Source organism: Meiothermus sp., from assembly GCF_025060375.1.
In the GTDB taxonomy this organism is placed as follows: domain Bacteria; phylum Deinococcota; class Deinococci; order Deinococcales; family Thermaceae; genus Meiothermus.
Window position 1 is genome coordinate 1 of sequence record NZ_JANXCG010000039.1, and the last position, 43,444, is coordinate 43,444.

A 43,444-nucleotide genomic window follows, 5' to 3' on the forward strand; every position below is an offset into this window, starting at 1 on the left:
CACTCAGCCAGGCCAGCCTCGCGGGCCGGAACCCTCACGCGGTAGAGCTTGCCGCGCCGGTCGCTGGGGCCAGGGGTGTCTCCCGTTACCAGCAGCACGTTGTTGTTCGCGGCGATCCAAAGGGCCCCGGTCTTGTCGAAGGCCAGGCCGAAGACCTGCTGCAGGCCGGTGCTCGCGGGGCCGGGAGAAGCCGTGTAGTCAATGCTGATGCGGTGGTCGATCTGGGCCGGGCGCAGGTTGAAGCCGTCGGGCGCGGGTTCAGGGGTGGTAGTGGCCGTGTTCGCTGTGTTCAGCGGCACCCGGATCAGGGTCTCCTGGTCGGCGTCGGCATCGCGGAAGGCCGCGCCGGTCAGGCCGTTGCTGCCGCCGTAGTCCCCCACCCACAGGGCGTTGTTCACCGCGTCGTAGAGCAGGGCCACCGGCTTCAGGATGCCGCGGGGGCCAGCACCCGGCTGGAGCACGGTGGTTGCCGTCCCAGACGTAGCCTCATACACCCGGCTGGCGTTGCTGATGTCCAGCCGCACCGGAATGTCGGAAAACGTCAGGTTGGTGGGTGCAGCGTGGCTACCGCCCGAGCAGCTCAGCGCCGAGGCGTTGATGCGGGCCAGCACCGAGCGGCGGCCGTAGGTTACGGTCTGGGTAGGGGCCGTGCCCGTGACCACATCTGCCTTGTAGTCGCCTGCGGTGAACCACAGGTTGCCCGCCCCGTCGAAGGCGATGGCGTGGATGTTCTGGGTGAGGGTGTAGCCATCCTGCGGGCGCACCAGCACGTTGGAGGTGTAGACCGCGCTGGGTGCCGTCACATCACCCGGCCCACTCAGGGCCGAGGCCGAGATGCAGACCAGCCGGCTTTCGAAGTCGTTGACCAGCCAGAGGTTGCCACTTGCGTCGAAGGCCAGGTCGGCAGGCTCGGGGTCTGAACCGAGGGCATCGGCGGTGATGGTCTTGTTGCCCGGGGCGCTGGGGCTCCAGTTGCCCGCCGCCAGGTTGGCCGCGCTGATGCGGACGATGCGGGCCGGGCTCGAAGGAGAGGTGTACTGGTACATCAGGTACAGGTTCCCCTGCGCGTCGAACTTCACCCGGAACAGGCCCGCTGCGCTGGGGCCGCTGCCGCCCGTGAAGGCCACCAGGCTGGGGCTGGCCTGGGCCAGCTCAAAGTCGGTGATGGTGTAGCCGGCGTCTGCACCCGCCGGACCCGTCGGGCCGAAGGCCCCGTTGCCCACCGCAAACACCCGCCCGGTCAGGCCGTCGCTGAAGGTAAGGGTGGTGCTGGCGCTGGGGCTGGCGTTGCTCACGGAAATGCTCTGGGAGTCGCTGGTGAGGAGGCTGTCCACCACCTGGCCCTCCACCGCCACCGGCTGGCCGGCCGAGGCGCCGTAGGCGCTCACGGTGTAGCTACCCAGGCGGCGCAGGGTAAGGGTAAGCGGGCCTGTAAAGGGCAGCGACTGGTTGCTGACCACCTGGGTCTCGACCGGACCGCTGCCGGGCTGAGCCGCCACGGTAAGGGTGACAACCGTACCCTGCTGGGGCAACCCGGCCAGGGTTACGTTCAGGGTGGGCTTGCTGTAGGTGAGGGCGGCGCTGTCGGAACCGCCCGAGGCGATGGTCAGGCTGGTTTTGGAGAGGGTGAAGGCATAGTCCTGCGGGCCGTTGTTGGTGATGGCGCTCGCGCTGATGGTGTAGGTGCCGGGAGCCAGGTTGCTGAAGGTCAGGGTGCCATTGTCCCTAAAGCTCCGGCTTACCGGGCTGCTGGGGCCGCCGGTGAGGGTTACGGTAGCATCGTTGGGCAAGGCCGCATCCAGACCGGTAATGCTGATGGTGGCCGTGCCGGTGCCCTCCACATAGAGGGCGTTGACGGTGGCCTCCTGGCCAGCGGTTACCGCTACCGTTGAGCCGTTTGCGGCGGTGCTGTAGGTCGAGCTGCCCTGGGTGCGGTCAGGGGCCTCCACGGTGTAGGTGCCGGGGGCCACATCCTCCAGGGTAGTGTCGGCATTGATGGGGCTGCTGTTCAGGTTGGAGCCGTTCTGCCGCTTGATGTTGATGCCCGCCTGAAGCCCGCTCGGCAGACCGGAGATGGTGATCTTTATCTTGCCGGTTACGGCCTGGTAGTTGACCGTGTGGCTCGCGGTCTGGCCAGCTTGCACGGCCACAGTGGCCCCGTTGCCCTCGTAGCCGTAGCCGTTCACCACCCTGCGGGTTACAGCAATGGTGTAGTTGCCGGGGTCCAGGTTGGTTAGGGTGGTCTCGCCAGTGGTGGTAATGTCGCGGCTGAAGTTACCTGGGCCGGTGACCCTCACCTGCGGGGTTACGCCGCTCGGCGCGTTCACCGTAATCTTTAGACTGCCTTTCTGCGGGCCTTGCGGACCGCAGGCCGCCAGCACCAGGGCCAGCAGCGAAACCAGGAGGAACCAGAAGCTTGGTCGTTTCATCCGCTTTTCACCTCCTGGAAAAAGGGTAGGGGCTAGGGCGTAATCCCAACGTTATAGCTGTTTGGGCGATAACCCCCGCATGGTTTCCACCCGGCATAACCCCGGGTGCCGTGCTGCACGGGAAGGCTACTCTTCAATAACGCCCCCGGTAACGAAAAAATCTCCCCCGCCCTAGCGGGGGAGGCAGGCCGCAACGGTCAGGGCAGCTTGTAGATGCGTCCGGGGCTGGGGGCCGGAGCCCCGGCGGTGCTCACCCAAAGCTTGCCGCCGCCGTCCACCGCGAGGGCGGTGATCTGCCCCTGCAGGCCGGCAATGGTGATGGGCCTAAGGTCTGCGGGAATGTTGGTGCTGCTGGTAGAGAGCTTGAGGATGTTGCTGGGCTGGGCCACGTACAGGTCGGGGCCAGCGATGGCGAGGTCCACTGGCTGGGCCAGGGGAGGCCCGCTGAGCACGGTTACCCCGGGGCTGTTCGTAGCAAGCTCCGCATTGGCCGGGTTCTGGGTTGTGGGGTTGAGGTCGGGACAGCTCAGGGTACCGGCGGCAACCCTGACCAGCCGGGCCGAGGCCCCGCTGCCCCCGGCCAGCCAGAGGTTCCCCTCGGCGTCGAAGGCCAGGGCGCGCATCCCCTCCACCGCGCTCCCGTAGTAGACCCGTCCTGGGGTGTCCAGGTTGCCCGTGGTGGAAATGCGCCCTGCCTGGTCGGCGGCGGAGTAGCAGACCAGCCGGCCGGGGGGGCTGAGGATGCCGTCGGAGTTGGCGCGGGCGGTGCTCTGGGGGTCGAGCACCCAGAGGTTGCCGGCAGCGTCCAGGGCCATATCGGTGGGGCTGTAGAGGTTGTAGTCCTGTATGGTGCTGGAGCCCACGCTGAAGGAGAAGGCCCCGTTGGTGATGACCAGCGGCGTGGGCGTGAACTGGTTGTTTACCGCGGTACTGCGGGCGTAGCGGCGGATGTAGACCCTAGGCTCAGGGGGCAAGTCGTCCCGCTTGAGCTCGTACAGGGTGCCGTCAGCAGCGAAGGTTAGGTGGTAGAGGCCCGCTTCGTCCGCGATTTGGCCCGAGGGCACGCTCCCCCCGCTTCCCCCCAGGTCGGCAGGGGTCAGGTAGAACCGGGCGCTGGGGTCGTCTTTGTTCGCGGCGTTGCCCGTGCCGTAGAGGCGGCCCTGGCCGTCGCCAGGGCTGCCCAAGAAGGCCAGGCTGCCGATGCCAAAGGGCGCAGCGAAGGTTTTTTCGGGGTTCACCTCGCCCGAGGGAGGGGGTGACGGGGTCTGCTTGGCGTAGGCCACCGTAACCTGGGTCTTCTGGCCCGCAGCCACGCTTACGGTTGCGGTGTTGCTGTTGCCCGGCGGGCTTACCTTGGCGCTGTAGGTCTCGCCAGCGGCGCTAACATCGTTAGCGGTAACGGTGTAGTTACCAGGGCCCACCTCCAGTGGGGGATTGGTGCTCCGGGAGAGGGGACGGCTGTAGCCGCCGGGGCCCTGTACCTGCACGTTCGCGTCCACGTCCGGGGGGAGGCCGGTGATGGTCACCTCGAGCTGACCTTGGGCCTGGGTGCGCACGCTCGGACAGGCGGTGAGGGGAAGCCCCAGCAGGATAAGAAGGGTTGTCCAGCGCAGCTTTTTCATAGCTCTTCTCTCGGGCCTTGGCCAGGCTAGGGGTATTTTAGCCAGGCTAGGGGTATTTTAGATAAAGAGGAGCCGTCCTGGGTGTTACGGCCCAGGGTAAAGGCCGGGTTTCACCTGGCAGGCCAGGTTCACGAAGGAAAGGGAAGACCCTGCAGGGAGCCAGGGGGGCTCAGAAACTCAGCGTTACCTGACCAAGCTTACCCAGGATGAGCATGGAGGCCACCGCTGCTGCGGTCAAGATGATGAGCAGCAGGGCCATGGCGATGTAGCGCAGGTCGGCGGTCTCGCTCTCCACTTCCAGGGTGCGGGGGCGCAAAGCCAGGTACAGAAGCCAGGTGATGGCCACAGAAAGAACCGCGAAGATGATGGCGAAAAACATCCTCCCTCCCGTACCCTGCTGGTTGGCGCGGGCGCCAGGCTTCCAGCAGGGCCTCCAGGCTTTTAGACTACCAGACCCAGGCCAAAGGTGGGTACCCCCGGGCTCAGCCTCCACGCAGGGCCCCTGCCGCAGGGGTAGGGAGGTGGAGGCCTGTCAAGGGGGTTCGTAAGGCCGTGGCCTAGGGGCGCCTCGAGCCAGCAGGGGCTGCCCAGCCCAGCGCCCGAGAGGCGCATGGCCCTCCAGATGTCCAGCCTCGGGGCAATGCGCCCCCTGAAGCGGCGGGTGGAAAAACCGGTGGCCCCAGCAGGTATGATTGGGGTGCTGTGCGCTACCTTGTGGTTTCTGACCTGCACGGCAACTGGCCGGCCCTGGAAGCGGTCTTGCGGGAGGCCAGGGGCTACGAGGCGGTGCTCTTTCTGGGCGACGCAGTAGGGTACTACCCCGACGCTAACCGGGTGCTGGACTGGCTGCGCTCGGTGAACGCCAAAGGGGTGCTGGGCAACCACGACATCTGGCTCCTGGAGATCAACTCCATGCAAATTGACGGGCCGGTGCTGGAGATTCTGGCCTGGCAGGCCGAGCGACTCAGCCCGGAGAACCGGGCCTACCTGGCAAGCCTGCCCTGGACAACCGAAGTAGAGGGGGCTCTGCTGGTGCACGGCAGCCCGCTGGACCCTTTGGCCTACCTGGAGGAGCTGGAGCAGGCGCGGGAGGTTTTCGAGCGGGTGCCCCATCGCTTTGTCTTCCACGGCCACACCCACCTGGCAGGAAGCTACCTGGCCCTGGAAAGGCCGGGCCAGGACCGGCTGGTGCGCTACCAGCGCTACGCCAACGGAGGGGAGCTCATCGTGGCCCCCCGGGTTCGGGCCATCGTAAACCCAGGCTCCACCGGCCAGCCCCGCGACGGGGTGGTGGGGGCGGCCTATGCGATATGGGACCTCGAGGAGAACCTGATTGAGTTCCACCGGGCTCGGTACAACCTCGAGCACGTCCTGGCCCGGCTGCACCACGAGCGGTTCCCGATGTGGCTCTACGAGCGGCTGGTGCTGGGGAAGTAGCCATGCGGGTTCTAGGACACGAACCTATCCTGGAGTTTCTGCCCAGGGCCCGAGCCCAGGCCTTCCTCTTCACCGGGCCCGAAGGGGTAGGCCGGCGCACGGTGGCCCGCTGGTACGCGGCTGGTCTCAACTGCCCTCAGGGCTTCCCTCCCTGCGGCCGGTGCGCCTCGTGCCGGCTGGAGCCCCACCCCGACTACCTGGAGGTGGCCCCGCAGGGTGAGACCAGGTCCGGCCGCCGCTCCCGCCAACCCCAGATACGCCTGGAACAGATTGCCCCCCGGGAGGAGGGGGAGGAGGTGAGCCTTCTGGAGTGGCTTACCACCCATCCCCGCTACCGGGCCAAGGTAGCGGCCATCGATGGGGCCCATCTCCTGAGCGAGCCCGCCGCAAACGCCCTTTTGAAGGTGCTGGAGGAGCCCCCGAGCTTTGCCCGGCTGGTCCTCATCGCCCCCAGCCGAGCGCAGGTGCTGCCCACGCTGGCCAGCCGATGCCTGGAGGTGGCTTTCGCCCCCCTGCCCGAGGCCCTACTGCGCACCCTGAGCCAGGACCCCGAGGTGCTGGCCTACGCGGAAGGCTCGGTGGGTCGGCTGCGCTTTGCTTTGGAGCAACCCGCGGCGTTCAACCGGCTCACCGACCGGACCCAGGGGGTGCTGGAGGCGATGGGCCGGGGCCCCGCCCAGACCCTGGAGGCCCTGGGGCTCCTGCTGGAACACGAGGAGGCCCTCCCCTACCTGGCCCGCCGCCTAGGCCAGGTCTTGCCGGTGGAAAGCCCGGCCTACAGGCAGGCCCTGGAAGCCATCCAGAAGGCCCAGGAGGCGCTTGGGGCCTACGTGGGCGAGGAGCTGGTGCGGACCTGGCTGGCCCTCAAGCTAGCACCCAGGTAGCCCCCTGCCTTAGGCTAGACATGGACCAAGGCGCTCAGCCTGGCCGAATGGAGGGAGCATGAACTGCGTTGGCGTGCGGTTTCCGCACAGCCCCAAAATCCACGATTACGGCTACAGCGGAGAGCCCCCTCCGGTGGACAGCTGGGTGGTGGTGCGCAGCCCAAGGGGCCTCGAGCTGGCCAAGGTGCGCTCCAGCCCCCACCCGGGACGGGCGGCGGGCCAGGTGGTGCGGCCCGCCACCCCAGAAGACCTGGACAAACACGCCCGGCTCAAGGCCCGCGGCGAGGACATCCAGTGGTGGCTCCGGGCCCGGCTGCGCCGGGAAGGGGTGCGGGCTAAGGTGCTGGGCTGTAGCTTCACCCTAGACGGCAACCACATTGTGGTGCACTACGCCGCCGAGGAGCGGATTGACCTCCGGCGCTGGGTCGGCGAGCTGGGCCGCATGTCCGGAGCCCGGGTAGAGTTCGTGGCCCTGGGGCCCCGCGACCAGACCGCCTTCCTGGGCACCCTGGGGGCTTGCGGGATGGAGGCCTGCTGCTCAACCTGGCTGGGGGAGTTCGCCCAGGTCTCCATCAGGATGGCCCGCGACCAGCAGCTGCCGCTTTCACCGGAGAAGATTTCTGGCCCCTGCGGCCGCCTCCTTTGCTGCTTGCAGTACGAGCACGAACACTACCAGGAGCTCCTGGCCGACCTGCCGCGCAAAAACGCCCGGGTCTGCAGCCTTCAGGGGGTTTGCGGCAAGGTTGCCAAGCTCAACCCCCTTTCGGGCACCGTGGAGGTGCTCACCGAGGAGGGCAGTCTGGTGACCCTACACAAAAGCGAGCTGAACCCCGGGTGAGGCATGCTCGAGCCGGGCCGGGTACTCGCGCAAAGCCTAGCGCTGTTGTTCCGGCGGCCGCTGGGGGTGCTGGGATTGCTGGGCCAGGCCCTTCTGGTAAGCCTCCTCAGCCTGGGCCTGCTGACCGGACCAATGCAGGTGGGGGTCTACACCGTGCTCCTGGACTACGTCCGCGGCGGTTCCTGGCGGCCCCAGGGGCTTTGGGGCCACCTTACCCTACCCCACCTGGTGGCGGGCTGGGTGTACGGGGCCAGCGTGCTGGCGGTCTTCTGGGTAGGCCTATCCCCAATTGCGCCCCAGCCCGGCCTGGCAGGGGTGCTCGGCTTTTTGGGAATGGTGGCCGTGCAACTCCTCTGGTTCTACACCTTCCAGATCTTGGCCGAAGGCCCCACCCCCTGGCCGATGGCCCTGCGGCAGGGGTGGAACCTAATCCTGCAGGGCGGCCTGCTCCGCCACCTGTGGCTCATCGCCCTGCTCGAGGCCCTCATCCTGCTGACCTCCCTCCTGGGCTGGCTTCCCCTACAGCTCGCCGTCTACCTGGCCCTGCTGGGGCTCTCCACCCTGGTCCGGGCGGTGGCCTATGTCCGGCTGCGGAGCACCTAGCCTTTCGCCAGCGGAACCCCTGCCTGCGTTGGGAAGCTGGCCCAGGCCGCTGGGCGCACCCCCTGGGCCAGCAGGCGCTGGGCCAGGGCCTGCTTCAGCTCGTCCAGACCCAGCCCGCTCAGGGCCGAGACCGGCAGGCCGGAAAGCCGCTCCTTCAGGAATTCCAGGTCGTACCCCCCCGCCGCATCGGCCTTGGCCAGCACCAGCAGGCGCGGGGCTTCCACCCCCAGCTCACCCAGCAGGTCCTCAACCACCCCGTAGCGCTCCAGGGCCCCTTCCTGGGAGGCGTCTAGAACGTGCAACAGGACATCTGCATCGCGCAGCTCCTCCAGCGTGGAGCGAAACGCCTCGAGCAGGTCCTCCGGCATCCGGCGGATGAAGCCCACTGTATCGGTGTAGAGCACCTCGCCTACCCCGGGCAGGAAGCCCCGCCGGGTAAGCGGGCGCAGGGTAGCAAAGAGCTTGTTCTCGCCCTGGTCGCCTTTCCTGGCCAAAGCGTGCATCAGGGTGGTTTTGCCGGCGTTGGTGTAGCCCACCACGCTCACTATGGGAACCCCGGAGCGCTCCCGCTGGCGGCGGGCCTCCTGGCGACGGGCAGCCATCTCGCGAAGCTTGCGGGTAAGTTCGGCAATTCGGTCCTGCAGCCGGCGCCGGTCCAGCTCGAGCTTGGTCTCCCCTGGCCCCCGGGTGCCAATCCCGCCGCCCAGCCGGGAGAGGACCCGGCCCTGGCCCACCAGGCGGGGCAGCAGGTACTTGAGCTGGGCCAGCTCCACCTGCACCTTGGCCTCGGGGGTGCGGGCGTGCTGGGCGAAGATGTCCAGGATAAGCTGGGTGCGGTCCAGCACCTTGAGGCCGGTAACCGCCTCCAGCTCCCGGGCCTGCGCCGCGGAGAGCTCCACCCCGAAGATAAGGGTGCCGGCGTTCTGGTGGTAGGCGTGGGAGACCAGCTCGTCCACCTTGCCCCGGCCCACCGCGTAGCGGGGGTCCAGGCTGGGCCGGTAGACCAGCTCCTTGTAGGCCACCACCGCCCCCGCGGTGCGGGCCAGCTCCACCAGCTCGGCCAGGTCGGCCTCGGCCTGCACCCCCTCCCCGCGGTCAATCCCCACCAGCACCGCCCGCTCCCCTGCCCCATCCCGCAGGTCAAGCCCCCGGGCCTGCCGGGAAAGCTCCTCCTCCAACGCCGCCACCGCCGCCCCCAGGTCCCAATCCAGGTACTCGTGGTAGGGCCGCACGGGCAGAATCTGCCAGTCCTCCTCAATGGCCTTGGGCGGCGAAAGCAGGGCTAGGTGGAGCTGGGTTGGGTGCCCCTCGGCCACTTCCAGGGCTGCGATGGCGTCCAGACGGTTCAAGAAGAGCACCGAGAGGTCGGGGCGTGAAAGCCCCCCTCCCCCCAGGTGGGTGTGCAGCAGGCGGTAGCCCGACAGGCGGGTCTCCACCAGGGCCGACTCTGGGATGGGCAGCTCCCGGGCATCGCCCACCGCCACCCTGAGCACCCGCCCACCCCGGTCCATGAGCAGGCCGATGGGCTTCCCCAGCTCAGCCGAGAGGGCCGCCAGGGTGCGGGCCAGCTCAGCGGTGAGCACCCGGTTGGGGGGTACGCGGCGGTTATAGAGGTTGGCCAGCCGCTTCCTTTCGCTGGGCTTTAGACCGTTGGTACGTCCAAAGATTTTCTCCACGAGCCACCTGTGGTTCCCAAAGGCAAGCCCGCCCCCTAGACCGCTGGTGCCTGGGGGACGGGTTCCGAACGCTCAACTTGGTAAAAGTATAGCACCCCAGGCCCGGGAGATAATGGCCGGACTCACAACTCCGACCCGGGGGCTTGGTATAACTTGGGCGGGAAATTATGCGCCTGCTGACGGCAATTCTGGTGGTGGGCTTAGGGGTACTGGCCTTCACCCCTAAAGCCGCCTCAAGCCCTGGAAAGGCCGACTGGATCGTGGTCCTCGGGGCCGCACAGTACAACGGCGAACCCTCGGTCATCTTCCGCAATCGGCTTGAGGCCGCTCTCCAGCTCTACCGCCAGGGCTATGCCCCGCGCATTGCGGTGACCGGGGGGCGCCGGCCGGGCGACCGCTACAGCGAGGGGGAGGTGGGCTGCCGCTACCTGGAGGCCCGGGGGGTGCCCCGAAGGGCGCTGTTCTGCGAACAGAAGAGCCGGCGGACCTGGGAGAACCTCAGCAACATCGCCCCAGTGCTGGGCGGCTCGAGGGCCATCATCGTCACCGACGAACCCCACCTGCCCCGGGCGCTCATCCTGGCCGATCAGCTCGGCCTAAGGGCCACGGGCTACGCGGTCCGGGGGAATTTCAGGGAGTCCTACCGGCAGCGGGAGGCCTGGCTGGCCCTCCTGGCCCGGCTGGGGATTCGCTGAACCAAGGCTCGGAACGGGCACCAGCACAAATCGCCGCAACAGCCCACCAACCCTGCCGCTGGACCCAAGCTCGCATCTGCCGCGGGAAAACCTGCTAAACGGCAATCTTGGGTTGGCCCGACCGAAGCCCCTCAAGCCTATCCTACCCCCGCAGCCTGAAAAGCCCCGGCCACCACCTCCTGAGCCTCCCGCACCACCTGCTCCAGGTGCTCAGGCCCCCTGAAGCTTTCGGCGTAGATTTTGTAGACATCCTCGGTGCCCGAAGGCCTGGCGGCAAACCAAGCACTCTCGGTAACCACCTTCAGCCCCCCGATGGGCTGGTTGTTGCCGGGGGCGTGGGTTAGTTTGGCCAGGATGGGCTCCCCAGCCAGCTCGGTGGCCCGAACCATCTCGGGGGAGAGGCTTCCCAAGACCCTCTTCTGCTCAGGGGTAGCTTCGGCGTCTATGCGGGTGTAGGCCGAGGCGCCGAAGCGAGCCTCCAGATCCCGGTAGTGCTGGTGGGGCGAAGCACCGGTCTTAGCCAGAATCTCGGCGGCCAGAAGGCCCAGCACAATACCGTCCTTATCGGTGCTCCAGACCCGGCCGTCCATGCGCAGGAAGGAGGCCCCAGCACTCTCCTCCCCAGCAAAACCCAAAGCCCCCGAGCGCAGCCCCTCCACAAAATACTTGAAGCCCACCGGCACCTCGTAGAGCCGTCGGCCCAGGGCCTGGGCCACCCGGTCAATCATGCTGCTGCTGACCAGGGTCTTTCCCACAGCGGTCTCCGGCCGCCAGGCCGGGCGGTGCTGGAAGAGGTAGTTCACGCAGACGGCCAGGTAATGGTTGGGACTCATCAGCCCCTCAGGGGTCACGATGCCGTGCCGGTCGGCATCGGGGTCGTTGCCTATGGCTAGGTCAAAGCGGTCCTTGAGACCGATGAGCGAAGCCATGGCGTAGGCTGAGGAACAGTCCATGCGAATCCGGCCGTCCCTATCGAGGGTCATGAAGGCAAAGCTTGGGTCTACACGCTCGTTGACCACGCTCAATTCCAGGCGATACCGCTCAGCTATGCGCCGCCAGACCCCCAAAGAGGCCCCTCCCAAGGGGTCTACCCCGATGCGCACCCCCGCTGCCCGGATAGCCCCCATGTCCACAATCCCCTCGAGGCCCTCCACATAAGGGGTCACAAAGTCGTACTCGCGCACCGCCTGCAGGGCTTTGGCCAAGGGCCAGCGCCGCACCTCCGAAAGCCCCCCGGTCAGAATTTGGTTGGCCCGCTCCTGGATGGCCCGGGTTACCTGGGTGTCCGCAGGGCCCCCATGGGGCGGGTTGTACTTGAAGCCGCCATCTTGGGGCGGGTTGTGGCTCGGGGTGATCACGATTCCATCGGCCAAACCCTGGCTGCGACCCCAGTTGTGCGTCAGGATGGCGTGGGAGACCAAAGGGGTCGGGGTATAGCCCCGGCCCTCAGCTACCCAAACCTCCACCCCGTTGGCCGTGAGGACCTCCACCGCGCTCATCCAGGCTGGTTCGGAGAGGGCGTGGGTGTCCATCCCCAGAAAGAGGGGGCCGGTAACCCCCTGGGCCTTGCGGTGCTCGGCCACAGCCTGAGCGATGGCCAGGATGTGGGCCTCATTGAAGGTACCCAGAAGGGAACTGCCCCGGTGCCCGCTGGTGCCGAAGGCCACCCGCTGGGCCGGGTCGGCCGGGTCGGGCCTTATGGTGTAGTAGCTGCTGACCAACCGGGGAACGTTGACCAAAGCGTCCAGAGGGGCAGGCTGACCGGCTAAGGGATGGGCGGGCATAGCGGCTCCTTCTGCGGAGTCTATTGTAAGCCGGGCAACCCAGCCAGGGTTAGGCCTGTGAGAGCTCCCGGCCTTTGTGCAGGGCCTCTATCCGGTCCACCACATACTCAGCAAAAGGCATGGCCGCAGTCCAGGCAGGGGATATAGCGTTGAGCACATGCAGGCCCTCAGCGTTGCCCTCGAGGGTGAAGTCCATCACCAGCTTCTTTTCCTGATGGTCGAAGAGCTGGGCCCGGATGCCCGGGCGGCCCCAGGTGCGGAAGTTCTCCCGCCGAACCCCCTCCGCGAGGGCCGAGGCCTGGGCCACCAGGTAGGCCTGGGAGTATTTCCTGATTTCCTCAAGGGCAATCCCCCGGAAGTTGAAGTCGTTGCGGAGGAAAAGGATGGCCTCATCGCGGAGGATGGAGAGGGCCTCCCGGGCATCAAAACCGGAAAGCCCCTGGTAGTTCTCCCGCCAGAAGGCAGGGATGGCCGTGGGGCCCACCTTTACCTTTCCGTCTACCGTGACCGTGAAGTGAACCCCCAAGAAGGTGTTCCGGAGGTCTGGAACCGGGTAGATGTTGGTCCTCAAGGAGCCCGGCGGCTCGGAGCCGTAGAGATAAAGCCCCTTGAAGGGCAGGATGCGGTAGCGCAGCCCCAGGCCAAAGTCGTGGGCCACCCTATCGGCGTGCAGCCCCGCTGCGTTGACCACGAAACCCGCGCTGTAAACCTGCTGCGGGGTGATGATGTCGGTGCCGCGCCGAGCCTGGTAGGGGGTGTTGAGGTGGATTTCTATACCCCGCTCCCGGCACTCCCTCGCCACTGCCGCCATGCACTCCTGGGGGTCTACGGTGGCGGTGTTGGGCGACCAAAGGGCCAGCTCCGTGGTCTTGACCCGAGGCTCTATCCCCTTGGCCTCCTTGGCGGAGATGAGGTAGGTCTCCACCCCGTTGAGATCGCCCCTGCGCTTGAGCTCCCGCAGGCCTTCTACTTCCTGCTCGTTTTTGGCCACCACCAGCTTGCCGCAGCGGTTGATCCGCAGGCCCCGCTCCTCCACAAAGCGCTTCCAGCGAGCGTTTCCCTCCCGGGTAAAGCGGGCCTTGAGGGAGTCGGCGGTGTAGTAGAAGCCCGCGTGGAGCACCCCGGAGTTGCGCCCGGAGCCATGCTGGGCCAGCTCTTTTTCCTTCTCGAGCACCACGATTTTGGCGCTGGGGTTGCGCCGGGCGAGCTCGAGGGCGATGGTCAGCCCCACAATGCCCGCACCGATGACCAGGTAGTCGCAGGTTTTCATCCCTCCATTCTAAAGCGCCCACCCGCCAACTCTCCCCCAAAGCCCCCGCGGAAAGCCCCTGGCACACCGGGAGCCCGTGCCAACGAAAAGCCTAGCGGGGCTGGCCCACGCCCGGCGCCAGCCGCAGGGCCGCGGGCAGCCGCAGCCAGATGAACTCGTTGGCGTCCTTCACCTCTGGACCGCGCCCCCCCGTCGCAGGGTAGTTGTTGTCGTTGAGCACCAGCAGGGTCTGGGGGTCTAGCACCAGCACCGACTCTATGGTGAAGTAGGGGAAGCGGAAAAGGCCCCCCTGGGTGTGCGGGGAGAGGCCCTGGGGGTCTGCGATGTTGAGGAGGTCCGCCACCAGCTCCTTGGCGAAGACCCCCTCGGCGTCGCGCCGGCCCAGGTCTATCCTGTAAATCCGCTTGAAACGGGCCTCGGCCCCCTGGCGGTTATCCCGCTCAATGACCAGAAACTCGCTCTCGTTGACCACGGCTATCTCGCCGATGGCGTGGGCGGGGTCGTCAAGGCGGTAGCGGCCCACCAGCCCCACCCAGCGCTTTGCCGCGGGGTCAAACTCCATAAGCCGCACCGTGCCGGCCGGATCGCCCAGCACGGTGCCCTCCAGCATGGCGTAAATCCGGGTGCGGCCCGGGTTGGTGGTCATGCCCTCAAAGCCACGGGAGGTGGGCAGGTTGGCCGGGCTGGGCTGGCCGGGGGCCACCGGGTTCATGATGAGGGCGTGGTTCTGCGGCGCCCGCACGAAGTCCTTGCTGGGGTCCTTGCCGGCGCCGAAGTCCGGGGTGGCGAAGGGAGGGTCGAGCAGCACCCCGTTGGCGTCGAAGTGCAGCAGGTAGGGGCCAAACTCATCGCCCACCCAGAGCGTCCCATCGGCGGCAAAGACAAAGGACTCGGGGTCAAAGTCATACCCCGTCAGGAGCCGGTCGGGGGTGTTTTCGTTGAGAATGGGAAAGGGCACCCGCCGGTTGGGGTCCCGGAGCTGGACGAAGCGGTTCACCTGAACCGTTCCCGGCCCACCCTGGGCGGTCCGGGGCTGGGGGGTGAGCAGATAGAGCCGAAGCAGGTAGTCGGGGCTGTTGGCCTTGGAGCCGAAGCCGTTGTCGGAAAGCACCCAGTAGCTCCCTGGCTGGGGGCCAAACTGGACGGCGCTGAAACCCTGCACCGGCTGGCTCGAGAAGGGGGGCCGCTCCGCGCGGAAGCCGGGGGTCTCGCGGTAGGCCCCGCTCGGGGGGCCTTCGGAAAAGGTGTCGGCGGGCAGCACGGCAAAACCCACCAGCTCCACCCTTGGAGCCTGGGCCAGGCCGGAGGCCAGGAGGATTCCAGCCAGCAGCGCTCTTCTCATACACACCTCCGCAGGCATTCTCCAAAACCGAGGTCAGACCAGCTTCAAGGCCCCTTTGAAGCCCCGCCGGCACAGGGTAGCCTGGTTGGGATGGAGTTCGTAGAGGAGGTTCTACAACGCCCCCCCCTGGTCCTGGGGGTTGACCCCCGGCCCGAACTACACGGCCCGGAGCCCCTGGGGCACATCCGCCGCTACACCCTCAGCCTGATGGAGGCGCTTTTGGAAAAGGTCTGCGCGGTAAAGTTCCAGACCGCCTTCTTTGAGGCCCTGGGCCCGGCGGGCTTTGCCCTGATGCACGAGCTGGTGGTGGGGGCGCGGGTGCTCTCGCTCCCGGTAATTGTGGACGCCAAGCGGGGGGACATCGGCTCCACCGCAGAGGCCTACGCCCGGGCCTACCTGGAAGCCTACCCAGGCTCGGCCCTGACCGTGAACCCCTACCTAGGCCAAGACGCCCTGGAACCCTTCATCAAAGCGGCAGCCCGGTCGGGAGGTGCGGTCTTCGTCCTGGTCAAGACCTCCAACCCCGGCTCGAGCCTCTTCCAGGACCTCCTGCTGGCCAACGAGCGCAGGCTCTACCAGGCTGTCGCCGACCACCTGGCCCAGGAGGCCGAGCGGCAACGGATGGGCGCCTGGTCGCGCCTGGGGGCGGTGGTGGGGGCCACCTACCCTGCCCAGGTATGGGAGCTGCGGGAGCGGCTGCCCCGGTCGCTGTTCCTCCTGCCCGGCCTGGGCGCTCAGGGAGGCCAGGCCATCCGCGGCCCCGGCCTGCTCAACGCGGCCAGCCGGGCGCTGTACTACCCCGGCGGGCGGCCCGACCTGGAGGGGGCGGTTCGCCAGGCTGAGGTCTACCTTGCCAGCCTGGCCCCTAGCCCTTGAGGGCCCGGCGGAGTATCTGGGGGGCAAACTCACCCAAGGCCCGCAAAAACCCCGTTACCCCGCGGGCCCGCCCCGGGGTGATGTAGACCGGCACCCCCAGCTGCTCTGCCGCAAGGCGCACCGGTTCGGAAAGGTCGTGGCCCACATAGCTGCTGATGATCATCAGGCCGTGGGCCCGCTCGAGCCGGCTGTGGATACGCCGGATGACCTCTCGGCCAGCAGCGTAGCTGTCCGAGTCGAACCAGTCCAGCTTAAGCCCCTGCCCCTCCAGGATGGGGCTCAGGCGGCTGCGAAGCTGGGTGTGCCCCCCAACCACGATGAGGTACTCCCCGTGGAAACGCGGCAACCCCTCCCGCATCAGGCCCTCAGGGGTAGCCCCAGCCAAGGCATCAGGGGTGCCCTCCAGGAGGGAGAGGGCCTTCGAGGTAGCCTTGAGCTCCTCCAGGTAGAGCTGCAGGTCGGGGTCGGTGGGGTTCAAAAAGAGCAGGTTCCGCAAAATCTCCCGCGAAAGCGCCAGGTCCTTCTCCCAGTAGTAGGCGATTTCCAAGGCCTTGCGCCAGGTTTCAGCAGCCTTCTGGTAGGCTCCGGTGCGCTCGTAGTGCTCGGCCAGGTCGTAGAGCACTTCCAGGGCCTCGGGATTACGGGAGAGCTCGGAGAGCAGCAACCCCTCGGCCCCCAGGGCCTGCCCAGCGCTGTAGAGGGCGGCCAGGTACTGGCCCCGTACCGCCTGGGCCTCGTGGCTTTGGGAGAAGTTGCGGGAGAGGCGGTAGGCCCGCTCGAGGTGCTCCAGGGGAGGCTCAGGGGTCTCCTCCAGACTCTGAGCTAGCATGCGAAAGGCCTCCCAAGGACCCTCCAGGGTTTCCACCAGCCTCAAGACCGGCTCCACATCGCTAAAGTGCTGCAGCCCAGCCTCACGCACCCGCCCCAAAAACTCGCGGGCCAGCACCGGCTCCCCAGCCTCCAGGGCCTCCTGGGCCAGCTCAAAGAGCTGGGTCACCGGGTAGGCTCGGTGGGCGTGGGCCCGCTTGTGGTCCCCCAGCACCTCCAGCACTGGGTACCCTAAGGCCCGCTTGGAGAGGGCCAGCAGGTGGTAGGCCAGCCCTGCGGGCTCGCCCCGGGAGGCCCGTGCGGCCCGCTCGAGGTAGCGCACCGCCTCGGCATGCCGCCCTTCCCGGTGGCGCAGCATCCCCAGGGCCAAAAGGGCGGTGGCGTCCTCCGCCCGGGCCACCGCATCGGTCAGGTAGGGTTCCACCCCCTTCAGGTCAGCCAAGGGCACGCTGTCCAGGGCCTCCGGCCCCCGCACCTTCAGGCCCGCCAGCGCCAACCCCAGCGCCCCGTGCGACTCTCCAAGGACATAAAGCCGCTGGGCGTAGCGGGCCGCCCGGCCCCAAAGCCCCTGCTGCAGGGCGGCCTGAAGCCCGAGGCGCAACAGCCCGCGGGTGAGCAGCTCGGGCGAGAGGTCCTCCACGAACTCCACCCGACGGCTCACCTCACTCCACTCTCCCTCCCGGCAGAGCCGTAGCACCCGCTCCTCGGTGCGCTCGAGGGCGGCCTTCAGGTAGATCTCCGCCTCAGGCAGGCCGCACTCCCAAAGCTGGCGCAGGGCATCCGAAAGTCGGCCTAGCCCCAGGTACGCCTTGCCCAAGGCCAATCTGAAGCGACCTCCCCGGCTAGCCAGGGCTTCCAGGCGGGGCAGAGCCCGCTGGTAGTCCTCCAGCTCGGCCCAGCACAGCGCCCGCAAGTCCTCGGCCTCCGGCCGGCCTGCCCGGGCCAGGGCCTCTTCGGCCTCCGCGTAGCGCGAAAGCGCCAGCAGGGCCCGGCCGCGCAGGTAGGCCAGCTCACCAACAGCCCCTGGAGGCACCCGATCCAACACCCCGGCGTAGTCCCCCGCCTCGAGCAGGGCCCAGACTTCCTGCGGGCTGGTAGGGGGCACCTGGAGGGGAGGCTCGGGCGAAATACGGATGGGGCCTGGGGCCATCTCCTCCATCGGGGCCAGGGCCTCGGGCATCCGCGCGGTAATCAGCGTGTAGTCCCCGTCGCCCACCTGGCCTACCCCGGTGAACCCCAGCCTCTCCAGGGCCCGCACCACCGCCTTTGGGTTCTTCCCCAGGAAGGGGCCGTGCCCGTAGACCAAAAGCCCTCCGGGCCGCAGGAGCCCTTCCAGGCCCCGCAAACGTTCTACAAAGCGAAAGTGCTCTAAGTAGCGGCTCTCCTCCAGGGTAGGCCCAATCCCCCCCAGGTGGCCTTCCGGCAGGCAGGAAAGGAGCAGGACCGCGTCCATGGGGGGCAGTTCCAACCGCTGGGGGAACCACCCCTCATGCCAGGTCACCGCAGGGCCGGTGCGGGCCTGGCCCAGCGCCACGGCCTCGCCCACCCCCTCCAAGGCGTGCCACTCCAGCTCCGGCCGGGCCTCCTGGAGGAGCTTGACCAGGCCTCCGGTAAAGGCCCCCACCTCGAGCACCCGCCCCTCCTGGGGCAGGTGCTGCGGCAGGGTCTGCACGTAGAACTCAATGAAGGGGAGGTGCATGGCGTAGACCATGCCCTCCAATCGCTCGCGGGGGTGAAGCAACAGCTCGGAATAGAAACTTCGCACCGCGTCCAGGTCCCCGCCCTGGGCTGAAAGATATGCCTCCCAGGCGTTTAGAATCGGCCTTCGGCGCGAAGGGCTACCAATCCGCCGGGCCAGCTCCCGCTCGAAATGCCCCGGGGAAAGGGGGCTGTTCACGTGAAGCTGGCTACGAAAGTAGCGCCTGACCTGGGTATCCACCAACCACCTCCCGTAGGGGTATCTGCGTCCCGTAATTGGTGTGTATTTTGGCAGGTCGTGCGCTATCTGTAAACTACACAGGGTACTCCCAACCGCCATACCCCAAAGGGGTACCTCCCGCCCAAACGAAGCGCAGACCCTCTCCAGGACGAAGCTGGGCCAGCCGGGGCAGGTCGGCGGGGTGCACCTGGGCTGGCTTGGTATAGCCCCCCATCCGGCCTCGGTCGTTGAGCAGGACGATGGGCTGGCCCTGAGGGGTCATCTGGATAGCCCCCAGCGGCGTGGCCTCGCTGGTCAGCTCCCCCCCGGGCACCCAGGGCCCTTCCAGGCGCAGCCCCATCCGGTCGCCCGCCGCCAGGGTATAGGGCCCTGAGCAAAGGGCCTCCAGGGCCTCCGGGGTGAACTGGGGCCCCGGCAGCAACCGCACCACCGCGGGGACCAGCCGCGGCATCGGCCAGGCCCGACCGGGCCGCACCGGCCGAGGATGGTCCACCCCTAGCACATCCCCAGCCTGCAGGGGCCGACCGATCAGCCCCCGCACATCGGCCCCGGCACTTCCCCAGAAGCGCCGGCTCTCAAAGCCCCCTGCTAGGGCCAGGTAGCCCCGGGCACCCTCCGGCCGGCTCCTGAAGCCCAGCACATCCCCTCTCCGCAGGGCAAAGCTCTGGCCCGCCGCCAAGGGCTCGCCGTTGAGCAGCGGTTCCATACCGTAGCCTGCAAAGGCCACCACCACCGGCCTCAGCGCCTCCAGAAGGGGCCCCTTTAGGGTGAGCTCGAGCAGGGGCGTATGGGGCGGGTTGCCCACCAGGGCGTTGGCCACCCGAGCTGAGCGGGCGTCCAGCGCTCCCCCCGCGGCCAGCCCCAGGTGCCCGCCAAACCGCCGGCCCCCATCCACCACCAGGTCCAGCAGGCCCGGCTCCAGCACCCGCAGCGCTGGGTAGCGGGGCTCAGAGGGAAGGAGCTCGAAGGGCTCCGGCAGGGGGGGAGTGGGGCCTTCCGCTGGGACGAAGCGCACCCGGTCGCCAGCCTGGAGGTAGAAGGGCTGGGGTCGGTGGGGGTTGTACATCTGCACCAGGGCCGTGCCCAGCAAGTGCCATCCCCCTGGGGAGGGCAGGGGGTAGATGCCGGTCTGATCGCCTGCGATGGCCACTGCATGGGCGGGAACCTGCGGGCGCGGGGTGGGCCGCCGGGGCAACCGCAGGCGCTCGGACAAGGGCCCCAGAAAGGGAAAGCCGGGGGTGAAGCCGGTGGCGAAGACCCGGTAGAGGGGCTCGCTGTGGAGCCGCACCACCTCCTGGGGGGAAAGCCCCGTGCGCTCAGCCACCCAGACCAGGTCTGGACCGTCGTAGCGGACGGGCACCTCCACCTCCCGGCCCTCCTCCCCCTCGGGCAACCCCCGCAGGGCCCGCTCCACCAGGCCCCGCAAACGGCCCAAAGAGGTCCTCTCAGCGTCAAACTCCAGGTAGAGGTTGCGGTACCCCGGGACCAGATCGGTCACCCCAGCCGGTGGGCTATGGAGCAGGCGGCGGAACAGGGCCAGCATCCGGGCGTTGGCCTTTGGATCGAGTCCTTCGGAGAAGGCCAGGTACAAACCGCGCAGGGTCATGCGAAAGCAGCCCCACCTCAGTAGGTGCGGACGACAACCCCTTCGCGCTCCAGGGCCTCGCGCACCGCCTTTGCAATGGCCAGGGCCTGAGGGTTATCGCCGTGGATGCAGAGCGTCTGGGCCCGCACCGGCACCACCCCTCCGTCCACCGTCTCTACCTGGCCCCGCAACACCATCTGGACCGCCCGGCGGGCTGCCAATTCTGGGTCATGAATCCAGGCCCCTGGGGTCCCCCGAGGGGCCAGCCGGCCGTCTTGGGTATAGCCCCGCTCGGGAAAAGCCTCGGCCACGGTTCGCAGGCCCAGCCGCTGGGCCTCCACCTCGAGGGGGGTGCCGGGCAGCACCACCAGCGGCAGGCCGGGGTCGTAGTCCCGCACCGCCCTGGCGATGGCCGCGGCGGTGGGCGCATCCCGGGTAGCCCGGTTGTAAAGGGCTCCGTGGGGCTTCACGTGGTGCAGGGGCATTCCCGCCACCCTGAGAAAGGCCGCCAAGGCCCCCACCTGGTAGAGCACGTCCGCGTAGACCTCCTCGGGCGTGGCGGCCATCTCCCGCCGCCCAAAGCCCACCAGGTCAGGGAAACCCGGGTGTGCCCCCACCGCAATCCCCGCCCGCTGGGCCAGCTCGAGGGTCCGCCTCATGGTGAGCGGGTCGCCCGCATGAAACCCGCAGGCCACGTTGACCGAACTGACCAGGGGGAAAAGCGCTTCGTCCAGGCCCAGCTTCCAGTTGCCGAAGGACTCGCCCGCATCAACGTTCAGGTCAATCCACATACCGCCTCGCCGGGGCTACTGCCCCACCATGTTCCGCGGCAGCCAGGTCACAATCTCCGGGAAGGCCGTGATGATGGCCGCCGCCAGGAGCAACAGGAACAAAAAGGGCAGGGCCGAGCGGGCGATGGTAAAGATGTCCCGCCCCGAAAGACCCTGCAGCACGAACAGGTTGAACCCCACCGGCGGGGTAATCTGGGCCAGCTCCACCGCAATCACCAGGAAGATGCCAAACCAAAGCAGGTCAATCCCCACCGCCTTGGCCATCGGCAGAACGACCGAGGTGGTTAGCACAATGATGGATATGCCGTCCAAAAAGGCTCCAAGCACCAGAAAAAGCAGCATCAGCGTGGCCAAAAGGGCGTACTTGGATAGCCCCAGCTCCCCCACCCAGGCCGCCAGCGCCGCGGGGATGCCGGTAAAGCCCATGGCGATGGAGAGCACCGCTGCGCCGGCCAGGATAAACCCAATCATGCTGGTGGTGCGCACCGCACCCATCAGACTGTCCAGGAAGCTCTGCCAGGTCAGGCTGCGGGTCCCCAGGGCGATGAGAAGGGCTCCCAGCACCCCTAGGCTGGCCGCCTCGGTAGGGGTAGCCACACCGGTGTAGATAGAGCCGATAACCGCCACCACGAGGAGGAGCACCGGCAGAATTTTGAGCAGGCCACGTAGCCGCACCCCCAGCGGCACCGGGGGGTCAGGCGGAGGCATCCTCTTTGCGTTCAGGAGGCCTGCCAGCATCACCCAGGCCATGAACAGGAGCATCACCAGGAGGCCCGGCAGCAGCCCCGCGATGAAGAGCCGGGCCACCGAGACTTCAGCGGCCACCCCGTAGACGATCATCATCACCGAAGGGGGGATCAGAAGGCCCAGCGTGCCGGCGCCGGCCAGCGAGCCCAGGACCAGCCGCTCAGGGTAGCCGCGCCGCAAGAGCTCGGGCAGGGCAATTTTCCCCACGGTGGCCGTGGTAGCGGCTGAAGAGCCGATCACCGCCGCAAAGATACCCGAGGCCAGGACATTGATGTGCAAAAGGCGGCCCGGGATGTTTCGCAACCAGGGCGAAAGCCCCTCGAAGAGGTCGGCGGCCAGGCGGGTGCGATAGAGGATCTCCCCCATCCAGATGAACATGGGCAGGGCCGCCAGGGACCAGCTCGAGACAGAGGCCCAGAGGCTGCTGGCCACGCTTGCCCCCGGTGGGGTGTTGGTGAAAAACTGAAGCCCTACCCAACCCACCCCCAGGAGGGCCAGGGCAATCCAGACCCCACCGCCTAGGAACAGAAACAGCAGCAGGACCAAAAAGAGGGCTACCTGGGTCAGCTCCATGGGCTACTCTTGCCCCCTGTCCTCGGAAAGGTAGCCCGGGAGCTCCCCCCTGAGCAGGGCCACCAGGGTATCGGCCAGGGCCACGCAAAAAATGCTCATGCCCAGCGCCAGAAAGCTCTGCGGCAGCCAAAGGGGCAGGGGCAGGAGCCCTGGGGCCAGGTCGCCGTATGCGTAGGAGTCCAGCACCAACCGCCAGAGGTGGAAGGCCGCGTACAGCGCGGCCAGCAAGGAGAGGCCCCCTGCCAAGACCTCCACCCAAAGCCGGGCCCGCCCGCGCAGCCGGCGCAGCAGTACCCCCACGCGGATGTGCCCCCCGGCCCGCAGGGTAGGAGCCAGGGCAAAGAAAACCGCCCCTGCCATGGCAAACCCCGCCAGCTCATTGGCCGAGGGGACCACGAGCCCCAACCGCCGCCCCACAATCTGGGCCAGGATGACGAGAAAGATAAACACCAACAGAATCCCGGCCAGGAAACCCGAAAGGCGATAGAGTTCGTCCAAGAACCTGCGCACCGAAGCCCCCTTTAGAGAGCAAGGGCCCCGGCACCAGGGGCAAAGCCCCTAGGGCGCCGCGGGCCGCAGGCCTACCTGCCCAGGTACTCCCGGTAGATCTTAACCCCAGTGGCCCCAGCCCGCCGGAGCCACTCGTTGACCATGGTCTCGCCCACCTTCCTCAGATCAGCCACCAGCTGCGGGCTGGGCTGCGAGACCTGCATCCCCCGCTGGGCCAGGATAGCGGTCTTGCTGGCCGCCTCCTGCTGGCTGGCCTGCCAGCCCCGCTGCTCCGCCCGGCGCGCAGCCGCCAGCAGCGCTTCCCGGTCAGCGGGGCTCAGGGCCTCCAGGGCCCGCCGGTTCACGATGACCATGTTCTTGGGAATCCAGGCCCTAAGGTCGTAGTAGTAGCGGGCAAAGTCCCAAGCCTGGCTGTCCACCCCCGTAGAGGCAGAGGTGATCATCGCCGCGACGATGCCGGTGGCGAAGGCCTGGGGTATATCGGCGGCCTCCACCTGGGTGGGCACCATGCCGGTGAGTTCGGCGATCCGGGCGGTGGCCGGGTTGTAAGCCCGGAAGCGCACTCCCCGGAGGTCGGCCACGCTGTTCACCGGCTGCTTGGTGTAAAGACCCTGCCCGGGCCAGGGCACCGAGAACAGAAGTGCCATGCCCCGCCGTGAGAGCCAGCTCTCTATCTCGGGCCTAGAAACCCGGTAGAGCCGCTGGGCATCCTCGTAGCTGCTCACCAGGAAGGGGATGGAGTCCAGAGCGAAGATGGGGTTTTCGTTGGCCAGCAAGGAGATGAGCACCTCGCCCAGCTGCACCTGTCCGCTGCGCACCCCCGGCAGAATCTGGGGGTGAGGCAGCAGGGAGCCCCCGCTGTTGACCCGGATGACCAGACGGCCCTGGGTGGCGCTCTCCACATCCCTGGCGAACTCGCGGATGTTTATGGTGTGGAAGTTCCCGTCGGGGTAGGGGGTCGCCATCGTCCAGGTCTGGGTCTGGGCACTGGCGATACCCAGGGCCAAGCCTACCAAAACTCCGATCCATCGCTGCATAAGACCTCCTTTGCGCTACGGCATCTTTGCCGCAAGCAACGCTAAAAAACCCTCGGGGTCGGCCTGCCATGCACCGGCAAAACCGAGCCGCCGCGACACCTCCCAGGCCGTCTGGTTCAGCGCGCGCAGGTACTCCCCGAGCCGCTCCTCCTCCCGGTACAAGGCCTCGGCCCCGGCCAGGCTCAAAGCCGCCAGCACCTCCCCCTCTGGCCCGCGAATGGGGGCGGCCAGCTCGGCAGAGTGGGGCTCGAGCTCGCCAAAACTGGCCGCAAAACCGGTCTTTCGGGTCTGCGCCAAGAGCTCCCGAAGCCGCGCCGGGTCCACCGGGGTGGCTGGGGTGTAGGCCCTGCGTTCGGCTGAGAAGACCGCTCGCTGCACCTCCTCCGGGGCAAAGGCCAGCAGGAGCCGGGTGGAGGCCCCGGCGTACAGGGGGGCCCGTCGGCCCGGGGCAATGTAGAGCCGGACCCTCCCCCGGGCCTCCAAGACCTCCAGGTACACCCCCTCCAGCCCATCCCGCACCACCCACTGCACCGACTGGCCGGTCGCCTCGCGCAGGGCCTGCATCAGGGGTAGGGCCACTCCTCGAGCTGGGTAGGCCGCCTTGACCACAGCGCCCAGGTGGAGGAGGCGGGGACCCAGGCGGTACCGCTCCCCCTCCCGCACCAGCATCCCGTGCCGCTCCAGCGCCCGGAGGCTACGCAAGCAGGTGGCCTTGGACCAGCCGCTGGCCCTCGCAAGCTCAGAAAGGCCCCAGTAGGGGCGCTCTTCGCTGAAAAAACCCAGCAAGCGAAGGGGACGCTCTAGGGTGGGGACGGCCTCAGCGGGTTTCATTTACCGAACCACCTAGCTGATGACTGAACCTACCAGAGTAAGGCTACACCCCACCGCCCGCCCTGTCAAGGCGCCTACCAGCCAAGTACGATGGCGAAAATCAGGGGGGCTACGATTGAGGCGTCGGACTCTATCATAAACTTGGGCGTCTCCACCCCCAGCTTGCCCCACGTGATCTTCTCGTTGGGCACCGCACCCGAGTAGGAGCCATAGCTGGTGGTGGAATCGGAAATCTGGCAGAAGTAGCCCCAGACCGGGATGTCGGTCCGCCCCATGTCCTGGTGCAACATGGGAACCACGCAGATAGGAAAATCCCCCGCAATGCCCCCACCAATCTGAAAAAAGCCAATGGATCGGGCCCTGCTGGTCTGCTCGTACCACCGGGCCAGCTCCATCATGTACTCAACCCCAGTGCGCACCGTGTGGACATTGCGGATGGTTCCGCTCAAGCAGTGACCGGCGTACATGTTGCCGGTGGTGGAGTCCTCCCAGCCCGGCACATAGATGGGGAGGTTCTTCTCCGCAGCGGCTACCACCCAGCTATCCCGAGGGTCGATCTGGTAGTAGGGCTCGAGCCTCCCCGAACGGAGAACGCGGTAGACGAACTCATGGGGAAAACAGCGCTCGCCTGCCCCGTCGGCGGCCACCCACTCCTCCAGGAGGGCCGCCTCGAGCCGCCGCATGGCCTCCATCTCGGGGATGCAGGTATCGGTCACCCGGTTGAGGTGGCGGTCCAACAACCTCTTTTCATCCTGGGCGGTCAGCTCCCGCCAGTTGGGGATGCGCTCGTAGTGGTGGTGGGCCACCAGGTTGAAGAGGTCCTCCTCCAGATTGGCCCCGGTGCAGCTGATGGCGTGGACCTTGTCCTGGCGAATCATCTCGGCCAGCGACAGGCCCAGCTCGGCGGTGCTCATCGCTCCGGCCAGGGTGACCATCATCGCCCCACCCCCCTCCAGGTGGGCCCGATAGGCCTCGGCTGCCTCCACCAGGGCAGCGGCGTTGAAGTGGCGGAAGTGGTGCTTGAGGAACTGGGTGACAGGACCGTTTGCCATAGGTATCCTCCGAACCCATAGGGCGGCCAGGGAAAGCTCCCTCCCTAGGCCCGGGGTAAACGCCCAAAGTCTAGCAGACCCAAAGACCCGGGCTCGTGCCCAACCCACGTGCAGGCCCCTTCAACACCCACGGGCTGGGGCTTCCCGGGGAATGAGGGGTGACCCCTCCTCCTGAGCCGCGTAGGGCCGCATCTGGCGGAGCCCACGCCTCTAGCGGAAAAACCGCTGGATAAGGCTGAAAAGCAGGCTCAAAACCAGGCTCAGCAGGAGCATGGAGGCAAAGGGGAGGTAGAGGCGAAACCCATCCCGCTCAATGCGGAGGTCTCCCGGCAACCGGCCGAACCACCCCAAAAGCCCCGGGGCATAGGACCAGATAAGGCCCAGGAGCACCAGCACCAGCCCCAGCAACAGCAACAACCGCCCCACTTCCACAGACCACCCCCCATAGCCTATATATACCCCAGCTCCCTCAGCGCCTCGGGGTCCTTGCGCCAGTTGGGGTAGACCCTGACCTGCAGGTCCAGGTAGACCTTGCGGCCCAGGAAAATCTCGAGTTGCTTGCGGGCCGCCGCCCCAATCTCTCTGAGCATCCGCCCCCCTGCTCCAATCAGGATGGGCTTGTGGTTCTCCCGCTCCACATAGATGTTCACCCGGATGTAAAACATCCCGTTCTCGCGCAGCTCAAATTCCTCGGTTTTGGTGGCAATGGCGTAGGGAACCTCTTCCTTGAGGCGCTTCATGGCCTCCTCGCGCACAATCTCGGCAGCCCACTCCTCCGCGCTCTGGTCCCCCCGGGCGTAGTTCTCAGGGTAGAAAAAGGGCCCTTCGGGCAAGAGGGCCAACAGCTCGCCGCGCAGGGCCCGGGCATCCCGCTCATCCTGGGCCGAGATCGCGCGGACCTCCAAGCCTGGCAGAAGCTCCGCATAGGCCCGCATGGCCTCCTCTGGGTACTTGGCCACATCCACCTTGTTGCCCACCAGCAAAATGGGCACCTGGTCCCGCAGCGGCCTCAGGGCCCGGGCAACCCGCTCGTCCTCTGGGGTAGGAGGGTGGCGCAGGTCAACCACCCAGACCACCGCGTTGACTTCGGCCAGGGCCTCGGTAATCTGGCGAACCATGTATTCCCCAAGGGCGTCCTCGGCCTCGTGCCAACCCGGGGTATCCACGAACACAATCTGGCGGTTGTCCTCAGTGTAAACCCCCCGCACCCGCTTGCGGGTGGTCTGGGGCTTGGGGCTGATGGGAGCTACCTTCGCCCCCAGCATCACATTGAGCAGGGTGGACTTGCCTACATTGGGCTTGCCCACCAGGGCCACAAAACCGGAGTAGGTGGTTCCTTCCCTCACTTCTTCAGTATAGACCCACCCCATCGGCTATCCTAGGGCATGCCATGCCTGACCCCTTAGCCCTAGCCCTCACCCCCGGCGTCGGACCGAAGCGCCTGGCCCAAGCCCTGCAGACCGACCTGAGCCCAGAGGCCATCGCCAGGACGCTGGGCAGCGAGGTGGGCCGGGCCTACCGCCAGACCCTGCGGGAAGGCCGGGCTGAACGGGAACGGGAGAGGGCACAGCGGATGGGGCTGCGTCTCATCGGGCTTTGGGAAGAGGCCTACCCCGAGCGGCTTCGGCACCTGGACAACCCACCCGCGGTGCTCTACCTGAGAGGGAGGCTCCCTGGAAACCCCAAGAACATCGGCATCGTGGGAACCCGCAAAGCCAGTCCCTGGGCCGTCGCCTGGACGCAGCGGGTGGCCCGGGAGCTGGCCAAGGCAGGGGTGGGGGTTATCTCGGGGTTGGCCCTGGGGGTTGATGCCGCCGCACACAGGGGGGCACTGGAGGGGGGTGGCTACACCCTGGGGGTACTGGGAAGCGGCATGGACCGGCTCTACCCCCCTCAAAACCGCGCCCTAGCCGAGCAGATGCACCTGCTGTCGGAATTCCCTTTGGGAACACCCCCCCAGGCTGGCCTTTTTCCCCGGCGCAACCGCATCGTGGCCGCGCTGGCCGATGCGGTCCTGGTGGTGGAGGCCGGGGAGAAAAGCGGCAGCCTCATCACCGCCCGGTTTGCCATGGAGCTCGGCCGGGATGTGCTGGCGGTGCCAGGCCGCCCCAGCGACGCCTCCTCGCTGGGCTGCAACCGACTAATCCAGGACGGGGCCGGGCTGGTGATGGGCACTGAAGACGTGCTGAACGCCCTGGGCCTAAGGGCCCCGGCAGCGGAGCAGCCCGTTCTCCAAGGGCCTGAGGCCCAGGTCTACCGGGCTTTGCTCGAGCTCTCCGAAGCCCTGCCCGACGACCTGGCCCAGGCCACCGACCTACCCCCAAGCGAGGTCCTCTCCCTGCTCACCCTACTGGAGGTAAAGGGCCTGGTCCAGGCCAGCGGGGGGCGCTACCGGCCAGTCTAGAACCTCCCCCAGGAGGGCTCTTTAGGGGAGGGACTCCGCCGATCGGCCACGGCCCGCACCCGCTCCAGTCCCTCCTCCAGCACCTCCACCCCCGCCCCCCGCCGAGGGGCCTTTTCGGAGAGCAACCTACGCCAAAGCCTGCCACCAGGCTGCCCTTTGAAGAGGTTCAGCATGTGCCGGGCAACCGCCCAAAGGGGCAGGCCCTGCTCGAGCTGACCCCGGGCGTACTCCACCATCCGCTGGGCCACCCAGAACCGGTCCACCCTGCGGCTCGAGGAGAAAAACTGCCAGTCCGCCTCAGCGAGCACAAAGGGGTCTTCATAGACCGCCCGGCCCAGCATCACCCCATCCACATGGGCCAGGTGGGCCGCGACCTCCCCCAGGCTCTGCACGCCCCCATTGAGCACGATGGTCAGTTGGGGGAAGTCCCGCTTGAGCCGGTAGACCCAGTCGTAGCGCAGGGGGGGCACAGTGCGGTTCTCAGCAGGCGAGAGCCCCTGCAGGTAGGCCTTGCGGGCATGGATGATGAAGACCTCGACGCCCACCCCCGCCAGCTTCTCGATGAAACGCGCCACGTATCGGTAGTCCTCCAGCTCGTCCACCCCCAAGCGGTGCTTGGCTGTGACGGGCACCTGTACCGCCTGGCGCATCGCCGCCATGCATTCGGCCACGAGATCGGGCGAGCGCATCAGGCAGGCCCCAAAGCCACCCCCCTGCACCCGCTCCGAGGGGCAGCCCAGGTTCAGGTTAATTTCGTCGTAGCCCCACTCTTCCCCAATTCTGGCAGCCTCGGCCAGCTTTTCCGGCACCGAACCCCCAAGCTGCAAGGCCACTGGGTGCTCTTCGGGGTTGAAATCCAGCAGCTTCGAGCGCTGGCCCAGCAGGATAGACTGATCCACCACCATCTCGGTATACAGGCGGGTTCGCCGGGTGATAAGGCGCAGCAAATAACGAAAATGCCGATCCGTCCAGTCCATCATGGGGGCGACGGACAGGAGCCAGGGGCTTGGGGCAACACCCTCCATAACGACCTGCTAACGCTGGCTGGCCCGCCACTCCTCCGGAGATACCCGCCTGGGCTCGCGGAACTCAATGTCCTCCCACTCCCCCTCCTCCACGATCTCCAAGCCGGGGTTTCCCTGCCGGAAATAGGCCACCACCTCCTGCACCAGGTCATCCGGGGTGGAGGCCGCCGAGGTAACCCCCACGGACCGCACCCCCTGAAACCACTCGGGCCGGATATCTTCCACGGTGTTTATACGTTCAGCCCGCCCCACCAGAGCCCGCGCCAGCTCCAAAAGGCGCATTCCGTTAGAAGAAGCCAGGCTCGTGAGCACCAGGAAGAAGTCCACATGCGGAGCGATACGCCGCACGGCGTCCTGGCGGTTTTTGGTAGCGTAGCAGAGGTCGCTGCGGCTCGGGACCACCAGCTTGGGGAAGCGCCGCTTCAGGATATCTATGGTGGCCAGGGTATCGTCCACCGAAAGCGTGGTCTGGGTCAGCACCACCACCCGATCGGGGTCGGGCACCTCCACGGTATGGGGGTCGGCCAGGCGGGGATCGCGCCCCACGTGGGTGTGCACCGCCACCAGAATGGTGCGCTCCGGGGCCTCCCCGCGGGTCCCCTTGATCTCCTGGTGGTCTGCGGAATCGCCGATGAGGAGAATCCAGTACCCCTCGCGGGCGTAGCGCTTGGCCTCGTTGTGTACCTTGGTGACCAGCGGGCAGGTGGCGTCGATCTGGTACAGGCCGCGTTCAGCCGCCTCGCGCCGCAACCAGGGGGGTATGCCGTGAGCCGAGAAGACCACCGTGTTGGCAAGCTTCCTGCCCTCCTTGGCCCTTTCCTCGCGCAGGCGGTCTATCTCAGCCAGGTCCTCCACGAAGTGCACGCCGTAACGCTCCCGCAAGCGCTGGGTCACCACCTCGTTGTGCACGATGGCGTGGTAGACCAGCAGCTCCCCTTCCTCCTGCAAGGCCTGCGCCGCCCGCTCCACCGCCTCAATCGCCATCACCACACCGGCGCAAAAGCCCCGGGGCTTAGCCAGGTAGACACGCTCGACCATAACGGGCACCATAGCACAGACCAAGGGGTCCCTCTGTAAGCCACCACCGCTCAGTTCAGCGTTCGGCTGCCGCCCATCAGGTTCCGAGCCCGCTCGGCGTAACTGCTGAGGGTTTGGTGCCACTCGTCGGAAGGGTGGATGTACGGCAACACCGCCTCACTGCGGGAAACGATCTCTTCGGGACGGCGGAAGCCGAGCTGGGCCAGGGTGTCCACCACCATTTGCTGAGCGGTAATCCAGTCCCGGCTGCCCTCAGGGGCCTCCTCGCAAGCCTTGGTGTAGTGCTCGAGGGCTTCCTCGTAGTGCATCAGATCGTAGGCCAGGTTGCCCAAGATGAGGTACCCCGCCCCCGCATTGCCCAGCAGGATGGCCTGACGAGCCGCCTGTTCTGCCTCCTCATAGCGCCCCTGGCGGTAGAGGGTCTCCGCCAGGTCGCCGTAGGCCTCTCCTTGGTAGCCGTATTCCGGGTCGCGCAGCACCTCCCGTAGGGTGGCCTCGGCATCGGCCAGCTTGCCCGCCTCCAGATAGGCCACCGCCAGCTCGTGCAACGCATAGCTTCGCTCAGAGGGCTCAGCGCGGCGCACCGCCTCGCGAAAAGCCTCCACCGCCTCCGCAGGCTGACCCAGCTGCATCAGGGTCTGGCCGTGAACCAAAGGCGTCCCGTAGGCGGGCTCAGCCCCCTGCCGCTCCCGCTCCAAAGCCCGCTGGATGGCCTCCAGGGCCAGCCCCGGGTTGCCCAGCAAAAGGTGGCTGCGGGCCTCGAGGTAGAAGCGGGTGGCGGCATCCTCAGGGTCCTCCATCTCGAGGATCTCGGAGGCGGCCTCGTGCAGGGTCTCCAGAGCCTCCTGCCCCATTCCGGCCTCCACAAACATGGCCGCGGCATCAATCAGGTTCCAGTAGCGCTCCATCCCCACTGCCAGGCGCGCCGCCTCCTTGTAGGCCCAAGCGGCCTCAGCCGCCTTACCCAACCGCTCATAGGCCTTTCCTCTTAGGGTGTGGGCCCGCCACCGGAGAAACGCGGGCAGCTCGAGGGGCCGCTCCAGTATTCCCAAGGCCTCCTCTGCCAAGCCCAGGTACATCAGGGCCTGGGCCTGATGGTAGAGCGCCTGCGGGTCGTCGGTTTCGGGCAGAAGGCGCCGCACGTCCTCCTCGGAGGCCCCCTCCAGGGCCCGGACCTCCCCCAGAAGCGAGCGATAGCGAGGGTGGGCCTCGAGGCCCGGCGAGCTTTCCAAACCCTCCTCCAGGGCCCGGTTAACCCCCTCAATCCCGCCTTCCCCGTACAGCGAGTAGGCCTCGGCCAGAAGCATCGCCACCTCCGCGGCCTCCTCGCCCTGCGCCAGCGCCAAGGTGCGCACCAGCACGTCAAAGGCGGTATCGTAGTCTCCCTGGTGAAGGGCCTCTAAAACCACCCGCATCACCCCATGATAAGGGGGAAGGCCCGGGGCACCTGGGGGTGAGCTAGGGCACTTTCCCACCAACCCCCCCCTAGCACCCATTCCCCGGGGGCAAATTGGGTACCATATACTGCAGGTCTGGGCGCAAGGCAACTTGACGCCCCATTTTAGGGTAACGGAGGTCTGGTTTTGCCTACACGCATCAACCCTTGGAGCCTGGTCCTTGTCGTAATCCTGGCCTACTGGCTCTTTACCCTCTTCGGCAGCAGCACCACCCGCAGCAGCATCACCTACACCGACTTTCTTAACTATGTGGAGCAGGGCAAGGTAGCCCGGGTCATCCTCCAGGAGGGCCGCATCAATGGCTTCTTCAAGGCCCCCGAACGCATCCGCGTGGGCAGCAGCACCGAGACCACCGACCGCTTCACGGTGGTCGCGCTCCCCTCAGGCTACACCGACCCTCAATTTACCCAGCTCCTGCGGCAGCACGGCGTGGTCATAGAGAACCGCCCCCCAAGCATCTGGCCCCAGCTGCTCTACACGCTGGTGCCCATCCTGGTGCTCATCGGCTTCTGGTGGTTTTTCTTCATGCGGGCCCAGGGAGGGGCCGGCCAGGTCATGCAGTTTGGCCAGAGCCGGGCCCGGCTGTACGGAAAGGAGAAACGGGTCAACACCACCTTCAAGGATGTGGCCGGGCACACCGAGGCCAAGCGGGAGCTGATGGAAGTGGTGGACTTCCTGAAAAACCCGCAAAAGTACATTGCCATCGGCGCGGAAATCCCCAAGGGGGTGCTCCTGGTGGGGCCGCCCGGTACCGGAAAGACCCTCCTGACCCGGGCGGTAGCCGGGGAGGCCGGCGTGCCCTTTTTCTCGGTCTCGGCCTCGGAGTTTATGGAGATGTTCGTGGGGGTGGGGGCCAGCCGGGTCCGCACCCTCTTCGAGGAAGCCCGGCGCAACGCCCCGGCGATCATCTTCATTGACGAGCTCGACTCAATCGGGCGCAAGCGGGGGGCCGGCATCGGCGGGGGCCACGACGAGCGGGAGCAGACCCTGAACCAAATCCTCTCCGAGATGGACGGCTTCGAAAAGGACAGCAGTGTGATCGTGTTGGCCGCAACCAACCGCCCCGACATCCTGGACCCAGCGCTGCTGCGCCCGGGCCGCTTTGACCGGCAGGTGGTGATTGGCCTGCCTACGCTGGAGGAGCGGAAGGAAATACTGCAGGTACACATGCGGGGCAAAAAATTCGCCCCGGACGTGGATGTGGAAACCTTGGCCCGCCTGACCCCTCAATTCAGCGGGGCCGACCTCAAAAACCTGGTCAACGAGGCTGCGTTGCAGGCTGCCCGTGAGAACGCCAACGAGATTACCCAGGCCCACTTCCAGGCTGCCCTGGACAAGATCATGCTGGGCCTCGAGCGGGGCACCCTAAAGCTCAGCGAGCAAGAGAAGCGGGCGGTAGCCTACCACGAGGCAGGGCACGCCATCGTTGGTGAGGTGCTGCCCTACGCCGACAAAACCGAGAAGGTCTCCATCGTGCCCCGCGGGATGGCCCTAGGGGTACGCTGGAGCAGGCCTGAAGAGCGCATCCTGATGAGCAAGGAGCACCTCGAGGACAGCCTGGCCATGACCCTAGCAGGCCGGGCCGCCGAGGAGCTTTTCGTGGGAACCATCACCACCGGTGCCGCAGGCGACTTCAAACAAGCCACTGCCTTGGCCAAGCAGATGGTTTTGGACTGGGGTATGGGCGACCACTTCAAAAACGTGGCCTGGGGTTCCAACACAGGGCCCATTTTCCTAGGCGAGGAGATCGCCAAAAAGCAGGACCACTCCGAAGAGACCAGCCGCCTCATCGATGCCGACATCCGGGCCATACTGGACCGGGCCTATGAGCGGGCCAAGGAGGTTCTAGCCGCCCACGCCGAAGCGGTGCACAAGCTGGCCGCCGAGCTGCTGGAGCGGGAGGTGGTGCAAGGCGAGCGGGTGCGGGAAATCCTGGCTCAGACGCGGGCCCCCGAGGCCATAGCCCCCACCACCCTTCAGCCCGAGGGCTAGCCTACCCCACCCTACCCTGGGAAAACGGCAATCCCATCCCAGGCATCAACTTCCTGTCAAAACAGGACAAAAGGCAAGCCCCCGGCGCTCGCCGGGGGCTCCAGCCAACACGGTTACTTGAGCTCCACCTTGGCGCCGGCGCCCTCGAGCTGCTTTTTGATCTTCTCAGCTTCCTCTTTGGAGACGCCTTCCTTCACCACACCGCCCTGCTCAGCCAGGTCCTTGGCCTCCTTCAGGCCTAGGCCGGTGATGGCCCGCAGCTCCTTGATGACGTTGAGCTTGTTGGCACCGGCCTCTTTGAGGACCACGTCAAACTCCGTCTTCTCCTCGGCCGCCGGGGCCGCAGCCCCGCCTGCAGCAGCTCCCGGGACTGCCACAGCCACAGGAGCAGCCGCGGTTACGCCCCACTCCTCTTTGAGCTCATCAATGAGTTGCTTGAGTTCCAGAACCGTCGCGTTGGAAAGTTGGGCCTTGATCGCAGCAATGTCCAAAGCCATCTCTGTACCTCCTTCAAGCCGCTTCTAGCTTCTGCACCCGGGCTTCTAGGATGCCCACCAGCTCCTGTGCCTTGGCTCCCAGCACGCCCACCAGGTTGGAGAGTGTAGCCGAAAGCACCCCCACCAGCTCGGCCTGCAGCTCCTTTTGGCTGGGCAGGTCAGCCAGGGCCTCCACCTGCTTGGCGTCCAACACCTGACCCGCGAGCATCCCCGCCTTGAAGGCCGGGATGCCTTTGTCGTTCGTCTTGGCAAACTCCTTTAGGGTTTTGGCCACCGCGGCCGGGTCGCTAAAAACCACCACCGCCGAAGGGCCGCTGAGCCCCTCGATGGGGGGCAGCCCCAGGTCGCCCATGGCCTTGCGAATCAGGGTGTTTTTAGCCACTATGAGCTCCCCACCCTTCTCCCGCACCGCCTTGCGAAGCTTGGCCGTGGGTCCCGCCGCCAGCCCCTGGTAGTTCACCAGGAAGAACGAGCCTTGGGCAGCCCTGAGGACCCCTGTGAGTGCCTCGAGGTTCTCTACGTTGCGCTTACTCGGCAAAGTCCCTCCTCTCGTGCCGCAAACGCAGCTAGAACCGTTCGGATTTAGGGAGATCCGAAGCCTGTGTTGCGAAAAACGCTTCCCTACTAGCGCCTCGGCGACATTTTTAAGGCCATAGCCCGTCGCTGTCTCCGGCCACTCAAACGAGTGCCAAGCTAGGATTATAAGGGGCGAAGCCCCATTCCGCAAGCCGCCCACCCAAACAATCGCTCAAGCAGCCCACCTGGCCGGCTGAGGGCGACTGCTGCCGGAGGTCGCACCGGGCCAGCCTCGCAGGCTTGCGCCCGTCAGCATCCCAAGACCAGCAGGCGCTCGGAGCACACCGCCCCTCACCGCCTTCTGGGGGCAAAACCGGCGAACCACTCCCGCAGCGAGGGCTCGAGGCTCACCAAAAGCTTGTGAACCGTGCTTCGGCCCAGCGGGGCCGCCGCCAGCAAACCCCTCAACAACCCGTCACCCCGGGCCTCCACCAGCTCCGCGGCCTCGGTGGTAAAGCGCCCTTGAAACCAGAGCTGGTCGGTTAGGGTCCTGGCCCTCCCCTCGTAGCTACCCAGGCTGGGCTGGCTCGGGGCTAAAGCGGCCAGCCAGCGTCCCCACCGCTTGGCCTCGGGGTAAAGCTCCGGCCGAGCTTGGTGCAGGGCCAGCAGGAAGAGGTAGTTGGCCAAAAACTCGTCCACCCACCGCACCCGCACCCGCAGCTGCCAGGCCACGGCCACCGCGTGGGCGTACTCATGCCCCAGGTTTATATCCAAGAACTCCTCCACCTGGCCCAAGGGCTCGCCCAACTGCCTGGCCGCAGGGACCAAAGCCTCGCGCAACCGCCAGAGCAGCCGCTCGGGATAGCGGGCTGGCACGAAGACATACAGCCCCTCCCGCAAGCTGGTGCGCTGAAAAGGAAAGCCATAGGGATGGCGGGTGCGGGCTTTCCAGTCCGTCTCATCCAAAACCAGCAGGTGAACCGGAGGGATGGGAGCGTAAGGCTGTAGCACAGCCCGCAGCTCGAGCAGGTAGGCCTGTAAAGCCCGGGCCCGTAGCGCAGCCCCTCCAGACGCCTGCAGGGGAACATGCGGGTGAGGTAGGGCCAGCACAGCCCGATTCTAAGCTTTAGCCGCTTTGAAGCTTAACTCAGAAGAGGCTCAGCTGAAGCCCGTAGGGTTTCTGGTGTAGGAGACCCTATGCGGTACATCACCCCCCTTTTGTTGATTGCCCTGGCCGGTTGCCAAGAGGCCAGCCCATCCCTCCCCGAGCCTACCCCACCCACGCCCACCGGAGAGCCCAACCTCCGCCTGATCGAGGTGGCCTCCGGGCTGAGCCAGCCCCTCTACCTGACCCACGCCGGCGACGGTAGCGGCGACCTTTACGTGGTCGAAAAAGGGGGGCGCATCCGGCTCATCCAAGGAGGCAGCCTCCGCTCCCAAGCGGTTCTGGACATCTCCGGAAAAATCTCCACAGGGGGCGAACAGGGCCTTTTGGGCCTGGCCTTCCACCCCGGCTTCCGCAACAACGGCTATTTTTACGTGAACTACACCAACACCGCGGGCGACACCGTAATTGCCCGCTACACCATGAACCGGAGCACCAAGGTGGCCGACCCGAACAGCGAGCGGGTGGTGCTCACCGTAGACCAGCCCTATGCCAACCACAACGCAGGCTGGCTGGGCTTCGGCCCCGACGGGATGCTCTACATCCCCCTAGGCGATGGGGGTTCAGGAGGCGACCCCCAGAACTACGCCCAGCGCCTGGAGGCCCAAACCGGCAACCGCCACCTGCTTGGAAAGGTAGTGCGCATAGACGTGAACACTTCCGATTCTGGGCGCAACTACCGAATCCCCCCCGACAACCCTGTCCTGGGTGGGCAGGTCTCGGAAATCTGGGCCTACGGACTGAGGAATCCCTGGCGAGCCAGCTTTGACCGAGCCACGGGCGATCTCTGGATAGGGGATGTGGGAGAAGGGGCAATGGAGGAGATCAGCTTGGGCCCCAAGGGCGGAAAAGGGCTCAACTACGGCTGGAGAATCATGGAGGGCACCCGATGCAACGACAACAGCCTCCCACCTGGCTGCAACCACCCCAGCCTGACCCCACCCGTCCACGCCTACGGCCGAGGCGACGGCTACTCCGTCACCGGAGGGTACGTCTACCGCGGCAGGCGCTTCCCCCGGATGCAGGGCCGCTACTTCTTCACCGACTTTGGCACCGGCCGCCTCTGGAGTCTGCGTCAGGTAAACGGCACCTGGCAGCGCAAGCTCGAGCTTTCCCAATTGGGAACTGGCCTGGCTTCTTTCGGTGAGGACGAGCAGGGTGAGCTGTACCTGGTAAACCTCCTTAGCGGAAAGGTTTGGCGGATGGAGGATCAACCCTAAGGTTCTTGCAGCCCCGGGAAAATAGTGTACCCTCAGTATTGGCTGGAGCAAACCAACCTACACCTCCAGGATTGACACCCCTTGGTGTAGGTTGGGTAGAATAGGCCAGCCGTACTTGGCTAAGGAAAATCTTTTCAGGAGGAATCGGTATGAGGAAAATCGCGATCCTTGCGCTGGGGGCTTTGGCCTTGGGCATGGCCAGCGCCCAGTCAAACGTGATTAAGATCGCCTCGGTTTCCCCCCTGTCGGGACCCCAGTCGGCCTTGGGAACCGCCATTGCCCAAGGGGCCCAGATGGCCATTGAGGACGCCCAAGCCCGCTTCCAGCAGCTCGGCTTCCAGCTCCAGTTTGCCCCCCAGGATGACCAGGCCTCTCCCGACGTAGGGGTAGCGGTAGCCCGGCGCATCGTCAACGACCCTGACCTGCTGGGCATCGTGGGGCACCTGAACTCCGGCGTGGCCATCCCGGCCTCCGAGATTTACAAGGACACCAACCTGGTGATGGTCTCCCCAGCCAACACCAACCCCCGCGTCACCGACCGCGGCTACCTGAACGTAAACCGCATCTGCGGTCGCGACGATGTGCAGGGCCCGGTAGGCGCTGAGTACGCGGTGCGGGTGTTGCGCAAGCAGCGGCTCTTCGTGATTCACGACAAAACCCCCTACGGCCAGGGCCTGGCCGAGGCTTTTGCTGCCCGGGCCCGGGAGTTGGGAGCCCAGGTGGTTGCCCTGGTGGGCACCGAGGAAGCCTCCAACTTCCAGCCCCTCATCCTCCAGATGCGGGCCCAGCGCCCCGACCTGGTCTACTATGGCGGCATCTACGACAAAGGGGGTGTTCTGATCAAGCAGATGCGGGAGCGGGGCATCACCGCTACCTTCATGGGCGGCGATGGCCTGGACTCCTCCGACCTGGTGAGGATTGCGGGCAGCGCGGCTAAGGGGATTATCTACACCACCACCGCCGGCCCCATCAGCACCCTGCCCAAGGCCGCCGAGTTTGCCAGACGCTACAAGGCCAAGTTTGGCAAAGACCCTGAAGCCTACGCGGTCTACGCCTTCGACGCGGCCAACGTGATCATCAACGCCATCGAGGCAGCCATCAAGGCCAACAACGGCCGCAAGCCCACCCGCGAGCAGGTGGCCCGTGCGGTGCGCGAGGTCAAGATGGACGGCCTGACTGGTCGGATTGAGTTTGACAGCAAGGGCGACCGCAAGCTCGCCGACTACTACGTGATCCGCCTCAACGAGGCCAAGTACCCCGGCGAAGTTGCGCGGGTTATCCAGTTCGCCCCACCCGCAGCCCGCCAGTAAGCAAACCCTCGCGTCTGCCCTTCGCCCCCCTTCTGGGGGGCTTTTTATCGCTGTACCAGCAGGGAGGTGTGGGTAAAGAGCTTGAGGTAGATGCGCCCAGCAGAAGCGTCGTAATGGTACGCAACCTGGCGCGCGCCCTCTAGCTCGGCAAGGCTCTCCAAAGGGTCCAGTCGGGTTTTCCCCGCACACTGAGCGCCAGGCTGCTGAAGCTCCAGGGCACAGCGATACACGGAAAAAGCCGGGGTACTGCTGGGCAGAACCACCACCGCAGCCCGAGGAGGGCCGTCGTAATTCCTGTACTTGGGGTACAGCCGTAGGCGCACATACTGCCAGGCAACCAGGTCGGTCTGAAGGGTATAGCGCCGACCCTCTATGAGCGTCCAGTAGAAGGGAGGGTTGACCACGTCGCTGCTGCTTTGCACCACCCCGTCGTCCCGAAGAAGGCTGGGGGCGTCTGGCACGTAGCTACGAAAGAAGCGATCGGTCTCGAGCAGGAGATTGAAGTACTCCTGCATGGGACAGATACGGGCGTTGGCCGCCGCGTTGAGCTCACACTCCTGGGTGTACATAGCCCGAGAGCCGGGCGCGGCAGGAACCACCACGCTCGCCCTTCCACTCCCGCTCAAGCTACCGTCCTGGTCAAAGATAGCCAAGTCGCTGCTCCCGCTGCATAGACTGAACTGGGCCTCGACCCAGCGCAGGTTTTCCACCACCATGTTGGGCCCCTCGCGGAAGCAATTGCGGGTGGCGATGGCGCTGGTGCCCGGGCCGAAGTTGACAAAGGTGACGTTCTTTAGGGTGGTGGTACCTCCGTACTCCTGTACCCCCAGGCGACCGATTTCCCCCTCGGCATCCAGGTTGGCGCTTTTCCCCACGATGAGGGAATCACGAATGCCGTGGCTACCGATGGCCACCCCGTTGTCGGCCAGAACAGAGTTGCGCACCTCCATCCGCACCTCCCCCGCCGGGTCGCCCACTGGATTGGCCCAAAGGGCCGAGCGGGTCTTGTAGATGGTTAGGCGCTCGAACAGGAAAGGCCCATGGACTCTGGGTGCAGCGCGGTCCCCGGTAATCCACAAGGCCCCCAGATCGCCCACGTTGCCTGGAGCCCCGATGGCCTTGCCCAACAGGTAGGAGTGGATCACGTTGTCGCGGAACTCAAAGCGGCCGGCGTCCACTTCCCCCACGTTGTCAAACCAGAAGGCGGTAAACTCGCCCCCCGCTGCCGCGTTGCCCACAAAGGCATTGCTGGGCCCCTTAATCCAGAAAGAGGCGGCCTTATGGTCGTTCTGCTCTTGGAGGTGGCTGGAAAGGTAGGGAAAGGCCCGGGTCAGCACCACCAGGTTGCGCTCAAAGCGGTTACCCTGCTCGCTGCCGTCCTCGGTCATGATGCTGTGGCCCAGGGTATTGTAAAGCACGTTGTTCCTGACGAGGACGTTGTCGGTGCTGTGCACCACAATACCCCGCTGGAAGTTGCTGTGAAAGCTGGAGTTCTCCAGATAGTCCCCGCTCGAGTCGCCGTTGTAGTGCCAGTGGAAGGGGTAGCGAGCCAGGCGACCAAACTGGCCCAGCCGGCGAAACTCCACCCCCCGTACCCGGGCGCGGCTGCGCAGGGCAGGGTTGGTCTCTCGGCGGGAGGGGCTGGCCCCCATCACCATTACGTGACCGCCGAAGCCCCCAGGGGGGTTCTCGTCCCCTTGAATCACGATGTTGCGGGAGAGCAGGCCTACCTCAGCCCGCTCGTCCAACACCCGGCCAGCAAAGGTCTGGAGCTCGCCAAAGTGCCCATAGGTCAGCGGCCTATCCAAGGTGATCTGGGTGCCCTGAACCGCCCGGATGGTGCGCACCTCAGCCTGGTAGGGGTCAAGCGCGGTGGAGGCAATCACGATCTCCTCCCCCACCCGCCAGTCCACCGGCTCCACCAGCCGGATCTGTGTGCTTCCGGCGGGCGCGGTCTCGGCCAGTTTTGTCCAGGCCACCCGGTTTTCGCCGATAATTTCCAACCGTCCCCCCATCATGGCCCCCAGGAACTTGGTGCCCATTCCCAACATCACGTCCTCGTCGCTGGGCGGGCCGCTCAGGGTGATGACCGCACGATGGCTAAAGGGAGCCTCTTCGGAACCAATCCGCAGGACCCCAGGACCATGCACCATCAGGTAGCGCACCGTGAGGTTGAGGTTTTTTCGGGCGAACTCTAGCTCGCCCAGCACGGTAATCCCCCCAAGCGGAGGCGGGCTTTCGTCCAGGATCACCCGGACGCCTGCCGGGATGGTCACATCCTGGCCCTCCTGGGGCTTGCTCAGGCCCAAACCAGCCCAGAAGCGGGCATCGGACCAGTAGCCGGTGTTAGGAGGCAGCCCCGGGGTCACCTGACAGGCTGCCAGGAGCACAGGCAAAGTTGCCCATAGGAGGCGCATGGTCGGTCTATCCAGAACAAACCTAGCAAGCCAAGCCCCCCCTCTCAAGGGTTAAACCCGGATTCACGCCCTTCGAAACGCAGGTGTCCGCAGCTCCTGAGAACCTCTTCGGCCTGATCGAAGTAGCCGTCCATGGGGATGAAGACGTAGCCCTGTTCAGCCCTGGCCGGGTAATAGGGGATGTCCAACCGCAACGGCGCCCTCAGCCTCTCGCCAAAGCGCACCTGGGCAGGCCGTGGCGGGGGCCTAAGGTGCAGGGCCAACGCCAAGGGGAGGCGCTCGAGCCACCAAACAAAACAGGCCGCCCGACCCCAACGCTGAGCAATTCTCACAGCCACAGTCTAAGCCCCCTCAATCCGTTATCCGAAAAGCACCCACGTTTCACCAAAAGGTCTACCCCCTGCTGAGCTTCAAAAGGCCAACGGACAAGAGGCTATCCTGTAGGCATGGAGGGCACCTTCGAGCTGTTGGGGCCGATAGAAATTCTCCAGTTGCTGGCCCAGGCCCGGCAGACAGGGGTGTTTAGGGTTCCGGGGGGTGAGGTCTACCTCGAGCGGGGCCAGCCCGTACACGCCCAGTACCGCGGCCAGGTTGGGCGCGAGGGGCTGTTCCAAATCCTCGCCCTAAAGGAGGGGAAGTTCCGCTACCTGCCTGGTGAGCGGCCCCCCTGCACGAGCCTGGAGGGTCCCTTGGACCACTACCTGCTCGAGGCCATCCGCTCTATGGATACCTGGCCCAGCCTAAGCCCCTTTGACCTGGTGGGGCTTGCCCGTGCTGAAGGGTCGGCCCACCTCGCCCTCTCTCCCGAGGAGCTCGAGCTGCTGCCCCACCTGAGCACCCCTGTAAGCCTCTTTGAGCTTGTGGCTAGAAGCGGAGCGAGGGGCGAATCGGTTCAGCGGGCCGTTGCCCGGCTGGCCCGGTTGGGGCTGGTGCGCATCACCCGCCGTACTCCCCACCCGGCACGCCTCACCATAGACCGGCTGGAGGGCTCCCTCCACGCCCGCCTGGACACCCAGCTCCTGCGGGCCTGGCGGGACCACTACGGCCCTTTTAGCGAGGTTGAGGTCCGGGCCGATGGTCGTACCCTGCGGCTTTCAGTGGAGCCTAGGGGAAATCTGGGACCTCGGCTCCTGCTCTCTTCCGACGCTCTGTTCTTCTACAACCTGCGGGTGGGCCAAGAGGTGCTGGTCTGGCCCTCCCTATAGCTCCCGCTGCGGCAGGGTCCCCTAAGGCGGGAGCATAAATCGGAAGGGGTAATCATCGCCAACTTCGGCCCGCCCCTCCGCCACCAGCTCCTGCATCAGCCGGGCAAGCCGGCGGCGGGACATGGGGAAAAGCCGCTCCAGCTCCCCATAGGTCAGCGGCCCCTGTGCCAAAGCGGAGACCACCGCAGCCTTGAGCTCAGCCCAGCGCCCCGCCCGTGAACCCCGCTCCTCCCCCAAAAGGCGGGCAATCCCCTGGTCCCGCAGCGCTAGGGCCTCGCAAAGGCTCAACCCCAACCCAGAGGCCAGCGGGAGCACCGGTTCGCCCCGGGCATGGGCCAGCACCAGCCGGGCTTGCAGCCTGGGTAGCCGGTGCAACGCCCGCTCCAGAGGCACCCCCAACCTCTGCTCCACCGCCTGACGAAATCGCTCTCCCTCAGCCTCATCGCGAAGAACCCCAGCCCGTAGCTTCCCCAGGGCCCTCCGTTCCACCTGACGCACCCCCTCAGCGGTCAGATTGTACCGCCTGCCGATCTGACGGAGGGGCTCCCCAAGGGCCCGGCCCAGCAGAACCTCTCGCTCCAGCGGCAAAAGCAGCTCGAGGCGTTCAGTTAGAACATCCGGCGCCACTCCCCTCTTCAAGAAGTACTGCCCTGGCGTCCCCTTTGGCATGCTGGCTTTGGACACTCCGTCTTTCAGCTTATAATGCGGCTCTGAACGACGGCAAGCCGGCCCAGTGGAATTCCGGTACAATCTTCTTTGGGTGTTTTGAAAAGCCGGGGTGCCATGAAGCAAGCCGTCCTCATCCTAAGCTCAGAAAAGATACCGCAGGGCAAACGTCCTGCCACCCCTTCGGAGTGGAACCGGCTCTACCAGGTAGCGGACTGCTATCTAGACCTGGGCCTCCGGCTCGAGGGCACCCAGCGGGTTTTAGTGGGCCACCTCTTGAGGCCAGAAGGCGCTCCAGGGCTGGGGGAACCGGTCCTCATCACCCTCAAAAAACCCGATGGAAGCCAGCTCCAGAAGGAAATAACCCCCAACCTCCCCTTCCAGCTCCCCCTGGAGGAAGGCTGCGGGCTCGAGCTAACCCTGGAGGGCACCACCTACTGGGTACCCCTACCCCAATCCACTGCGTAACGCCCCACCCCCTTCCCCCTGTTCAAATATCACCGCCTTCCCCTCGGCGCTCCTCTAGGCTAGGGCTGTCCTGCCCCTGGGCAGGCGCAGAATCGGGCAAATTGTATTTTTGCTACATTTTAAACCTGGTGTGGCTAAGAACCCGTGTGGCTTGACTCAACGGGGGGTCTTACTTTATTGTCTTGCCCAAGGTTGGAAGGCAGAGCAAAAAGCGCTTCCACACCGTCCAGGAGGGAAAAACTATGAAGAAGCTCGCTTTTAAGATCCTGACCCTGGTCGCCTCCCTTGTCGCCCTGGCCATGGCCGCTGGTGCAGATCTGAACTGGCAGTAAAAAAGTAACGATTCAACAGGCGCGGGTGTGCGAATTCCACCCGCCTCCTTTGTTGCGGGCTGTAGACTCGAGGTGTGGCCCGCCGCCCTGTGCTTCCACCCGCCCAAGTCCTGGTGTTTATCCTCGGCCTGTTCCTGGGGTTGGTGGGCCTGCTCTTTGTGCTCGCCCAGCTCCCCAGCCCCAACAGCCACCGCTTCAATGCGCTGGATCTGGTTTTCTGGGGAGCTTTGGTCTTCTTGGCCAGAAGAACCGCCGTAAACCTTCCCTTCAAAGCTTCAATGTCGCATGTCTTCATCGTCGCCCTGGCCTCGGCGACAATTTTTCCGGCATGGCTCGCGGCGGCGCTGGTCTTCTCCTTTTCCTTCAACAAAGACCTGGGGAAA

General features: G+C 66.2%; 38 protein-coding genes and 1 pseudogene. 13 read left to right on the top strand and 26 right to left on the bottom strand.

All coding sequences use genetic code 11. The features are described 5' to 3' along the window. The 3 genes from NZ849_RS05070 to NZ849_RS05080 form a co-directional block, all read right to left on the bottom strand. Window positions 1-2,429, bottom strand: a 2,429-nt coding sequence (locus NZ849_RS05070; protein WP_295404895.1) for a hypothetical protein, incomplete at its 3' end; no start/stop codon positions are given. Window positions 2,430-2,626: 197 nt separating this feature from the next. Next, on the bottom strand, window positions 2,627-4,051 hold the full coding sequence (locus NZ849_RS05075; RefSeq protein WP_295404898.1) for a hypothetical protein: 1,425 nt from the start codon (window positions 4,049-4,051) through the stop codon (window positions 2,627-2,629). Window positions 4,052-4,220: 169 nt separating this feature from the next. Continuing rightward, a complete protein-coding gene (locus NZ849_RS05080; protein WP_295404901.1) occupies window positions 4,221-4,430 on the bottom strand; it encodes a hypothetical protein in 210 nt (69 codons plus the stop codon). Window positions 4,431-4,753: 323 nt separating this feature from the next. Here NZ849_RS05080 and NZ849_RS05085 point away from each other — a divergent pair, with 323 nt between their 5' ends. Genes NZ849_RS05085 through NZ849_RS05100 form a run of 4 tightly spaced genes read left to right on the top strand, consistent with a single transcriptional unit; the run spans window position 4,754 to window position 7,813 of the window. After that, complete coding sequence (locus NZ849_RS05085; protein WP_295404904.1) at window positions 4,754-5,488, top strand: metallophosphoesterase family protein; 735 nt, start codon at window positions 4,754-4,756, stop codon at window positions 5,486-5,488. Window positions 5,489-5,490: 2 nt separating this feature from the next. Beyond that, window positions 5,491-6,372 carry a hypothetical protein gene (locus tag NZ849_RS05090; protein WP_295404907.1) on the top strand — a complete coding sequence of 294 codons (882 nt, stop codon included), beginning with the start codon at window positions 5,491-5,493 and terminating at the stop codon, window positions 6,370-6,372. A 58-nt stretch (window positions 6,373-6,430) separates the two neighbouring features. After that, entirely contained in the window at window positions 6,431-7,210 is a 780-nt protein-coding gene (locus tag NZ849_RS05095; RefSeq protein WP_295404910.1) for a regulatory iron-sulfur-containing complex subunit RicT, read from the top strand. Window positions 7,211-7,213: 3 nt separating this feature from the next. Continuing rightward, a complete protein-coding gene (locus tag NZ849_RS05100; RefSeq protein WP_295404913.1) occupies window positions 7,214-7,813 on the top strand; it encodes a hypothetical protein in 600 nt (199 codons plus the stop codon). On the opposite strand, the gene hflX is transcribed toward NZ849_RS05100, so the two are convergent. Then, entirely contained in the window at window positions 7,810-9,489 is a 1,680-nt protein-coding gene (hflX, locus tag NZ849_RS05105; RefSeq protein WP_295404916.1) for a GTPase HflX, read from the bottom strand. The genes NZ849_RS05100 and hflX overlap by 4 nt on opposite strands. Before the next feature lie 167 nt (window positions 9,490-9,656). Here hflX and NZ849_RS05110 point away from each other — a divergent pair, with 167 nt between their 5' ends. Then, window positions 9,657-10,184, top strand: a complete 528-nt coding sequence (locus NZ849_RS05110) for a YdcF family protein (protein ID WP_295404919.1) — start codon at window positions 9,657-9,659, stop codon at window positions 10,182-10,184. Between the two features lie 137 nt (window positions 10,185-10,321). Here the strand turns inward: NZ849_RS05110 and pgm are convergent, their stop codons facing one another. From pgm to NZ849_RS05125, 3 genes are all read right to left on the bottom strand, one after another. Continuing rightward, entirely contained in the window at window positions 10,322-11,968 is a 1,647-nt protein-coding gene (pgm, locus tag NZ849_RS05115) for a phosphoglucomutase (alpha-D-glucose-1,6-bisphosphate-dependent) (RefSeq protein ID WP_295404921.1), read from the bottom strand. A gap of 49 nt (window positions 11,969-12,017) precedes the next feature. Further along, window positions 12,018-13,238 carry an L-2-hydroxyglutarate oxidase gene (lhgO, locus tag NZ849_RS05120; RefSeq protein WP_295404924.1) on the bottom strand — a complete coding sequence of 407 codons (1,221 nt, stop codon included), beginning with the start codon at window positions 13,236-13,238 and terminating at the stop codon, window positions 12,018-12,020. A gap of 91 nt (window positions 13,239-13,329) precedes the next feature. Then, a complete protein-coding gene (locus NZ849_RS05125) occupies window positions 13,330-14,580 on the bottom strand; it encodes an esterase-like activity of phytase family protein (RefSeq protein WP_295404927.1) in 1,251 nt (416 codons plus the stop codon). Between the two features lie 90 nt (window positions 14,581-14,670). On the opposite strand from NZ849_RS05125, the gene pyrF reads away from it, so the two are divergent. Further along, window positions 14,671-15,456, top strand: coding sequence for an orotidine-5'-phosphate decarboxylase (pyrF, locus tag NZ849_RS05130; RefSeq protein WP_295404931.1), 786 nt, complete (start codon window positions 14,671-14,673; stop codon window positions 15,454-15,456). Here pyrF and NZ849_RS05135 read toward each other — a convergent pair. The 10 genes from NZ849_RS05135 to era all read right to left on the bottom strand — a co-directional run bounded on the left by NZ849_RS05135 (window position 15,446) and on the right by era (window position 26,695). Then, entirely contained in the window at window positions 15,446-18,223 is a 2,778-nt protein-coding gene (locus tag NZ849_RS05135) for a hypothetical protein (RefSeq protein ID WP_295404934.1), read from the bottom strand. The genes pyrF and NZ849_RS05135 overlap by 11 nt on opposite strands. 73 nt (window positions 18,224-18,296) lie before the next feature. Continuing rightward, window positions 18,297-19,829, bottom strand: coding sequence for a 5-oxoprolinase subunit PxpB (pxpB, locus tag NZ849_RS05140; protein WP_295404937.1), 1,533 nt, complete (start codon window positions 19,827-19,829; stop codon window positions 18,297-18,299). A 17-nt stretch (window positions 19,830-19,846) separates the two neighbouring features. Beyond that, window positions 19,847-20,599 carry a LamB/YcsF family protein gene (locus tag NZ849_RS05145; RefSeq protein ID WP_295404941.1) on the bottom strand — a complete coding sequence of 251 codons (753 nt, stop codon included), beginning with the start codon at window positions 20,597-20,599 and terminating at the stop codon, window positions 19,847-19,849. A gap of 15 nt (window positions 20,600-20,614) precedes the next feature. Continuing rightward, complete coding sequence (locus NZ849_RS05150) at window positions 20,615-21,919, bottom strand: TRAP transporter large permease subunit (protein WP_295404945.1); 1,305 nt, start codon at window positions 21,917-21,919, stop codon at window positions 20,615-20,617. A 3-nt stretch (window positions 21,920-21,922) separates the two neighbouring features. Next, complete coding sequence (locus tag NZ849_RS05155) at window positions 21,923-22,429, bottom strand: TRAP transporter small permease (RefSeq protein ID WP_295404948.1); 507 nt, start codon at window positions 22,427-22,429, stop codon at window positions 21,923-21,925. A gap of 71 nt (window positions 22,430-22,500) precedes the next feature. Beyond that, complete coding sequence (locus NZ849_RS05160) at window positions 22,501-23,466, bottom strand: TRAP transporter substrate-binding protein (RefSeq protein WP_295404951.1); 966 nt, start codon at window positions 23,464-23,466, stop codon at window positions 22,501-22,503. Between the two features lie 15 nt (window positions 23,467-23,481). After that, on the bottom strand, window positions 23,482-24,297 hold the full coding sequence (locus NZ849_RS05165) for an IclR family transcriptional regulator (protein WP_295404955.1): 816 nt from the start codon (window positions 24,295-24,297) through the stop codon (window positions 23,482-23,484). A gap of 74 nt (window positions 24,298-24,371) precedes the next feature. Next, a complete protein-coding gene (locus NZ849_RS05170; RefSeq protein WP_295404958.1) occupies window positions 24,372-25,349 on the bottom strand; it encodes a deoxyhypusine synthase family protein in 978 nt (325 codons plus the stop codon). A gap of 210 nt (window positions 25,350-25,559) precedes the next feature. Further along, complete coding sequence (locus NZ849_RS05175; protein WP_295404962.1) at window positions 25,560-25,781, bottom strand: DUF2905 family protein; 222 nt, start codon at window positions 25,779-25,781, stop codon at window positions 25,560-25,562. 17 nt (window positions 25,782-25,798) lie between these two features. Then, the gene (era, locus tag NZ849_RS05180; protein WP_295404967.1) at window positions 25,799-26,695 is read right to left on the bottom strand and encodes a GTPase Era; all 897 of its coding nucleotides are present in this window, start codon (window positions 26,693-26,695) and stop codon (window positions 25,799-25,801) included. Window positions 26,696-26,739: 44 nt separating this feature from the next. Between era and dprA the strand changes: the two genes are divergently transcribed. After that, window positions 26,740-27,753 (top strand): DNA-processing protein DprA, encoded by a 1,014-nt coding sequence (gene dprA, locus NZ849_RS05185; protein WP_295404970.1) that lies wholly within the window; start codon window positions 26,740-26,742, stop codon window positions 27,751-27,753. On the opposite strand, the gene dusA is transcribed toward dprA, so the two are convergent. From dusA to NZ849_RS05200, 3 genes are read right to left on the bottom strand one after another with little or no spacing between them, the layout of a single operon-like run. Then, complete coding sequence (gene dusA, locus NZ849_RS05190) at window positions 27,750-28,778, bottom strand: tRNA dihydrouridine(20/20a) synthase DusA (RefSeq protein ID WP_295404974.1); 1,029 nt, start codon at window positions 28,776-28,778, stop codon at window positions 27,750-27,752. The genes dprA and dusA overlap by 4 nt on opposite strands. 9 nt (window positions 28,779-28,787) lie before the next feature. Next, complete coding sequence (gene ispH / locus NZ849_RS05195) at window positions 28,788-29,816, bottom strand: 4-hydroxy-3-methylbut-2-enyl diphosphate reductase (RefSeq protein ID WP_295404978.1); 1,029 nt, start codon at window positions 29,814-29,816, stop codon at window positions 28,788-28,790. Between the two features lie 50 nt (window positions 29,817-29,866). Next, entirely contained in the window at window positions 29,867-31,231 is a 1,365-nt protein-coding gene (locus tag NZ849_RS05200; protein ID WP_295404982.1) for a tetratricopeptide repeat protein, read from the bottom strand. A gap of 168 nt (window positions 31,232-31,399) precedes the next feature. Between NZ849_RS05200 and ftsH the strand changes: the two genes are divergently transcribed. After that, complete coding sequence (ftsH, locus tag NZ849_RS05205; protein WP_295404985.1) at window positions 31,400-33,265, top strand: ATP-dependent zinc metalloprotease FtsH; 1,866 nt, start codon at window positions 31,400-31,402, stop codon at window positions 33,263-33,265. Between the two features lie 113 nt (window positions 33,266-33,378). Here the strand turns inward: ftsH and rplL are convergent, their stop codons facing one another. The 3 genes from rplL to NZ849_RS05220 all read right to left on the bottom strand — a co-directional run bounded on the left by rplL (window position 33,379) and on the right by NZ849_RS05220 (window position 35,388). Next, the gene (rplL, locus tag NZ849_RS05210) at window positions 33,379-33,762 is read right to left on the bottom strand and encodes a 50S ribosomal protein L7/L12 (protein ID WP_295404988.1); all 384 of its coding nucleotides are present in this window, start codon (window positions 33,760-33,762) and stop codon (window positions 33,379-33,381) included. Between the two features lie 13 nt (window positions 33,763-33,775). Next, a complete protein-coding gene (rplJ, locus tag NZ849_RS05215) occupies window positions 33,776-34,300 on the bottom strand; it encodes a 50S ribosomal protein L10 (protein ID WP_295404990.1) in 525 nt (174 codons plus the stop codon). A gap of 329 nt (window positions 34,301-34,629) precedes the next feature. Beyond that, on the bottom strand, window positions 34,630-35,388 hold the full coding sequence (locus tag NZ849_RS05220; protein ID WP_295404993.1) for a hypothetical protein: 759 nt from the start codon (window positions 35,386-35,388) through the stop codon (window positions 34,630-34,632). Window positions 35,389-35,475: 87 nt separating this feature from the next. Between NZ849_RS05220 and NZ849_RS05225 the strand changes: the two genes are divergently transcribed. Continuing rightward, a complete protein-coding gene (locus NZ849_RS05225; protein WP_295404995.1) occupies window positions 35,476-36,663 on the top strand; it encodes a PQQ-dependent sugar dehydrogenase in 1,188 nt (395 codons plus the stop codon). Between the two features lie 149 nt (window positions 36,664-36,812). After that, a complete protein-coding gene (locus NZ849_RS05230) occupies window positions 36,813-37,973 on the top strand; it encodes a branched-chain amino acid ABC transporter substrate-binding protein (RefSeq protein ID WP_295404998.1) in 1,161 nt (386 codons plus the stop codon). Window positions 37,974-38,017: 44 nt separating this feature from the next. Here the strand turns inward: NZ849_RS05230 and NZ849_RS05235 are convergent, their stop codons facing one another. Together NZ849_RS05235 and NZ849_RS05240 are read right to left on the bottom strand one after the other, a co-directional pair. Continuing rightward, window positions 38,018-40,363, bottom strand: coding sequence for a G8 domain-containing protein (locus NZ849_RS05235; protein ID WP_295405011.1), 2,346 nt, complete (start codon window positions 40,361-40,363; stop codon window positions 38,018-38,020). 71 nt (window positions 40,364-40,434) lie between these two features. Continuing rightward, a complete protein-coding gene (locus NZ849_RS05240; protein ID WP_295405001.1) occupies window positions 40,435-40,722 on the bottom strand; it encodes a hypothetical protein in 288 nt (95 codons plus the stop codon). Window positions 40,723-40,836: 114 nt separating this feature from the next. On the opposite strand from NZ849_RS05240, the gene NZ849_RS05245 reads away from it, so the two are divergent. Further along, window positions 40,837-41,595 (top strand): DUF4388 domain-containing protein, encoded by a 759-nt coding sequence (locus NZ849_RS05245; protein ID WP_295405004.1) that lies wholly within the window; start codon window positions 40,837-40,839, stop codon window positions 41,593-41,595. A 21-nt stretch (window positions 41,596-41,616) separates the two neighbouring features. Here the strand turns inward: NZ849_RS05245 and NZ849_RS05250 are convergent, their stop codons facing one another. Beyond that, window positions 41,617-42,279: a sigma factor-like helix-turn-helix DNA-binding protein gene (locus NZ849_RS05250; RefSeq protein WP_295405006.1), complete on the bottom strand. Its 663-nt coding sequence runs from the start codon at window positions 42,277-42,279 to the stop codon at window positions 41,617-41,619. A gap of 99 nt (window positions 42,280-42,378) precedes the next feature. Here NZ849_RS05250 and NZ849_RS05255 point away from each other — a divergent pair, with 99 nt between their 5' ends. Beyond that, window positions 42,379-42,729, top strand: a complete 351-nt coding sequence (locus tag NZ849_RS05255) for a hypothetical protein (protein WP_295405009.1) — start codon at window positions 42,379-42,381, stop codon at window positions 42,727-42,729. A 406-nt stretch (window positions 42,730-43,135) separates the two neighbouring features. After that, window positions 43,136-43,444: pseudogene (locus NZ849_RS05260) on the top strand (phosphohydrolase); the annotation flags it as partial.

Coding starts and splice junctions, on each gene's coding strand:
- lhgO (WP_295404924.1), bottom strand. CDS start 13,238: ATGAAAACCTGCGACTACCTGGTCATCGGTGCGGGCATTGTGGGGCTG.
- NZ849_RS05230 (WP_295404998.1), top strand. CDS start 36,813: ATGAGGAAAATCGCGATCCTTGCGCTGGGGGCTTTGGCCTTGGGCATG.
- NZ849_RS05255 (WP_295405009.1), top strand. CDS start 42,379: ATGAAGCAAGCCGTCCTCATCCTAAGCTCAGAAAAGATACCGCAGGGC.
- NZ849_RS05100 (WP_295404913.1), top strand. CDS start 7,214: ATGCTCGAGCCGGGCCGGGTACTCGCGCAAAGCCTAGCGCTGTTGTTC.
- NZ849_RS05170 (WP_295404958.1), bottom strand. CDS start 25,349: ATGGCAAACGGTCCTGTCACCCAGTTCCTCAAGCACCACTTCCGCCAC.
- NZ849_RS05160 (WP_295404951.1), bottom strand. CDS start 23,466: ATGCAGCGATGGATCGGAGTTTTGGTAGGCTTGGCCCTGGGTATCGCC.
- NZ849_RS05200 (WP_295404982.1), bottom strand. CDS start 31,231: ATGCGGGTGGTTTTAGAGGCCCTTCACCAGGGAGACTACGATACCGCC.
- pyrF (WP_295404931.1), top strand. CDS start 14,671: ATGGAGTTCGTAGAGGAGGTTCTACAACGCCCCCCCCTGGTCCTGGGG.
- NZ849_RS05090 (WP_295404907.1), top strand. CDS start 5,491: ATGCGGGTTCTAGGACACGAACCTATCCTGGAGTTTCTGCCCAGGGCC.
- NZ849_RS05125 (WP_295404927.1), bottom strand. CDS start 14,580: ATGAGAAGAGCGCTGCTGGCTGGAATCCTCCTGGCCTCCGGCCTGGCC.
- dprA (WP_295404970.1), top strand. CDS start 26,740: ATGCCTGACCCCTTAGCCCTAGCCCTCACCCCCGGCGTCGGACCGAAG.
- NZ849_RS05245 (WP_295405004.1), top strand. CDS start 40,837: ATGGAGGGCACCTTCGAGCTGTTGGGGCCGATAGAAATTCTCCAGTTG.
- NZ849_RS05225 (WP_295404995.1), top strand. CDS start 35,476: ATGCGGTACATCACCCCCCTTTTGTTGATTGCCCTGGCCGGTTGCCAA.
- pgm (WP_295404921.1), bottom strand. CDS start 11,968: ATGCCCGCCCATCCCTTAGCCGGTCAGCCTGCCCCTCTGGACGCTTTG.
- NZ849_RS05110 (WP_295404919.1), top strand. CDS start 9,657: ATGCGCCTGCTGACGGCAATTCTGGTGGTGGGCTTAGGGGTACTGGCC.
- ispH (WP_295404978.1), bottom strand. CDS start 29,816: ATGGTCGAGCGTGTCTACCTGGCTAAGCCCCGGGGCTTTTGCGCCGGT.
- NZ849_RS05145 (WP_295404941.1), bottom strand. CDS start 20,599: ATGTGGATTGACCTGAACGTTGATGCGGGCGAGTCCTTCGGCAACTGG.
- rplL (WP_295404988.1), bottom strand. CDS start 33,762: ATGGCTTTGGACATTGCTGCGATCAAGGCCCAACTTTCCAACGCGACG.
- pxpB (WP_295404937.1), bottom strand. CDS start 19,829: ATGACCCTGCGCGGTTTGTACCTGGCCTTCTCCGAAGGACTCGATCCA.
- NZ849_RS05095 (WP_295404910.1), top strand. CDS start 6,431: ATGAACTGCGTTGGCGTGCGGTTTCCGCACAGCCCCAAAATCCACGAT.
- NZ849_RS05165 (WP_295404955.1), bottom strand. CDS start 24,297: ATGAAACCCGCTGAGGCCGTCCCCACCCTAGAGCGTCCCCTTCGCTTG.
- NZ849_RS05075 (WP_295404898.1), bottom strand. CDS start 4,051: ATGAAAAAGCTGCGCTGGACAACCCTTCTTATCCTGCTGGGGCTTCCC.
- NZ849_RS05080 (WP_295404901.1), bottom strand. CDS start 4,430: ATGTTTTTCGCCATCATCTTCGCGGTTCTTTCTGTGGCCATCACCTGG.
- dusA (WP_295404974.1), bottom strand. CDS start 28,778: ATGGAGGGTGTTGCCCCAAGCCCCTGGCTCCTGTCCGTCGCCCCCATG.
- NZ849_RS05150 (WP_295404945.1), bottom strand. CDS start 21,919: ATGGAGCTGACCCAGGTAGCCCTCTTTTTGGTCCTGCTGCTGTTTCTG.